Source organism: Pseudoduganella rivuli (assembly GCF_009674485.1).
GTDB classification, from domain to species: Bacteria; Pseudomonadota; Gammaproteobacteria; order Burkholderiales; family Burkholderiaceae_D; genus Rugamonas; species Rugamonas rivuli_B.
This window is the reverse complement of the sequence record NZ_WKJJ01000005.1, coordinates 230,687-288,357: the sequence shown is the minus strand read 5'-3', so window position 1 is coordinate 288,357 and position 57,671 is coordinate 230,687. Positions and strand designations below refer to the sequence as shown.

Annotated in this window: 48 protein-coding genes (2 of these 48 running past the window's edge); 30 read left to right on the top strand and 18 right to left on the bottom strand. The window is 64.4% G+C overall.

All coding sequences use genetic code 11. The annotated features are described in order from the left end of the window. The 5 genes in view from mmsB to GJ700_RS10000 are tightly spaced (at most 11 nt apart) and all read right to left on the bottom strand, a layout consistent with a single transcriptional unit that may run on beyond the window. A protein-coding gene (gene mmsB / locus GJ700_RS10020) for a 3-hydroxyisobutyrate dehydrogenase (protein ID WP_154373456.1) crosses the window boundary here: on the bottom strand, nucleotides 1–886 show its 5' portion. It extends 11 nt beyond the left edge of the window; 886 of the gene's 897 nt are visible here — the first part of the coding sequence; it begins with the start codon at nucleotides 884–886; its stop codon lies off the left edge, out of view. 11 nt (nucleotides 887–897) lie between these two features. After that, entirely contained in the window at nucleotides 898–2,052 is a 1,155-nt protein-coding gene (locus GJ700_RS10015; RefSeq protein ID WP_154373203.1) for an enoyl-CoA hydratase/isomerase family protein, read from the bottom strand. Then, nucleotides 2,052–2,834: an enoyl-CoA hydratase gene (locus tag GJ700_RS10010; RefSeq protein WP_154373201.1), complete on the bottom strand. Its 783-nt coding sequence runs from the start codon at nucleotides 2,832–2,834 to the stop codon at nucleotides 2,052–2,054. The genes GJ700_RS10015 and GJ700_RS10010 overlap by 1 nt, the downstream gene beginning before the upstream one ends. After that, nucleotides 2,831–3,991, bottom strand: coding sequence for an acyl-CoA dehydrogenase family protein (locus GJ700_RS10005; protein ID WP_154373199.1), 1,161 nt, complete (start codon nucleotides 3,989–3,991; stop codon nucleotides 2,831–2,833). The genes GJ700_RS10010 and GJ700_RS10005 overlap by 4 nt, the downstream gene beginning before the upstream one ends. Nucleotides 3,992–4,000: 9 nt before the next feature. Further along, nucleotides 4,001–5,506 (bottom strand): CoA-acylating methylmalonate-semialdehyde dehydrogenase, encoded by a 1,506-nt coding sequence (locus GJ700_RS10000; protein ID WP_154373197.1) that lies wholly within the window; start codon nucleotides 5,504–5,506, stop codon nucleotides 4,001–4,003. A 198-nt stretch (nucleotides 5,507–5,704) separates the two neighbouring features. Between GJ700_RS10000 and GJ700_RS09995 the strand changes: the two genes are divergently transcribed. Continuing rightward, complete coding sequence (locus tag GJ700_RS09995) at nucleotides 5,705–6,718, top strand: AraC family transcriptional regulator (protein ID WP_154373195.1); 1,014 nt, start codon at nucleotides 5,705–5,707, stop codon at nucleotides 6,716–6,718. 2 nt (nucleotides 6,719–6,720) lie between these two features. Here the strand turns inward: GJ700_RS09995 and GJ700_RS09990 are convergent, their stop codons facing one another. From GJ700_RS09990 to GJ700_RS09980, 3 genes are read right to left on the bottom strand one after another with little or no spacing between them, the layout of a single operon-like run. Then, nucleotides 6,721–7,182, bottom strand: a complete 462-nt coding sequence (locus tag GJ700_RS09990) for a cache domain-containing protein (RefSeq protein WP_154373193.1) — start codon at nucleotides 7,180–7,182, stop codon at nucleotides 6,721–6,723. Continuing rightward, nucleotides 7,179–8,564, bottom strand: a complete 1,386-nt coding sequence (locus tag GJ700_RS09985) for an MFS transporter (RefSeq protein ID WP_154373191.1) — start codon at nucleotides 8,562–8,564, stop codon at nucleotides 7,179–7,181. Before GJ700_RS09985 ends, GJ700_RS09990 begins: the two co-directional genes overlap by 4 nt. Before the next feature lie 22 nt (nucleotides 8,565–8,586). Then, a complete protein-coding gene (locus GJ700_RS09980; protein WP_154373189.1) occupies nucleotides 8,587–10,254 on the bottom strand; it encodes an AMP-binding protein in 1,668 nt (555 codons plus the stop codon). 172 nt (nucleotides 10,255–10,426) lie between these two features. On the opposite strand from GJ700_RS09980, the gene GJ700_RS09975 reads away from it, so the two are divergent. After that, a complete protein-coding gene (locus GJ700_RS09975; protein WP_371867903.1) occupies nucleotides 10,427–11,089 on the top strand; it encodes a TetR/AcrR family transcriptional regulator in 663 nt (220 codons plus the stop codon). Nucleotides 11,090–11,207: 118 nt separating this feature from the next. Next, nucleotides 11,208–11,804: a phosphatase PAP2 family protein gene (locus GJ700_RS09970; protein WP_195763845.1), complete on the top strand. Its 597-nt coding sequence runs from the start codon at nucleotides 11,208–11,210 to the stop codon at nucleotides 11,802–11,804. Here GJ700_RS09970 and GJ700_RS09965 read toward each other — a convergent pair. Beyond that, nucleotides 11,801–12,382 (bottom strand): PEP-CTERM sorting domain-containing protein, encoded by a 582-nt coding sequence (locus tag GJ700_RS09965; protein WP_154373183.1) that lies wholly within the window; start codon nucleotides 12,380–12,382, stop codon nucleotides 11,801–11,803. The genes GJ700_RS09970 and GJ700_RS09965 overlap by 4 nt on opposite strands. Nucleotides 12,383–12,398: 16 nt before the next feature. Further along, nucleotides 12,399–14,738 carry a family 43 glycosylhydrolase gene (locus GJ700_RS36070; RefSeq protein ID WP_371867902.1) on the bottom strand — a complete coding sequence of 780 codons (2,340 nt, stop codon included), beginning with the start codon at nucleotides 14,736–14,738 and terminating at the stop codon, nucleotides 12,399–12,401. 200 nt (nucleotides 14,739–14,938) lie between these two features. Between GJ700_RS36070 and GJ700_RS09955 the strand changes: the two genes are divergently transcribed. The 6 genes from GJ700_RS09955 (at nucleotide 14,939) to alr (ending at nucleotide 22,032) form a co-directional block, all read left to right on the top strand. Then, a complete protein-coding gene (locus GJ700_RS09955) occupies nucleotides 14,939–15,991 on the top strand; it encodes a LacI family DNA-binding transcriptional regulator (RefSeq protein WP_154373179.1) in 1,053 nt (350 codons plus the stop codon). Between the two features lie 150 nt (nucleotides 15,992–16,141). After that, nucleotides 16,142–17,512, top strand: a complete 1,371-nt coding sequence (locus GJ700_RS09950; RefSeq protein ID WP_154373177.1) for a uracil-xanthine permease family protein — start codon at nucleotides 16,142–16,144, stop codon at nucleotides 17,510–17,512. 33 nt (nucleotides 17,513–17,545) lie between these two features. Further along, a complete protein-coding gene (locus tag GJ700_RS09945) occupies nucleotides 17,546–18,940 on the top strand; it encodes an amidohydrolase family protein (protein WP_154373175.1) in 1,395 nt (464 codons plus the stop codon). Beyond that, nucleotides 18,937–19,647, top strand: coding sequence for a sulfite exporter TauE/SafE family protein (locus tag GJ700_RS09940; RefSeq protein ID WP_371867900.1), 711 nt, complete (start codon nucleotides 18,937–18,939; stop codon nucleotides 19,645–19,647). The genes GJ700_RS09945 and GJ700_RS09940 overlap by 4 nt, the downstream gene beginning before the upstream one ends. A 5-nt stretch (nucleotides 19,648–19,652) precedes the next feature. Next, entirely contained in the window at nucleotides 19,653–20,756 is a 1,104-nt protein-coding gene (locus GJ700_RS09935) for a porin (RefSeq protein WP_154373173.1), read from the top strand. Between the two features lie 157 nt (nucleotides 20,757–20,913). Beyond that, the gene (gene alr, locus GJ700_RS09930) at nucleotides 20,914–22,032 is read left to right on the top strand and encodes an alanine racemase (protein WP_371867899.1); all 1,119 of its coding nucleotides are present in this window, start codon (nucleotides 20,914–20,916) and stop codon (nucleotides 22,030–22,032) included. A gap of 12 nt (nucleotides 22,033–22,044) precedes the next feature. Here alr and GJ700_RS09925 read toward each other — a convergent pair whose 3' ends face one another. Continuing rightward, nucleotides 22,045–23,505 carry an efflux transporter outer membrane subunit gene (locus GJ700_RS09925; RefSeq protein WP_154373171.1) on the bottom strand — a complete coding sequence of 487 codons (1,461 nt, stop codon included), beginning with the start codon at nucleotides 23,503–23,505 and terminating at the stop codon, nucleotides 22,045–22,047. A 69-nt stretch (nucleotides 23,506–23,574) separates the two neighbouring features. On the opposite strand from GJ700_RS09925, the gene GJ700_RS09920 reads away from it, so the two are divergent. From GJ700_RS09920 to GJ700_RS09875, 10 genes are all read left to right on the top strand, one after another. Beyond that, on the top strand, nucleotides 23,575–24,216 hold the full coding sequence (locus GJ700_RS09920; protein WP_229506904.1) for a TetR/AcrR family transcriptional regulator: 642 nt from the start codon (nucleotides 23,575–23,577) through the stop codon (nucleotides 24,214–24,216). Between the two features lie 84 nt (nucleotides 24,217–24,300). Continuing rightward, a complete protein-coding gene (locus GJ700_RS09915; RefSeq protein WP_154373169.1) occupies nucleotides 24,301–25,410 on the top strand; it encodes an efflux RND transporter periplasmic adaptor subunit in 1,110 nt (369 codons plus the stop codon). Continuing rightward, entirely contained in the window at nucleotides 25,407–28,508 is a 3,102-nt protein-coding gene (locus GJ700_RS09910; protein WP_154373167.1) for an efflux RND transporter permease subunit, read from the top strand. The genes GJ700_RS09915 and GJ700_RS09910 overlap by 4 nt, the downstream gene beginning before the upstream one ends. A gap of 40 nt (nucleotides 28,509–28,548) precedes the next feature. Then, nucleotides 28,549–29,355 carry an oxidoreductase gene (locus GJ700_RS09905; RefSeq protein ID WP_154373165.1) on the top strand — a complete coding sequence of 269 codons (807 nt, stop codon included), beginning with the start codon at nucleotides 28,549–28,551 and terminating at the stop codon, nucleotides 29,353–29,355. Between the two features lie 271 nt (nucleotides 29,356–29,626). Then, nucleotides 29,627–30,400, top strand: a complete 774-nt coding sequence (locus GJ700_RS09900) for a flagellar brake protein (protein WP_229506903.1) — start codon at nucleotides 29,627–29,629, stop codon at nucleotides 30,398–30,400. Between the two features lie 197 nt (nucleotides 30,401–30,597). Further along, nucleotides 30,598–32,274, top strand: coding sequence for a sodium:solute symporter family transporter (locus GJ700_RS09895; protein WP_154373163.1), 1,677 nt, complete (start codon nucleotides 30,598–30,600; stop codon nucleotides 32,272–32,274). A gap of 335 nt (nucleotides 32,275–32,609) precedes the next feature. Beyond that, nucleotides 32,610–34,208, top strand: a complete 1,599-nt coding sequence (locus tag GJ700_RS09890; protein WP_154373161.1) for a fatty acyl-CoA reductase — start codon at nucleotides 32,610–32,612, stop codon at nucleotides 34,206–34,208. 66 nt (nucleotides 34,209–34,274) lie between these two features. Then, nucleotides 34,275–35,636, top strand: coding sequence for a wax ester/triacylglycerol synthase family O-acyltransferase (locus tag GJ700_RS09885; RefSeq protein ID WP_154373159.1), 1,362 nt, complete (start codon nucleotides 34,275–34,277; stop codon nucleotides 35,634–35,636). An 88-nt stretch (nucleotides 35,637–35,724) separates the two neighbouring features. After that, nucleotides 35,725–36,060 (top strand): DUF485 domain-containing protein, encoded by a 336-nt coding sequence (locus GJ700_RS09880; RefSeq protein ID WP_371867898.1) that lies wholly within the window; start codon nucleotides 35,725–35,727, stop codon nucleotides 36,058–36,060. Then, a complete protein-coding gene (locus GJ700_RS09875) occupies nucleotides 36,057–37,724 on the top strand; it encodes a cation acetate symporter (RefSeq protein ID WP_371867897.1) in 1,668 nt (555 codons plus the stop codon). Before GJ700_RS09880 ends, GJ700_RS09875 begins: the two co-directional genes overlap by 4 nt. A gap of 104 nt (nucleotides 37,725–37,828) precedes the next feature. Here GJ700_RS09875 and GJ700_RS09870 read toward each other — a convergent pair whose 3' ends face one another. Together GJ700_RS09870 and GJ700_RS09865 are read right to left on the bottom strand one after the other, a co-directional pair. Continuing rightward, nucleotides 37,829–38,824 (bottom strand): zinc-dependent alcohol dehydrogenase family protein, encoded by a 996-nt coding sequence (locus GJ700_RS09870; protein WP_154373442.1) that lies wholly within the window; start codon nucleotides 38,822–38,824, stop codon nucleotides 37,829–37,831. 68 nt (nucleotides 38,825–38,892) lie between these two features. Continuing rightward, the gene (locus tag GJ700_RS09865; RefSeq protein ID WP_154373155.1) at nucleotides 38,893–39,339 is read right to left on the bottom strand and encodes an Hsp20/alpha crystallin family protein; all 447 of its coding nucleotides are present in this window, start codon (nucleotides 39,337–39,339) and stop codon (nucleotides 38,893–38,895) included. Nucleotides 39,340–39,686: 347 nt separating this feature from the next. Here GJ700_RS09865 and GJ700_RS09860 point away from each other — a divergent pair, with 347 nt between their 5' ends. The 4 genes from GJ700_RS09860 to GJ700_RS09845 all read left to right on the top strand — a co-directional run bounded on the left by GJ700_RS09860 (nucleotide 39,687) and on the right by GJ700_RS09845 (nucleotide 43,779). Beyond that, entirely contained in the window at nucleotides 39,687–40,166 is a 480-nt protein-coding gene (locus GJ700_RS09860; RefSeq protein WP_154373153.1) for a pyridoxamine 5'-phosphate oxidase family protein, read from the top strand. A gap of 123 nt (nucleotides 40,167–40,289) precedes the next feature. Next, nucleotides 40,290–41,324, top strand: coding sequence for a hypothetical protein (locus GJ700_RS09855; protein ID WP_154373151.1), 1,035 nt, complete (start codon nucleotides 40,290–40,292; stop codon nucleotides 41,322–41,324). A gap of 21 nt (nucleotides 41,325–41,345) precedes the next feature. Beyond that, nucleotides 41,346–43,094 carry a hypothetical protein gene (locus GJ700_RS09850; RefSeq protein ID WP_154373149.1) on the top strand — a complete coding sequence of 583 codons (1,749 nt, stop codon included), beginning with the start codon at nucleotides 41,346–41,348 and terminating at the stop codon, nucleotides 43,092–43,094. Between the two features lie 19 nt (nucleotides 43,095–43,113). After that, the gene (locus tag GJ700_RS09845) at nucleotides 43,114–43,779 is read left to right on the top strand and encodes a PEP-CTERM sorting domain-containing protein (protein WP_154373147.1); all 666 of its coding nucleotides are present in this window, start codon (nucleotides 43,114–43,116) and stop codon (nucleotides 43,777–43,779) included. 220 nt (nucleotides 43,780–43,999) lie between these two features. Here the strand turns inward: GJ700_RS09845 and GJ700_RS36065 are convergent, their stop codons facing one another. Beyond that, nucleotides 44,000–45,682, bottom strand: a complete 1,683-nt coding sequence (locus GJ700_RS36065) for a methyl-accepting chemotaxis protein (protein WP_154373145.1) — start codon at nucleotides 45,680–45,682, stop codon at nucleotides 44,000–44,002. Between the two features lie 1,004 nt (nucleotides 45,683–46,686). On the opposite strand from GJ700_RS36065, the gene GJ700_RS09835 reads away from it, so the two are divergent. Further along, complete coding sequence (locus GJ700_RS09835) at nucleotides 46,687–48,690, top strand: methyl-accepting chemotaxis protein (RefSeq protein ID WP_154373143.1); 2,004 nt, start codon at nucleotides 46,687–46,689, stop codon at nucleotides 48,688–48,690. A gap of 47 nt (nucleotides 48,691–48,737) precedes the next feature. On the opposite strand, the gene GJ700_RS09830 is transcribed toward GJ700_RS09835, so the two are convergent. Further along, nucleotides 48,738–49,319 carry a malonic semialdehyde reductase gene (locus GJ700_RS09830; protein ID WP_154373141.1) on the bottom strand — a complete coding sequence of 194 codons (582 nt, stop codon included), beginning with the start codon at nucleotides 49,317–49,319 and terminating at the stop codon, nucleotides 48,738–48,740. A 205-nt stretch (nucleotides 49,320–49,524) separates the two neighbouring features. Between GJ700_RS09830 and GJ700_RS09825 the strand changes: the two genes are divergently transcribed. Next, nucleotides 49,525–51,138 carry an alpha-amylase family glycosyl hydrolase gene (locus tag GJ700_RS09825; protein ID WP_154373139.1) on the top strand — a complete coding sequence of 538 codons (1,614 nt, stop codon included), beginning with the start codon at nucleotides 49,525–49,527 and terminating at the stop codon, nucleotides 51,136–51,138. A 13-nt stretch (nucleotides 51,139–51,151) separates the two neighbouring features. On the opposite strand, the gene GJ700_RS09820 is transcribed toward GJ700_RS09825, so the two are convergent. Together GJ700_RS09820 and GJ700_RS09815 are read right to left on the bottom strand one after the other, a co-directional pair. Beyond that, nucleotides 51,152–51,592 (bottom strand): FKBP-type peptidyl-prolyl cis-trans isomerase, encoded by a 441-nt coding sequence (locus GJ700_RS09820; protein ID WP_154373137.1) that lies wholly within the window; start codon nucleotides 51,590–51,592, stop codon nucleotides 51,152–51,154. A 116-nt stretch (nucleotides 51,593–51,708) separates the two neighbouring features. Further along, nucleotides 51,709–52,737, bottom strand: a complete 1,029-nt coding sequence (locus GJ700_RS09815; protein WP_154373135.1) for an AraC family transcriptional regulator — start codon at nucleotides 52,735–52,737, stop codon at nucleotides 51,709–51,711. Between the two features lie 141 nt (nucleotides 52,738–52,878). On the opposite strand from GJ700_RS09815, the gene GJ700_RS09810 reads away from it, so the two are divergent. The 3 genes from GJ700_RS09810 to GJ700_RS09800 are packed head-to-tail and all read left to right on the top strand — an operon-like array spanning nucleotide 52,879 to nucleotide 54,802. Next, nucleotides 52,879–53,316: a MaoC family dehydratase N-terminal domain-containing protein gene (locus GJ700_RS09810; protein WP_154373133.1), complete on the top strand. Its 438-nt coding sequence runs from the start codon at nucleotides 52,879–52,881 to the stop codon at nucleotides 53,314–53,316. Between the two features lie 10 nt (nucleotides 53,317–53,326). After that, entirely contained in the window at nucleotides 53,327–53,746 is a 420-nt protein-coding gene (locus tag GJ700_RS09805) for a MaoC family dehydratase (RefSeq protein ID WP_154373131.1), read from the top strand. 12 nt (nucleotides 53,747–53,758) lie between these two features. Next, on the top strand, nucleotides 53,759–54,802 hold the full coding sequence (locus GJ700_RS09800; protein ID WP_154373129.1) for a CaiB/BaiF CoA transferase family protein: 1,044 nt from the start codon (nucleotides 53,759–53,761) through the stop codon (nucleotides 54,800–54,802). Nucleotides 54,803–54,870: 68 nt separating this feature from the next. Here GJ700_RS09800 and GJ700_RS09795 read toward each other — a convergent pair whose 3' ends face one another. Then, nucleotides 54,871–55,149 carry a hypothetical protein gene (locus GJ700_RS09795; protein WP_154373126.1) on the bottom strand — a complete coding sequence of 93 codons (279 nt, stop codon included), beginning with the start codon at nucleotides 55,147–55,149 and terminating at the stop codon, nucleotides 54,871–54,873. 48 nt (nucleotides 55,150–55,197) lie between these two features. Between GJ700_RS09795 and GJ700_RS09790 the strand changes: the two genes are divergently transcribed. Both GJ700_RS09790 and GJ700_RS09785 read left to right on the top strand, forming a co-directional pair. After that, a complete protein-coding gene (locus GJ700_RS09790) occupies nucleotides 55,198–55,704 on the top strand; it encodes a DUF1003 domain-containing protein (RefSeq protein WP_154373124.1) in 507 nt (168 codons plus the stop codon). Nucleotides 55,705–56,054: 350 nt separating this feature from the next. Beyond that, on the top strand, nucleotides 56,055–57,671 hold the 5' portion of the coding sequence (locus GJ700_RS09785; protein WP_154373121.1) for a penicillin acylase family protein. 837 nt of this gene lie beyond the right edge of the window; only the first 1,617 of its 2,454 coding nucleotides appear in the window; the start codon lies at nucleotides 56,055–56,057; its stop codon lies beyond the right edge, outside the window.

Genomic DNA, 57,671 nt, shown 5'->3' with positions numbered 1-57,671 from the left:
TCAGCAAATCGATGATGCTGGAGAAGTCCAGCGCGCCGGCGCCCCGCGTGCTGTGCAGCGCATACAGGTTGCGCGCCAGTTCGCCCAGCGGCACCGGGGATTTCGCGTTCATGGCCGCTTCCGCCGCCAGTCCCAGGTCTTTCAGCATCAGGTCCACGCCGAAGCCGCCGCTGTAGCCGCGCGACGCCGGCACATTGTCCATCACGCCGGGCACGGGGTTGTACAGTTCCAGTACCCAGTTGCGGCCGGAACTCTTGACCATGATGTCCGACAGCACGCGGGGATCGAGGCCGTTGGCCATGCCCAGCGCCAGCGCTTCGGACGTTCCCGCCATCAGTATCCCCAGCAGCATGTTGTTGCAGACCTTGGCCGTCTGGCCCGCGCCATGGCCGCCCGCATGGAAAATATTGCGGCCCATGGCCAGCAGCACGGCGCGCGCACGTTCGAGCAAGTCGGCAGGTCCACCCACCATGAAGGTCAGCGTGCCCGCCTGCGCGCCGCCCGTTCCGCCCGATACGGGCGCATCGAGCATGTCGATACCGGCCGCTTGCGCCGCCTGCGCGACGGCGATCGCCGACTGCGCCGCGATCGTGCTGCAATCGATCACCAGCGCGCCGGGCTTCAGCACGCCCAGCACGCCCGCGTCGCCATTCGCGCCCAGGTACAGGCTTTCCACATGGCGGCTCGCGGGCAGCATGGAAATCACGATATCGGCCCCTTCGGCAGCGGCGCGCGCCGATGGCGCCACCGTGGCGCCGGCGTCGCCCAGCGTTTTCAATGCGGCCGGGGCCAGGTCGAACACGGCCAGCCGGTGGCCGGCTTTTACCAGGTTCAGGGCCATCGGGCCGCCCATGTTGCCCAGTCCAATAAATGCAATATGACTCATCATGTCTCCGTTTATTTAAGGTCCGCCAGCGGATGGGAGTGCCCTGCCCACGGGTTGTCGAGGAAGCCTGCGCTGCTGTCGGCCGGCAGCCAGTCGGGCGCCATGTCCTTGTCGATCAGCAGTGCGCGGATGCCTTCGGCAAAATCCCCCCGCGCGGCACAATGCAGCGCCACCCCGTATTCCAGGCGGAACACGTCCGCCAGCGACAAGTGCTTCGCGGCTTCAAGCATGCGCCACGCCAGGCGCAAGGCGCCGGGCGATGCCCGCCGGGGCGACGCGGCCGCCTTGTCCAGCCACGGGTTGTTGGTTTCCAGCGCGGCCATGGCCGACAATACGTCATCCACGCTATCGCGGCCGCACAGGTAATCGATCAAATCCTGGTGCTGGCGCAATGGTCCCGTGTGCGTCCAGGCCTGGTCGCCGCTGCGCGCTTCCGCGCGGCGCAGCACATAGCCGACCAGCGCGTGGTTGGCCTCGCAGTTGGCGCTCCACGGCTGGATCAGCAGCGCTTCCACCACGTCGTCCCTGACCGCGTGCGGCAGCACATAATCAGCCAGTCCCACATAGCGGGCGTCCGCTGCTTCGATGGAAATGCCCGTCAGCGCCAGGAAGCGGCCCGCGTGGCCCGGCATGCGGTTCAGGAACCACGAGCCCCCCACGTCCGGGAACAGGCCGATGCCCGCTTCCGGCATGGCCATCCGCGTCCTTTCCGTCGCCACCCGGTGGCTGGCCCCGGCCATCAGGCCGATACCGCCGCCCATGACGATGCCATGGCCCCAGCACAGGATCGGTTTTTCATAGGTGTGGATCGTGTAATCCAGCCGGTATTCCATGCTGAAGAAGGCGTTCGCGTAGGCATTGCCGGTAACGTCGCCGGCCTGGTCCGATTCCCGCTGCGCGTGCATGGTGCGGTACAGGTTGTGCAAGTCGCCGCCCGCGCAAAACGCCTTGCTGCCGGCGCCCTGCAGCAGCACCATGGCCACGTCATCGTCTTCCGCCCACGCAGCCAGGTGGTCGGTCAGCAATTCAATCATCGGCAACGACACCGCGTTCAGCGTCTTTTCCGCGTTCAGCGTCAGCACGCCGATCAGGCGGCCATTGGCCGTTTGCAGCGTTTCAGCCAGCACCGGCAAGCCGGTTGCCGGAACCGTGTTCGAGCCGTCCATCAGGCATTCCTCCATTGCGCGGCGCGCTTTTCCAGGAAGGCGCTGACGCCTTCCTTCTGGTCTTCCGTATCGAACAGGTCGACGAACATTTCACGTTCCACCGGCAGCCATTGCGCGGGCGCCTCGTGGCGGGCGCCCTGGATCAGCTTCTTGCAGGCGGCCACGCTGGTCGGGCTTTGCTTTTCCACCGATTTGGCCAGCGCCAGCGCCGCAGCCAGCGCCTCGCCTTTCGGCACCACCTGTTCGACCAGGCCGATGCGCAGCGCCGTGTCGGCGTCGACACGCTCACCGCACAGCACCATGCGCTTGGCCCAGCCCTCGCCCACCAGCCATGCCAGGTTTTGCGTGCCGCCGGCGCACGGCAGCAAACCCACCGCCGCTTCCGGCAGCGCCATTTGCGCATGGCTTTCCGCGATGCGCAGGTCGCAGGCCAGCGCGCATTCCAGTCCGCCGCCCATCGCGTAGCCATTGATGGCGGCAATCGACACGCCACGGAAACGCGACAGCGCTTCAAACGCTTCGCCAAAGCGGCGCGCCATGGTACGGGCCATGGCCTTGTCGCCATCGGCAAACACTTTCAGATCGGCGCCCGCGGAAAAGAATTTCTCGCCCTGCCCCGTCACCACCAGACTGTAGATTTCCCGGTTGGCGTTCAAGTCCGCCACCAGCCGCGTCAACGCGGACAGGCTGTCGGCGGTCCACGTATGGGCCGGCGGGTTGGCCAGGGTGACCACGGCCGTGTGGCCGGTGATTTCAACTTGCAAATTGGTGTAGGTATTCATCGCAGTTCCTCCGCGCTTGGTTGTTCGAGTAAATGGCGCGCAACAATCACGCGCATGATTTCATTGGTGCCTTCCAGGATCTGGTGCACGCGCACGTCGCGCAGGTAGCGTTCCAGCGGGTATTCGCGGATGTAGCCGTTGCCGCCGTGGATTTGCAGCGCCTGGTTGCACACCTTGAATCCCACGTCCGTCGCCAGCCGCTTGGCCATGGCGCAATACACGCTGGCATTGGGCGCCTTCGCATCGAGCTTGGATGCCGCCAGCCGCACCATCTGGCGCGCGGCCACCAGTTCCGTTTGCATGTCGGCCAGTTCGAATTGCAGGTGCTGGAACGCCGACAGGCGGTTGCCGAACTGGCGCCGTTCCGTCATATAGGCGCGCGCCGCGTCCAGCGCCGCCTGCGCCGCGCCGACGGAACAGGTGGCGATGTTGATGCGGCCGCCATCGAGTCCCCGCATGGCGATGCGGAAGCCTTCGCCTTCCTGTCCCAGCAGGTGGCTGGCCGGAATGCGCACGCGGTCGAAACTCACGACCCGCGTCGGCTGGCTGTTCCAGCCCATCTTGACTTCCTTGCGGCCGTAGCTGATGCCCGGTGTGGCGGCCGGCACGGCAAAGGCGCTGATGCCTTTCGGTCCCGCGTCACCCGTCCTGGCCATCACCACCAGCAAATCCGTGGAACCGGCGCCGGAAATGAAGGCCTTGTTGCCGTCCAGCGTGTAATAGCCGTCTTTCAGCACCGCGCGCATCGCCAGCGAACCGGCGTCGGAGCCGGCGCCCGGCTCCGTCAGGCAATACGAGCCCAGTTTTTCGCCGGACGCCAGCAACGGCGCCCATTGCTCGCGGATTTCCGGACCGCCCCAGGTGGCCACCATCCAGCTCACCATGTTGTGGATGGTGATGTAGGCCGTGGTGGACGGACAGGCCGCCGCCAGTTCTTCGAACACCAGCGCCGCATCGAGCCGCGACAAGCCCAAACCGCCCATCTCGTGCGGCGTGTACATGCCGCAAAATCCCAGCTCGCCCGCCTTGTGGATGGTTTCCAGGGGAAATTCGCAATCGGCGTCCCAGCGCGCCGCGTGGGGCGCCATCTCGCCCGCGGCAAAATCGCGGGCGCTCTGCCGGAAAGCGCCCTGTACTTCGGACAGTTCGAAATCCATGATGGGCCTCTATTTCAGCGAGATGGTGGTATTGACCCCGCCCGCCACGCTGCCGTCTTCGAACCAGCGCGCCGTCACGGTCTTGGTCTGCGTGTAGAACAGGATCACCTGCTTGCCGTACGGGCCCAGGTCGCCCAGCTTCGACGCGCCGGAACCCGTGAACGAGAACAGCGGCACCGGGACGGGAATCGGTACGTTGATGCCGATCTGCCCCGCTTCCACTTCTTCCTGGAATTTGCGGGCCGCCGCGCCGGATTGCGTGAAGACCGCCGTACCGTTGCCGTTCGGGTTGCTGTTGATGAAGGCCAGCGCGTCATCCAGCGTGGCGGCCGAGACCAGCGACAGCACCGGGCCGAAGATTTCCTCGTCGTAGATGGCCATGCCGGGCTTCACGCCGGAGAAGATGGTGGGGCCGACGAAATTGCCGTTGCCGTAGCCCGGCACGTCCGGCTGGCGGCCATCCAGCTCCAGTGTCGCGCCCTCCTCGATGCCCCGGCCGATCAGGCGTTCCACGCGGGACTTCGCCGCGCATGAAATCAGCGGACCGATATCCGTCCCCGGCTCGGTGCCGCCGCTGATTTTCATGGCGCGGGCTTTTTCCACCAGTTCCGGGATCCACTGGTTCGCCTCGCCCACCAGCACCACCACCGGCAGCGCCATGCAGCGCTGGCCCGCCGCGCCGAATGCCGCGCCCAGGATATTGTTCAGCGCCTGGTCCTTGTTCGCATCCGGCAGCACGACGGCGTGATTCTTCGCGCCCATCATGCACTGCACGCGCTTGCCCGCCAGCGATGCGCGCTGGTACACGTGCGTGCCGACGCGGGTTGAGCCGACGAACGATACGGCCTTGATGTCCGGGTGGTCGCAGATCGCGTTGACGGCGGTTTCACCGCCATGCACGACGTTCAGCACGCCGGCCGGGATGCCCGCCTGCAGCGCCAGCTCCACCAGGCGCATGGTGACGATCGGGTCTTGCTCGGATGGCTTCAGCACGAACGTGTTGCCGCAGGCGATCGCCATCGGGAACATCCACAGCGGAATCATGGCGGGAAAATTGAACGGCGTGATCCCGGCGCAAACGCCGATCGCCTGCTGCAGCGTGTAGGTATCGACGCCGTTCGCCACGTTATTGGCCATCTCGCCCATTTGCAGGGTGCCGATATTGGCCGCGTGTTCCACCACTTCCAGGCCGCGGAAGATATCGCCTTCCGCGTCGGCCAGGGTCTTGCCCTGCTCAGCCGTCAGCAGCGCGGCCAGTTCCTTCATGTTTTCGCGGATCAATTGCTGGTACTTGAGGAAGATGCGGGCGCGGGCGCCGATCGGCGTGCGGCGCCACGTTTTAAAGGCATGCCTGGCGGACGCCACGGCGGCGTCGATTTCCGCCACGGTGGCCAGCGGCACGCGCGCCAGCACTTCCTGCGTGGCGGGATTGACGACGTCGCGCCACTCGGTGGTGGACGACTCGGTGAATTCGCCGTTGATCAGCAGCTTGACGGTGGGGATGGGTTGGCTCATGGTGTCTCCGTTTAAAAGATGTGTGTCGGTCGGTGCGTGAAAACAGAATACGCACGCAGGTCCGCCCCGCCTATGCCGGAAACAATCAAACTTGGTGCGAGAATTTGCCACTTTTGCCGAACGCGCGCCAACTGTTTATACTGATTGCATGAAGCCTTACACCATAAGGCTTACTTTCATGAATGCAGAATATCCCGTATGGAAAAAGGCAGCGTCTCCGTCTACTTCGTGCAATCGGCGCTCGATTCCCTGCGCGCGCGCGGCATTGCGCCCGATGCGCTGCTGCTCGATGCCGGCATCGCGCCGGCCACCGTGCAATCGCCCCACGGACGGGTGACGCCGGAGAGTTTCAGCAAGCTGTGGCTGTCGGTGGCGGCCGCGCTCGACGATGAATTGTTCGGCCAGGACAGCCGCCGCATGAAGGTGGGCAGCTTCGCCATGCTGGCGTACATGCTGACGGATTGTCCGAACCTGGGCGAAGCGCTGAAGCGCATGGCGCGCTTCTTCAATTTGCTGCTGGACGATTTCCACTGCGCGCTGGAAGTGCGCGGCGGCGAAGCCATGCTGACGATCCGCCCGTCGGGACAGCACGGCGCGGCGCGCGTGTTCGGCTTCGAAACCCTGCTGATGCTGCAGCACGGCCTGGCGTGCTGGCTGGTGGGGCGCCGCATCCCCGTGCTGTCGGCCGCGTTCTGTTATGCGGAAGCGCCGCGCAGCGCGGAATACCAGCGCATGTACTCCGAGCACCTGTACTTCGGGCGGGAGGCGACAGCGCTGCATTTTGCGCGCGCGCTGCTGGAACTGCCGGTGATCCGCAACCAGCAGGATGCGCGCGCCTTCGTGCGCAAGGCGCCCGGCAACATCGTCATCAAATATAAAAACACGGACGGCCTGGCGGCGCAGATCCGGCGCCGCCTGCGCGCGTCGTCGGCCAGCGAATGGGCCGGGTTCGACGACGTGGCAATGCAATTGAAGATGACACCGGCCACCTTGCGCCGGCGGCTCGATGACGAGGGCCAGTCGTTCCAGCTGATCAAGGACCAGCTGCGGCGCGACATGGCGGTCGACCTGCTGTGCCATTCAACGCACAGCGTGGCCGACATCGCCGCGCAACTGGGTTTCGCGGAACCCAGCGCGTTCCACCGGGCTTTCAAGAAATGGACCGGCGCCAACCCGGGGCAGTACCGCTTGCAGGGCGCCAGCCAGGGCTGAGATTACTGCTTGTAGATCCCGCACAGGATGGCCAGCTCACCCGCCTTTTCCACGTAGGTGGATTTGGTTTCGATCTGCCCCGTCACCGGATTCGGCCACTTGTAGTCGACCCAGCCGCTGCCCTGCTTGTGCGCCGTGTCGAGCAAGGCGCGGATGAATTGCCTGCCATCGGCATCCTTGATATCGATCAGCGACTTGCCGATCAGCCGGCGGTTGCCGCCATGCGCCAGCATGGTGCCGTTGGCTTCGATCACGGCGATGTACAGGTCGCGGTCGGCAAAGCCGCCCGCCGGGTCGTTGAAATGCCGGAACGCCTCGTCGCGCCCTTTCGATTGCAGGAACGCCGACGCGCGTTTGACCATGGCCACGGCTTCGCCGGCGCTGCCACGCGGGGCGGCGTGCGCGGGCGCCTGCTGGGCAAACAGGAACAGGGCCAGCACAACCAGCCGGAGGATGGCGTTCATCGGCTGCCTCCCGCTGCCGCCAACGGTACCGCTTCGGCCGGCAAAGCGTGCAAGGGCTCCGCGTCGGCGGGCGCTTCCTGCCCGTGGAAGCGGTGGTCGACCAGTGCCATCGCGATAAACGCCAGCAATCCCGGCACGGCGATGGCAAAGAAGTTATGCTGCAATTCCAGCTGCATGCCGACAATGGTGCCGATCAGCACCGGTGCGATGATGGCCCCGGTCCTTCCCACGCCGGATGCCCAGCCCAGTCCCGTGCCGCCCACCGTCAGCGGATAGAACTGGCTGACATAGGCATAGGCCAGCAACTGCGTGCCGATCGTGGTGGCCCCCGCCAGCCCCACCAGCAGGAAACGGACCGGCAGCGGCGAGTCATAGCCCAGCAAGCCAATCGATGCCGACGCCAGCAGGAAAAAGGTCATCAACACGTACTTGATATTGATGCGGTCGGCCAGCCAGCCGCCGCCGATGGCGCCCACCATGGCGCCGAAATTCAGCGCCAGCACAAAATTCAATGCCGAGCCCAGGCTGTAACCGGCGGACGCCATCAGCTTGGCCAGCCAGGCGCTGAGGGCATACACCATGAACAGGCACATGAAGAACACAGTCCACAGCATGACCGTACTGAAGCCGCGTCCCTGCGCAAACAGCGCCCGCACGCCTTCGCAGCGCGCCGTGCCGGCCGATGTCACATAGGTATCCCCCACCTGCGGCACGTGGGACGGCGCCATCGCGGCCAGCACACGCTTCAGTTCCCCCGTGCGCTGGTTGCGGATCAGGAACGGCATCGATTCCGGCAACGATTTCAGCACGAAGGGCACCAGCACCACCGGCATGCCCGCGACGAAAAACACGGATTGCCAGCCATACGCGTCCAGCAGGCTTTTGCCGGTGACGGCGGCCAGCATCCCGCCCACCGCATAGCCGCTGAACATGAACGTGGTCAGCGTGGTGCGGATGCGGGCCGGCGAAAACTCCGCCATTTCCGCCACCAGGTTGGGCAGCACGCCACCGATGCCCAGTCCCGCCAGGAAGCGCACCGCGCTGAACGTGACGGGATCGCTGGTGAAGCCCGTGGCCAGCGTAAACAAGCTGAACAGCCCCATGGAAATCGCGATGGCTTTCGGGCGGCCGATGCGGTCGGCCGCCGTGCCGAACCCGATCGCGCCGACCATCATGCCGAACAGCGCCGAGCTGACCATGAATCCCGCGCTGGCCGCATTCACGCCCATCGTTGCCATGATCGATGGCAGCGCGATCCCCGCCACCGCCAGGTCATAGCCGTCGAAGATGATCACCAGGCCGCACCAGATCAATAGTTTGCCGTGAAAGGCGGCGCTGAAAGGCGCCGCGCCCGCCAGTTCGCTGACGTTAATTTTTCGCATTGTTGTCTCCAGTGTAGTCGGATCAGGCGGCGGCCCGCGCCAGGTCCTGCTTGCGCTGTTCGCGCAGCACGAAGCGCTGCACCTTGCCGCTGGCGGTCTTCGGCAAGTGCTGCGCGAAGTGGACCTTGCGGGGATAGGCGTGCGCCGCGTAGCGCTCCTTGACCCAGCGCTGCAATTCCTTTTCCAGCTCCACCGACGCGGCGTTTCCCTGGTGCGGCACCACATAGGCCTCGATGACTTCGCCGCGCACCATGTCCGGCACGGCAATCACGGCGCATTCCGCCACGGCCGGATGCAGGGTCAGCACGGATTCGATTTCAAACGGGCCGATGCGGTAGCCGGCCATGATGATGACGTCGTCTTCGCGCGACGAAAAACGGAAGTAGCCGTCATCGTCGACCTGCCCCAGGTCGCCCGTCACGTACCATCGGCCATCGGCCGTGAATTTTTCCGCGCTTTTTTCCGGCTCGCTTTCATAGCCGGCGAACCAGGCCAGCGGGCTGGCCCGCAGGTCGAACGCGACGCGCCCCACTTCGCCGGTGGCGGCCACGGTATCGCTGTCCTTGGCCAGCACCTGCGCCGTCCAGCCGGGCATCGCCGTACCCATCGACGCTTCCTTGACGGGACTGGCCAGGCGCGGATCATGGTGATTGCAGATCAACATGCCGGTCTCCGTCTGGCCATAGTGGTCATACACGGGCACGCCCAGCGTGCCGACCGCCCACGCATTGACTTCCGGCGTCAGCGGCTCGCCCGCGCTGGACGCGCAGCGGATGCGCAGCTGTCCGGGCCGCGCGTCCGACGCCAGCATCGAGCGGTACACGGTGGGCGCGGCGGCAAAGTTCGTCACGCCGCACTGTTCCAGCACACGGTACGTCAGCGCCGCGTCGAAGCCGGCCTTCAGCAGCACGCTGGAAACACCCGTGGTGAACGAACCCAGTACGCCGAAATACAGGCCATACGCCCAGCCCGGATCGGCGGCGCACCAGTAAGTGTCGTCCGGCCGCAAGCCCAGGCTGAATTCCGCATACGCGTGGAAGGCCGCCAGCGCGCGCATCGGCACCACCACGCCTTTCGGGCGGCCCGTGGTGCCGGACGTGTAAATCTGGATCAGCGGGCTGTCGGGTCCGAGCGTGGCTGGCGCGAAACCGGGAACTTGCGCATCCAGCGCTTGCTGGAAACCGATGGCGCGGGGATCGCCGTCGGGACCGGCGCCGCCCACGGTGACGATCTTCCACGGCGCGCCAACCGGCATGTCCGGTCCCGGGTCCAGCTTGGCGCGCTGCGACGCGTCGCAGACGACCACCCGCGTATCGCTGCCCGTCAGCCGCAGCGCCACCGCGGCCGGCGCAAAGGCGGTAAACAGCGGCACGTGGACGGCGCCCAGGCGCCAGATGCCCATCAACGTGATCAGGAATTCCTTGCTCTTGCCCATCAGCGTGGCGACCCGGTGGCCCGGACGCACGCCCAGCGCGGCCAGCGCCGCGGCGAAGCGTTCCGATTCCCGTTTCAGGTCGCCGTATGTGAAGGGTTCGACCGACAAATCGCTGCTGACGATGCGGTACGCGACCGAGTCCGGATCGTGCCGGTCGCACAGCAGGTGTGCGGCGCAGACCTGGGTGGCGCCGTATTGTTCGAGTAATTGCGCGATGCGTTGCTGTGGCGAAGCGCCGGTGGTGCCAAAGTCCATGGTTGTCTCCAAGTGGGAATGATGCTGTCTTAAATAGTTATTAGAATCTATCTTCACTTAAGATTAGGTTGATGACTTCTTGTTGTCAAAGGTTTTTACGAGAACGGTCGTTCGCTTTACGTCAGCCATCCGCTGTCGTACAATCGCGCGCAAGACATCTTGGGGGAATCGCGTGGAAGACGACATCAATCCGGCTGGCGCGGCGCGCAAGCCGCGCATCCGCCACCGTGGACCGGACAAATACCCGCTGATCCTCAATGCGGCGCGCCGCCTGGTGGCGCAATCAGGCTTCCGCGACGTGCAAATGTCGGCCATCGCCGATGCGGCGGGTATCGCCATCGGCACACTGTACCGCTACTTCCCCGCGAAGGTCGAATTGATGATGGAAGTGGTCGACATGTCCGGCCAGCGTGAAATCGACGTGGTGGCCGGCGTCGCCATGGGCGAAGGCAGCGCCGCCAGCCGGCTGGGCAACGCCGCCTGGACCTTCGCCAGCCGCGCGCTGCACGGCCGCCGCATGGCCCACGCGCTGGTGGCCGAACCGGTCGAGCCGGAACTGGAAGCCGTGCGCATGAAATACCACCGCGCGCTGTCGCGGATCTTTGTCACCATCATCGAACAGGGCATCCACAGCGGCGAATTCCCCGCGCAGGATGCCAATGCGTCGGCCGACTGCATCGTCGGCTGCCTGTTCGAGGGCCTGGTCGGGCCGCTGGCCATCGACGCGCCAGCCGACGATCCCGCCCTGACCGCGCAGGCGGTCGCCATCATCAGCTTTTGCCTGCGGGGCGTGTGCGGCAGCCAGCAGGTCTTCACGCCGCCGGCGCCGCGCTGACGTTTTTTACTGTTGAGGCTGCCGTTGTCATTTCACGCAGCCCTACGCTGGTTTTAACGCAGTATTGACGCGGCAAGCCCTATCTTGGGAACAACCATAGTTCCACTGGGGAATGCCGATGAAATTGCGCCCATCCTTTGCCGCCGTCCTGCTGGCCGGCGCCTGCTGCGCCGCCCATGCCGACGACTTCGACCGGCGCCTCAATGAAGTGGAAGTCGGGCCGTTCTGGCGGCACGGCAACCTCGTGGTCAATACCACGGTAGTGGGCGCCATGGCGGGCGCCTTGTGGCTGGGGTCCGAAGACCGGCTGGGCCGCACGCTGTGGCAAAGCAGCGAAGCATGGGCGCTGGCGTCCGCCACCACCGAGGTGTTGAAGGTCGCGACGGGCCGGGTGCGGCCCACGGAAACGCAGGATCCCGGCCGCTGGTTTGCCGGCGGGCGCAGTTTCCCCAGCGGGCACGTGACGGCCGCCTCCGCCGTCGTCACGCCGCTGATCCTGGAATACAAGGATGACCATCCGATGGTCTGGCTGCTGGCCGCGATTCCCGCGTATGAAATGATTTCACGCGTGAAATCGCATTCGCACTGGCAAAGCGACGTGATTGCCGGGGCCGCGGTCGGCGCGGCCGCCGGCTACCTGGAACACCAGCGGGGGCCGTGGGTGGTGAAAGCCCTGCCCCGTGGCGTGTACGTGGGTTTTCACAAGGCGTTCTAGACCGGCCTTCCCCCGATGCGCCGCCGGCGCGCCGCCATCCACCCCATGGCGGCAATGCCGAACAGCGCCACCGACGACGGTTCCGGCACGGTCATCTCATCCATGGCCCACTGCGTGCCGCTGCTGTTGTAGACCACCAACGTATCGATGCCGCTCCAGTCCAGCTGCACCCACAGCGGCGTCATGGTGTCGATGACGAACGAGGCCGCCGACGCATACAGCAACTGGCCATTCGCATAACCTTCGAATGACAGTTCCTGGTCCAGCCACGCGGACGTGAAGAACGCGCCCACGAAATCAAAGGTCCCCGCCCCCGCTTTGGAAATCGCGGCAATGCCGCCGTCGCGGTTGAACGCCGTGTTGGCTGGCGAGACCGCGCCGGTCTCATAGCCGCTGCCCGGGAACGCATCCGAGCGGATCGACCCCATGCCGGTCCAGTTGAATCCCTGGTAGCCGTCCGCGATGGCTTCCGTGAAGTCGCCGGACAGGTCGTCGAACGTCACCACGCCGGCCGACGCGGTCGCGGAACAGATGGCCAGCGCCAGCGGCAGCACGATTTTTTTCAGTACGTTGTTCATTGTCTTCTCCGTCAAATCAGCGTGCGATGCTGGAAATTTCCGCGTCCGTCAGGGCCGAACCATAGATGCGCAAGTCATCCATCGACCCCTTGTATGGCGTATCCCACCAGTTCACGCCCAGCGCAAACACGCCATTGGTGGTGGTGAACACGTTCGGGAAGTTGGTCCCGCTGAAGCGCTTGACGCCATTGACGTAGACGTTGACGGCGCCGCTCTTGACGGTGAAGGCCACGTGCGACCACTGGCCGACGGGAATATTCATGCCCAGTCCCGCGTCATACCACGCGGTGCCCGACCACAGCATGGACGCGCCGCCGACGAAATCGTGGCCCTTGGGCAGGAAGCTGATCCACGAGTCACCCGTGCGGGCGCCGAAGAACGTGGTGGTGAAGGCCGTCAGTTGCGCGGGCTTGAGCCACATGGCCACCGTGTACGTGTTGCTGGCAATCAGGCCATCGGGCAGGCGGATGCCGGTGGCGCCGTTGAAGACCGCCGCGCTGCCCTTCATGCCCGCTTCATACGTCAGGCTGCCGCCCGCGACATCGATCCTGCTGCCGATGACCGTGCCCGCGCGGAACGCGCCGGTGGAATCGGCCAGGTTGCCGTCGAACGCGTAATTGGCGACCAGGCTGCCCAGCTTGCGGACCGTCACCACGAACTGCTTGACGGCCTTCAGACTGCCTTTGGCAATGTTGGCCGTCAGCGTGACGGTGACGTCGCTGGCGGGACTGGTGACTTTACCGGTATTGCTCAGCACCGCCGGATTCGACGATGTCCACGTGATCGTGGCGTCGCGCGCGGCAACGGTGGGCAACGTGATGTCGCCGGTGACGGCATTGGTGTTACCCAGGCTCAGTTCCTCGTACACCGCGCTGACGACTTGCTGGTCGCTGCGGGGAATCAGGCGGCTGCCCATAATGGCCACGCCTTCGCGCGAGGTGGCGGTAAATGTCGTCACGTAGCTTTTCGACGTCTCATCCCACTGGACGAGGAACACGCCTTTGAAGGGCGACGAACCAGGCAGGTTGATCTCGACCTGGTTGGCGCCCGCCAGCGTCCAGCTGCCCGTCACGGCGCCGGTAATGCTGCCATTCGCATTCAGCGTGATCATCCTGGATTTCTTGATGGTGGCGGAGATATCCTTGCCATGGTTGACGAACATGTAGTCGCCAAAGATGAATTCGCGGCGCACCGTGCCCGCCGTTTCATTGGTGTTGCGGTATGGCGCCACCACCGGCCAGCCATCGGCGTTCATGAACATCTGGTGCACGCGGATTTCATGCTGTTCGCCCCGCTCGGGGAAGCGGCTGTGGAAGATCAGGAAGTGCTTGCCGGTGGCGGCGTCGTAATACGCCGAGTTGTGGCCGGCCGACACGTAACCGGTGCCGATGCCCGTGCCGGCGTCGCCGATCCTGCGCTCGAACAGGAAGTTGCCCATGATTTTCACGCCATACGGCGCGATCGACGCGTCGTCGAACAGCGGCTTCGCCGGATCGGCCTTGACGTTGGCCATGTTGACGCCCTGCGCATCGACATACGGGCCGTCCGGCGCCGTGGCGCGCGCCACGCGCATGTTATAGCCGCCGTTCGCATCGAGTCCGCCGAACGACGTGAACATGTAGTAGTACTGCGTGGCGGGGCTGTACATCACGTAGGCGCCTTCGATGCGGCTGTGGTTGCCGCCCGTCAGGCGCTTGCCATAACCCTGTCCCGCCAGCGGCATGCCGGTGGTGGGGTTCATCTGCATGATGAAAATCCCGCCCGAATACGAGCCGTAGATCATCCACAGCCGGCCGCCGTTATCGAAGAACACGTTCGGGTCGACCGTGTTCGGGTGCTTCAGCGCGTCATAGATCGTGCCGTCATAGCTGGTCTGGCCCCACATGCCGGACTTCAGGATGATGCCCTTGTTGACGTACGGCCCTTCGATGTTATTGGCGACGGCAACGCCCAGCGCGGAACGGGGCGAATCGCCCTTGCACGCGTTGTAGTACATGTAGTACTTGCCGTCGGCCAGGCGGATCACGTCCGGCGCCCACAGGGTGGACGTCTGCGCCCAGCTGAAGGTTTCGGCCAGTTCTGTGTAGACGTTGCTGGACCCGTTCAGGAACAGGGGATTGGTGGCGCTGACGGAGTCCGTCAGTTGCGTCCACTTCATCAGGTCGGTGCTCTTGGCCGACGCCAGGTGCGAGCCGAACACGTAGTAGGTGTTGCCGTTGCGGATCACGGATGGATCGTGGACGGATGCGTTTTGGAATGCCACGGGCGTATAAGCGGCCTGCCCTGCGGCGTTGGTGGACAGCAGGGCCGAGGCCAATGCAGCGGCAGCCCCCCACAGCGAGAAGGTGTTTGTCACGGTCGTCTCCATTGAATTATTGTTGTATGCCGCGACTGGATCGCGGTCAGGTGGGGACGATATCCCTCTGGGGTATGCCACGTCCAATGACGTTTTTACCACCTTCGATACCCGAACGGATATCGATGCGGCAACGCGGCGTGTGCCTCCCTATGGCACAATGCGCACAACTCGAACCAACCGCAATCACTATCCTGCCGATGACAGCCCCCCGGGACCGCACTGCCCAACAGGCCACGACGCCACGCCGTTTAACCATCAAGGACGTGGCGCAAGCGGCCGGCGTGTCGCTGACCACCGTGTCGCACGCGCTCAATGACCGTGGTTACGTGGATCCGGAAACCCGCGCCAGGGTCAAGCGCATCGCGCAAGAACTGGGTTACCGCCCCAACCTGCGCGCGCAGCGCCTGCGCACCGGCAAGACCAACAGCATCGCCGTGTTCTTTTCCATGCCGCTGGCCATTGCCGGCGGACCGGCCCGCATGGGCTTCATGATGGAAATCGTTGCCGCCGCGGCGGAAGCGGCCATGCGGCGCAACCTGTCGCTGGTACTGGTGCCGCCGCTGGCCGGCGCCAACGATTTTCTCGACGGCCTCGACATCGACGGCGCCATCGTCATCGAACCGGTGCTGGGCGATCCGCAAATCGCGGGCCTGCGCCAGCGTGGCGTGTGCGTCGTGTCGATCGGGCGCCCGCCGGAACCGGAACCGGCGATACCCTATGTCGACCTGCAAACCACGGCCATGGCGCAGCTGTGGCTCACGCATTTGCACGAACAGGGTGCGCGCCGCATCGCGCTGCTGGTCGGCGCCCAGGCGCGCCACTCGAACCTGGAAACGGAACGCGTGTACCGCGAATTCGTCGCCGCCAACGGCTTGCCGTTGTTGCTGCGGCGCGCCGACGTGCACGTGGGCGAAGCGGCCGGCGCCGCCGCCTGCCGCGAATTGCTGGCCGAAGATCCCGCCATCGACGCGGTCTGCGTGCCGGTCGACGCCTTTGCCACCGGCGCCATGCAGGCGCTGCGCGAAGCGGGCCGGCGCGTGCCGCACGACGTGCGGGTGGTGACCCGCTACGACGGCTTGCGGGCGAAAAACAGCGTGCCACCCATCACCGCCGTCGACCTGCACCTGGAACAGCGGGCCGTGATGGCGGTGGAACTGTTGTTCGAACACATCTGCGGCGATACCCGCCATACCATGCTGGCCGGCCCCGCGCCAAGCCTGATCCTGCGCCCCTCGTCCGTGGTGGCATAAAAACCACACCCAACATTTGGATTGCTATCCAAAACGATTTTGGACATACTCCCCAAATCGTTTTGGGACTATTTTTTTGCACCGACCCCAAAACGATTTGGGCGCATCCCGTTCCCGCGTATTGATATCGGATCAAGAAAAGGAAGAGCAATGCAGAATCAATCCACACAACAAGCCACGACGGCGCCGGTCGATGAAAAATTGCCGCTACGGCAACTCGTCGCTTTCGGCCTGCAGCACGTGCTGGTCATGGCCGCCTCCCCCATCGCCTCGGTGTTTTTAATGAGCAAGGCCATGGGGTTTTCCCCCACCCTGATGATCAACCTGCTCAGCGCCACCTTCCTGGTGTGCGGCCTGGGCACCCTGCTGCAATCGTTCAGCCTGCGCGGCATCGGCGCGCGGCTGCCGTTCATGATGTTGCCGGGCGGCGCGCCGATCCTGATTTTCATCCTGATCGCGCAGCAGACCGACGTGCAGACCGCGTCCGGCGCCGTCATGCTGACCGGCGTGTTTTATTTCCTCGTATTGCCGCTGTTCCGCCGCTGCCTGCGCTTCTTCCCGGGCCTGGTGGTGGGCATCATGCTGTTGCTGGTGTCGATCAACCTGGCGCAAGTGTCGGGCAAGCTGATTGCCGGCCATGCGGGCACGCCCGGCTTCGGCAGTCCCGGCAACCTGTTGCTGGCGTTTGCCACCATCGCGCTGACGGCCCTGTTTGCCCGCATCTCGACCGGCATGCTGCGCCAGTTGTCAATCCTGCTGGGGCTGGTGGGCGGCACGCTGGTGGCCGTGTTCACGGGTGACTTCCACATTGAACACGTGTCGCTGTTCCCCCTGTTCAGCGCACCGTCGCTGCTGCCGTTCGGCATGCCCAAGTTCGATATCGTGGCCGCCCTGCCGATGATGATTTTCGCCGTGATTTCCATGGTCGAAGCCACCGGCCAGACCATGGCGATCGGCGAAGCGGTCGACCGGAAAATCGATGCGCGGCGCGACGTGCCCCGCACCATCCGTGGCGATGCGCTGGTGTCGCTGCTGGGCGGCTTCTTCGGCACGTCGCTGATCATCACGAGCGGTGAAAACATCGGCATCGTGCGGGCCACGGGCGTGCGTTCCCGCTTCGTCACCGCGATGGGCGGCGTGATCCTGATCCTGTTTTCCGTGCTGGCGCCGCTGACGCAACTGATCGGCGCGATTCCCGAAGCCGTGATCGGCGGCACCGGCCTGATCGTGTTTGCCGTGGTCGGCACGATGGGCATCGATATCCTGCGCCGCACGGATTTGCGCGAACACGCCAACATGTACGTGGTGGCGCTGGCGCTGTCGGCCGGCCTGTTGCCGATCCTGATCCCCGGCATCTACAGCCAGTTCCCCAGCGGCGTGCGCATGTTGCTGGGCAATGGCGTGGCCATCGGCACCATCACGGCCGCCGTCATGAACGTCATCTTCTTCCACCTGGGCGGCAACCGCCACGGCCACGCCGCCGCTGCCACCGACGGCTTGCAGGCCACCGGCACGCATTGAATCACCTTCGCAACAGAACACAGGAATCGCATCATGAATCACGCATTCACCGCGGCCGACCTGGCCAACCCACGACAATTGCTGATGCCGCAATGGCTGCTGTTGAAAGACGGCCCGGTGGCCGGCCATGCGGTGCTGGTCGAACACGGCAAATTCGCCGCCGTCGGCCCGGCCGCCGCGCTGCGCGAACTCTACCCGGACTTGCCCGCGCTGGATTTACCGCACACGCTGCTGATGCCGGGCTTCGTCGACAGCCACCACCACCTGACGCAAGCGTTCGGCAAGTCGCTGGTGTTTGGCGAACCGTCGGAAATCTTCCGCCGCATCTGGGTGCCGCTGGAAGGACAGCTGGACCAGCGGCACCTGTACCTGTCGTCCAAGCTGGCCGCGCTGGAAGCGCTGCGCGGCGGCTTCACCACCGTGGCCGATGCCGGCACCCGTTCCGACGCCAGCGTCGATGCGATTGCGCGCGCCACCACCGAGGCCGGCGTGCGCTGCGTGCTGGGCCTGATCTGCAATGACGTCAATGGCGCCGCCACCGTGGCCGAACCGGGCGCCATCGCTGATCGCGCCGCGCGCCACCTGGCGCTGTGGGACAGCCACCGCCTGGTCCACCCGTCGCTGGCGGTGTCGATTCCCGAAGCGGCCACCGACGCCATGCTGCAACGCGTGTCGCGCATGTGCGCCGAAGCGGGCCGCGTGTTCCAGACCCATGCCAACGAACACCTGGTCGCGGTGGAACGCTCGCTGGTGCAGCGCAAGCTGCGTCCGATCGAACATTTGCACCGCGTGGGCGCGCTGGGGCCGCAAGCGTTGCTGGCCCACGCCACACTGGTCACGCCGGGTGAACTGAAAATGCTGGCCGACACCGGCACGGCCGTCAGCTACAACCCGGTGGCCAGCGCGTGGAAAGGCAATGCGGTCGCGCCGGCGCAGCTGATGGCCACGTTCGGCATCCGCGTGGGACTGGGCACGGACGGCACCCGCAGCGATGGTTTCCGCCTGCTCGATTACGCGGAAGCGGCGCAGCGCTTCGCCTTTGGCATCGCGGCCGGCGATGCGTCGTGCGGCGGCGGCGCGGCCTGGCTGGACCACGCCACGTACGGCGGCGCCGACGTGCTGGGACTGGGACAAATGACGGGCGAGATCGCCGCCGGCAAGGAGGCGGATTTCCTGCTGGTCGACCTGGACGTGCCGGAAATGCAGCCATCTTGGGACCTCAGCTGGGAACTGGTGCGGCTGGCCAACCGCGACCAGATCCAAGCCGTGTTTGTCGCGGGCAAGCTGCGGCTGTGGCAAGGCTGGCCGGTCGACTGGGATGCCCGCGCGCTGATGCGCGAGGTGGGCGATGCCGCGCGCGCCGCCGTGGCGGCGGCGCCGATCCAGAAAATCCATGAATTTTCCAGCGCGCCGGGAGCCCAGTCGTGAGCACCACGGTCCTCGCGCTGGTCGCCCTGTCCGTGCTGGTGGCGGCCTTCATGCAAAGCACGACCGGCATGGGCTTCGCGCTGATCGTGGTGCCGGTGTTCGGCATCCTGCAGCCGTCGCTGCTGCCGGGCGGATTGCTGTTGATGATGCTGCCGCTGAACGCCTACGTCGCGTGGCGCGAACGCAAGGCGATTGATTTTTCCGGCGTCAAGTGGATCACGGCGGGCCGCGCGGCCGGCACGTTTGGCGGCTTGTGGGTACTGGTGGCCGTGCCGCTGACGTACCTGAACTGGCTGATCGGCGGCAGCACCATCGCGGCCGCGCTGGCGACACTGGTGGCGCCCGCGTTTGCTCCCGACCGCCGCGCCTTTGTCGCCACCGGCCTGTTCACGGGCGTGACGGAAACCGCCACCGGCATCGGCGGACCGCCGTTGGCCATGGTGTACCAGCACAGCCCCGTCGCGACGTTGCGCGCCTCGGTCGCCCTCTCGTTCCTGATCGGCGAAGTGATTTCACTGCTGGTGCTGGCGGTCAACGGGCGTATCACGACCGACAACCTGGGGGCGTTGCTGTGGCTGATGCCCGCGCTGGTCGTCGGCACCCTGGCCAGCCACACGGTGCACACCCGCGTCAATACCCGTTTCCTGCGCATGGCCGTGCTGGTGTTTGCCATCGGCTCCGGCGTCTTCATCCTCATCCACGGATAAATAACATGAATCGTCAACTCAACGTGGCGGCCATCGCCGCCCTCAGCGCGGGCCTGGCCCACGCGCAAAGCAATGTCACTTTTTACGGCAGCATCGACAGCGGCCCCACTTACGTCAGCAATGTGCGCGGCGCCCCGGTCACGCTGGTCGACGACGGCGTGCTGCAGGCCGACCGTTTCGGCTGGCGCGGCAGCGAAGACCTGGGCGGCGGCCTGCGCGCCATCTTCCAGCTCGAAGGCGGCTTCGTCACCAGCACGGGCGGGCAGCCGCGCGCCGGTGTGCTGTTCAACCGCCAGTCGTACGTGGGCCTGGCCGGCAACTGGGGTGCGCTGACCATCGGCCACCAGACCAACATGATGTTCGACGCGGTCGGCAAGCTCAGTAACGGCGTGCTGTTCGGCAGTTTTTATGCCTTCCACCCCGGGAATATCGATGAATTCGCCAACGTCGGCCAGGCCGACAACGCCATCAAGTTCACCAGCGCCAGCTATGGCGGCCTGACGGCCGGCGCCATGCTGTCGCTGGGCGAGCAGCCCGGCGATACGGGGAAAAACCGCGCGTTCGGCGTCAACCTGGCTTATGCGCGGGGTCCGCTGAAGGTGGCGGGCGCCTATACCAGCGCCAATAACAAGGCGCTGAACCTGGGCGCCGCGCTGGGCGTGAAATCGCTGCTGGGACAAACCCTGGCCGCTGGCAGCCCCACGGCGCCGGTCTATACGCCGCTGCAGGCGGACAACCTACGCAACACGGGCGTGGGCGCCAGTATTGCGCTCGACGGGGTGCTGCTGCATGCGGCCGTGGGCCAAAGCCGCATCCGCACGGCGGCCGGCGCCGCCACCATGACCACGCCGGATTGCGGCGCCAACATCCGCCTGGCGCCACAGGACACGCTCCATGTCGCCGTGTCGTCGACCCGCCTGGCCGGCATGCGGTGGCGCCAGTTCCAGGTCAACAATGTGGTTGCGCTGTCACCCCGTACCGAGCTGTATGCGATGGCCGTGTTCCAGCAAGCAGCCGGCGCCGGCGCGGTGGCCGCCATCAATTCGCTGGGCCCGTCGTCGAACCAGCGCCAGCACGCGATCCGGCTGGGCGTGCATCACCTGTTCTGACGCGGGACGCATTGTTCCTCTTGTACCCCTTGTGTGTTGTCTCTTTGCCAGGAACTCGTTCCTGGCTTTTTTTACTAAAAATCCTTCAATCTTCAGATTCATTCACTAGAAAAGCCAACATAAGATAGCAAAATCATCTAATAACCAGACTACCAACGTGAATACACCTGAAAGCCGCGCCGGGGCTGTCCTCACCATCGACCTGGCTGCCATCGAAGACAACTACCGCTTGCTGCAACGCCGCGTCGGCGCGGCCGCCTGCGCCGCCGTGCTGAAAGCCGACGCTTACGGCCTGGGCGCGGCGCACGTCGCCCCTGTCCTGCGGCGCGCCGGCTGCCGGCACTTCTTTGTCGCCCACCTGGAAGAAGGCATCGCGCTGCGCCGGACCCTGCCCGCCGCGCAGTTCGCTGATACCCAGGTCTTCGTGCTGCACGGCGTCCCGCCCGGGGCGGAAATGGACTTGCTGGAACACCAGCTGACGCCCGTGCTCAACAGCCGCCAGCAACTGGATGCCTGGCGCGCCCTGGCGCGCCAGCTGGGCCGCGCGCTGCCCGCCATCGTGCAGGCCGACACCGGCATGTCGCGCATGGGCATGCCGCCCGCCGAAGTCGATGCATGGCTGGATTCCAGCGATCCGTTCGGCGGCCTGGCGCTGCAGTACGTGATGAGCCACCTGGCGGTGGCCGACGAGCCGGACCACCCGATGAACGGGCTGCAACTGGCGCGCTTTGCGGCGCTGCGCCAGCGCCTCGGCGGTATTCCCGGTTCGCTGGCCAATTCGTCCGGCATCTTCCTCGGCGCGGACTACCATTTCGACCTGGCGCGGCCCGGTGTCGCGCTGTATGGCGCCAATCCCCAACCGGGCCAGCCCAACCCCATGCGGCCCGTCGTGACCTTGCAAGGCCGGATCGTGCAGACCCGCCGCATCGCCGAGGGCGACTACGTCGGTTACGCGCTGTCGTACCAGGCGCCCGGCGAACGCACCATCGCCACGGTCTCAGTCGGCTATGCGGACGGCTGGCTGCGCCACCTGAGCAACCGGGGCCACGTGCTGGTCGATGGCGTGCGCGCGCCCGTGGTGGGACGGGTGTCAATGGACAGCATCACGGTCGACGTGACCGGCATCGCGCCGGCGCGCGTGACGCCGGGCGCCTTGGTCGACCTGCTGTCGGCTGACCAAACCGTGGACGACGTGGCGGCGCTGGCGGGCACCATCGGCTATGAAATCCTCACCAGCCTGGGCCTGCGTTACCACCGCCGTTATACGGGTGCGTGAGACCGGCGGCATTCAGCGCAGCGCCACCGCATCGGCTTCCCGGGATTGCCAGCCACCGCCGAGCGCCTTGAACGCGGCAACGGCCGCGCGCGCGGATTCGGTTTGCGCTTGCGCCTGCATGTCGGCGGCGCGCAGCAATTGCTCGTCGGCCTGCAGGACTTCGATCAGGCTGACCACGCCTTTCTGGTAAGCGGCGAACGATGCCGTCCTTGCCACGCGCAACGAGTCCACGCCCTGCCCCAGCACGGCGGCCTGCGCCTCGCGCTTGACCAGATCCGACAGCGCGTTTTCCACGTCCGCGGTGGCCCGCAGCGCCGCCAGCCGATACGCGGACAGCGCCTCGGCCTCCTGCCCCCTGGCCTGGTCGATTTGCGCATTGATGCGGCCAAAGTCAAATAGTCGCCAGCGCAGGCCCAGCACGCCGGCGCCTTGGCTGGCGCCGCCGGTGAACAGATTGCCGCCTGAAACCGACGTCGCGCTACCGATCATTCCGCCAAAGGACAGCTTCGGGTAAAACTCCGCGATGGCCATGCCGATGCGCGCGTTCGACGCGGCAAGGCGGCGCTCGGCCACGATCAGGTCCGGCCGGCGGCGCAGCAAATCGCCAGGCGAACCGGTGGCGGCGATCCGCGGGGCGGCCGGGATCGCGCGCGCGGTCGCCAACGCTTGCCGGTACGTGCCAGGCGATGCGCCCAGCATCACGTCCAGCGCATTCATGGCCGTTTCCAGCCCCGCCTCCAGCACCGGCACCGCGGCCTTCACCTGGGCCAGCGCGCCTTCGGCCTGTCGTACCTGAAGTTCCGCAGCCAGCCCCTTGCCGTACAACAAATTGACCGTGGCCAGCAACTCTTGTTGTGTCTTGACCTGGTTGCGGGAGACGTCAAGGCGGGTTTGCAGTCCCCGGATGCCGATGTAAATGTCGGCAGTCTGCGCCGCGACCGCCAGGCGCGTCGCCGCCGCACCGGCCGCCGATGCCTGATACTCGGCAAGCGCCGCCTCCCGCCCGCGACGCAAGCCACCGAAGATGTCAAGTTCCCAACCGACGCTCAAACCGGCTTCATAGGCGTTTCCGTAGCGCTCAAAATTGGGCTGGGCGCCAAGCACTTGTCCCAGCGGCGTTTCCAGCGACTGGTAGGCACGCGCCGCTTGCGCCTGCACGGCGCCCGATGGCAACAGCGCCGCATTGGCCGCGCCCAATCCGGCGCGCGCCTGCGCCACCCGGGCGGATGCCTGCGCGAGGTCCAGGTTCTGGTCCAACGCCAGCGTGACGAAGCGGGTAAGTTGCGGATCGCCAAAGCCGGCCCACCAGGCGCCGAGGTCGGCGACAACGCTGGCGTGCCGTTGTTCGATGGCGGCCTGCCCCAGGTAGCCATCCGGCAAGCGCATGTCGGGGTGGACATAGTCGGGTCCGCCAGCGCAACCGGCAACGATGCCGGCAACGGCGAACGAAAGGAGCGTGCGTTTGAGTAGCATAGGATTTTTCACATAGTGGAGGAGTCTTTGGTGACTATATCACCATTTGGTCACTCGTTGTGCAAATCCATGGCTGGCGTTAATCTGTCGGGCATGAACACAACCGCCACCAATCAAAGTCCCGCCCGGGGCCCCATCGATCACGAAGTACGCGATCAAATCGTTTCCGCCGCTACCGAGCACTTCCGCCTGTACGGCTATGAAAAGACCACCGTCTCCGACCTCGCCAAAGCCATCGGCTTTTCCAAGGCGTATATCTACAAGTTCTTCGAGTCCAAACAAGCCATCGGGGAACTCATCTGCGCAAACTGCCTGCGCGAAATCGAAACCGATATCAGGGCGGCCGTGGACAGCGCCGATGGCGCGCCGGAGAAGCTGCGCCGCATGTTCAAGGCCATTGTCGAGTCGAGCATGCGGCTCTTTTCCGAAGATCGTAAGCTTTACGACATCGCGGCGGCTGCCGCCACCGGGCATTGGGAAGCCGCGCGGAACTACGAATCGCGTATCCAGCAAATCCTGCAGGACATATTGCGTCTGGGCCGGGAGACCGAAGATTTCGAGCGCAAGACACCACTGGACGAGACGATGAACGCCATTTACCTGGTCATGCGCCCTTACCTGAACCCGCTGCTGCTGCAATACAGCTTCGATTGCATCGACGAAGCGCCGGCCCGGCTGGCCAGCCTGGTGCTGCGAAGCTTATCAAGATGATCACACCAACAAGTTAGTGACTGTTGACATATTTGGTCACTAGTCTCAAAATGAAATCCTGTTTTATTCATTTACGGGATTTCCATGCTTCGCCGTCGCCATGTTTTCTCCGCTGTCATCGCCGTCTTGCCGCTGATGTTGGTCGCCTGCGGCGAGAAACAGCAATCCGACCCGCGCACCGACGCGCCATTGGTGCGCGCCGCCATCGTCACGAATGCGGCGCCTGTCCCGAGGGCGTTCACCGGAACCGTCGCCGCCAGGGTGCAAAGCGACCTGGGCTTCCGGGTCGCCGGCAAAGTGCTGGCGCGCCTGGTCGACACGGGCCAAACCGTCAAGCGCGGCCAGGCGCTGATGCGCATCGACCCGGCCGACCTGAAACTCGCCGCGCTCGCCCAACAGGAAGCGGTCGCCGCTGCCCGCGCCCGCGCGCAGCAAACCGCGCAGGACGAAGCGCGCTACCGCGACCTGCGCGGCACCGGCGCGATTTCCGCTTCCGCTTATGACCAGGTGTCGGCCGCCGCCCATGCTGCGCAAGCCCAGCTGAACGCGGCCGAAGCCCAGGCCGAAGTGGCGCGCAACGCAACCCGCTATACCGAACTGGTGGCGGACACCGATGGCGTCGTCATGGAAACACTGGCCGAACCCGGCCAGGTCGTCGGCGCAGGACAGGCGGTCATCCGCATCGCCCATGCAGGCCGCCGCGAAGCCATCATCCAGCTCCCCGAAACCTTGCGTCCCGCGATCGGCTCGGCCGGGCTGGCCTCGCTATTTGGCAAGGATGGCGCCGCCTCTCCGGCCCGGCTAAGGCAGCTGTCGGATACCGCGGACCGCCTCACGCGGACTTTCGAGGCGCGCTATGTGCTGGAGGGCGAACTCGCCGATGCGCCGCTCGGCGCGACCGTGACGATCCACATCCCGGACGCGCAGTCCGCTGCGCAAAGCGCGTGGGCGGTACCGCTGGGCGCGCTGTTTGACGCCGGCAAGGGACCTGGTGTCTGGGTGATCCAGGGCCAGCCGGCCAAGGTCAACTGGCGTCCGGTGACGGTCCAGCGCCTGGGCGACGATAACGCGCTGATCAGCGCGCAACTCAAGCAAGGCGAGCGGATCGTTGCACTGGGCGCCCACCTGCTGCGCGAAGGCGCACCGGTACGTATCGCCGACCAGGCTGCCGCCGGCACGGGAGCGCAACCATGAGCGCAAGCCGCTTCAACCTGTCGGCGCTTGCCGTGCGCGAGCGCGCCGTCACACTGTTCCTGATTTTCCTGATCTCGGTGGCCGGGATCGTTTCATTCTTCAAATTGGGCCGCGCGGAAGATCCTGCTTTCACGGTCAAGGTCATGACCGTGGTCACGGCCTGGCCAGGCGCGACCGCGCAGGAAATGCAGGACCAGGTCGCCGAAAAGATTGAAAAGCGCCTGCAGGAATTGCGCTGGTACGAGCGCAGCGAAACCTACACCCGGCCGGGGTTGGCATTCACCACGCTGACGCTGCAGGACGGCACGCCGCCGGCGGAAGTGCAGGAACAGTTTTACCAGGCCCGCAAGAAAGTCGGCGATGAAGCCGGCAACCTGCCGGCCGGCGTCATCGGCCCGATGGTCAATGACGAATATGCGGACGTGACATTTGCGCTGTTCGCGCTGAAGGCCAGGGGTGAGCCGCAGCGCGTGCTGGTGCGGGATGCCGAAACGCTGCGTCAACGCCTGCTGCATGTGCCGGGCGTGAAAAAGGTCAACATCATTGGCGAACAATCCCAGCGCATCTTTGTCGAATTCTCGCATGAGCGCCTGGCAACGCTGGGAGTCAGCCCGCTGGAGGTGTTCGCCGCACTGAACAATCAAAATGTCCTGACGCCGGCCGGTTCGGTGGAAACCAAGGGACCGCAGGTATTCATCCGCCTGGACGGCGCGTTCGACGAATTGCAGAAGATCCGCGAGACCCCCGTCGTTGCGCAGGGCCGCACCCTGAAACTGTCGGACGTCGCCACGATCAGGCGCGGCTATGAAGACCCGGCAACGTTCATGATCCGCAATGGCGGCGAACCTGCGCTGCTGCTCGGTATCGTCATGCGCGATGGCTGGAACGGCCTCGACCTCGGCAAGGCGCTCGAGAAAGAAGTGGGCGCGATCAATGCGGAACTGCCGCTCGGCATGGGCCTGACCAAGGTCACCGACCAGGCTGTCAACATCAGTTCTTCGGTCGATGAATTCATGGTCAAGTTCTTCGTCGCGCTGCTGGTCGTGATGGTGGTGTGCTTCGTCAGCATGGGCTGGCGCGTCGGCATCGTGGTCGCGGCAGCCGTGCCGCTGACACTGGCGGTGGTCTTCATCGTGATGGCGGCAACAGGCAAGAACTTCGACCGCATCACGCTCGGCTCATTGATCCTGGGGTTGGGCCTGCTGGTCGATGACGCCATCATCGCCATTGAAATGATGGTGGTGAAGATGGAGGAAGGCTACAGCCGTATCGCCGCGTCCGCCTATGCCTGGAGCCATACCGCCGCGCCCATGCTGTCGGGCACGCTGGTCACGGCGGTTGGGTTCATGCCCAACGGCTTCGCGCGTTCCACCGCGGGCGAATACACCAGCAACATGTTCTGGATCGTCGGTATCGCCCTGATTGCCTCGTGGGTCGTGGCCGTGGTCTTCACCCCTTACCTCGGCGTGAAACTGCTGCCCGAACTCAAGCAGGTCGAAGGCGGTCACGACGCGCTCTACGACACTCCGCGCTACAACCGCTTCCGTCAGATCCTGGAGCGCGTCATCATCCGCAAATGGCCGGTTGCCGGTGCGGTGGCAGGCCTGTTCATCGTGGCGATCCTGGGCATGGCCGTGGTCAAGAAACAATTCTTCCCGATCTCGGACCGCCCGGAAGTGCTGGTCGAAGTCCAGATGCCCTATGGTGCGTCGATCGTGCAAACCAGCGCGGCCGCGGCGAAGGTCGAAGCATGGTTATCCCGGCAGGCGGAAGCGAAGATCGTGACCGCCTACATCGGCCAGGGGGCGCCCCGCTTCTACCTGGCCATGGGACCCGAACTGCCTGATCCGTCGTTCGCCAAGATCGTGATCCGCACCGATAACCAGCATGAGCGCGATGCGTTGAAGCAGCGCTTGCGCCTCGCGGTGGCCGCCGGTCTCGCGCCGGAAGCGCGTGTCCGTGTCACCCAGCTCGTGTTCGGCCCCTACTCGCCGTACCCGGTCGCCTACCGGGTCACAGGACCGGATCCGGACAAGCTGCGCGGCATCGCGGCGGAAGTGCAGCACGTCATGGAAGCCAGTCCGATGATGCGCACCGTGAATAACGACTGGGGCGCACGCACGCCCACACTGCATTTCACGTTGCAGCAGGATCGCTTGCAGGCGGTCGGCCTGACGTCCAATGCCGTCGCGCAGCAACTGCAGTTCCTGCTGAGCGGTGTGCCGCTGACCACGGTACGTGAAGATATCCGCACGGTGCAGGTGATGGCCCGGTCCGCCGGCGGCAACCGCCTGGACCCGGCCAGGATCGCCGACTTCACATTGACCGGCGCGGGGGGACAACATATCCCGCTATCGCAGGTGGGCAAAGTCGAGGTGCGGTCGGAGGAGCCGGTCATCCGCCGCCGCGACCGCATGCCGACCATGACCGTGCGAGGCGACATTGCCGATGGCTTGCAGCCGCCGGACGTTTCCGCCGCCATGACCCGGCAGTTGCAGCCCATCGTGGACAAGCTGCCGGGCGGCTACCGTATCGAAGAAGCCGGCTCGATCGAGGAATCCGGCAAGGCGACGAAAGCAATGCTGCCGCTGTTCCCCATCATGCTGGCCATGACCCTGCTGATCATCATCTTCCAGGTGCGCTCGATCTCCGCAATGGTCATGGTGTTCCTGACCAGCCCGCTGGGATTAATCGGCGTGGTCCCGACGCTGATCCTGTTCCAGCAGCCCTTCGGCATCAATGCGCTGGTCGGGTTGATCGCCCTGTCGGGCATCCTGATGCGCAACACGCTGATCCTGATCGGACAGATCCACCATAACGAACAGGCGGGCCTGGCCCCATTCCAGGCGGTGGTCGAGGCCACGGTGCAGCGTTCCCGCCCGGTGATCCTGACCGCACTGGCGGCCATCCTTGCGTTCATCCCGCTGACCCATTCGGTGTTCTGGGGCACGCTCGCCTACACGCTGATCGGCGGCACCTTCGCCGGGACGGTGCTGACGCTGGTGTTCCTGCCGGCCATGTATGCCATCTGGTTCAAGATCGGGCCGGCCACGAAAGCGGAACCGCATCGCACCTTGCACGCGGTATCGTCGCACTGATTGCTGTTCCTGACTCTTCACACAATCGAGAGAATTTGCTATGTCTAAAGCTACTGTTGTCGTTATTACCGGCGTGTCATCGGGCATCGGACGTGCCGCCGCAGAAAAATTCGCCGCACGGGGATGCCAGGTATTCGGCACCGTGCGCAGTATCGCCAACACCTCGCCGCTGCCTGGCGTCACACTCATCGAGATGGATGTGCGCGACGAAGCGTCGGTTCGCCATGGGATCGATCTGGTCATCGGCCAGGCCGGCCGCATCGACGTTCTGGTCAACAACGCGGGCACAAATCTGGTGGGCGCGGTGGAGGAAACCACCACCTACGAGGCTGCATCGCTGTTCGATACCAATGTGTTGAGCATCTTGCGCACGACGCAGGCGGCGCTCCCGCACATGCGGGCGCAGGGTCGAGGAAGGATCGTCAACGTCAGTTCGGTGCTCGGCTTTCTGCCGGCGCCGTACATGGGACTGTATTCCGCCTCCAAACATGCAGTCGAGGGACTCTCCGAGAGTCTGGACCATGAAGTGCGCCAGTTCGGCATCCGCGTCACGCTGGTCGCGCCATCCTTTACCAGGACCAATCTGGACGCCAACTCGCCTCAGGCCCATTCCAGAATCCCGGACTACGACCGCGAACGCGATCTGGCCGCGCGCACGGTCGCCAATACCGTCAGCGCCGCCCCCGCCCCTTCCGGGGTGGCTGATACGATCGTCGAAGCAGCCCTGGGGGCTTGGCGCATGCGCCGCGCGCCAGCAGGAGAGGCGTCGCTGTTGAGCAAATTGCGCCGCTTCATGCCTGCCGGCCCGGTCGACTCAAGCCTGAGAAAGACCTTCGGGCTGGCTTGAAGCTTCATCAGGAACGTCCCTATCGGTCATTCCGGAAACCACGCCTCGCCCCCACAATTCCTCCCCTTGCCCGAGGCTACCGCCCGTGCAACGGGGAATGTAACCACCAGTCATCTGTCTATACGACTGAGCCGGTTTTTCACCCCGCTTTGTTGATCAAACCCCACATTTACTTGTCGTCCGGCAATTAAAATCATTATTAACTCATGATTCGCGAGTAGACTAGGCGCACTCAATATCTGTTTGACATTTAATTTCATAATTAAAATATATGTTGCTAAATGACCCCAATCCCGCCTCGATCCGCAAAGGTCCGCCCCGGCCGCAGGACGCGACGGACCCGATCCCGGCCACCGCCAAGTCGCACGACATGGCGGACGTCGACGATATCGGCGACGCGCTGACCTTGCTGGCTTACAGCGGCGATGCCATATCGATGTACGCGGCGGGCAGCCGCACGGTGATATTGGGGCGCATTTTGTCGGTCGATCCCGAATTGCCGCATTTCGTCATTGAATTGAATGCCGGAGAGAAGTTACCACCCGGCAAAGTCACGTTCGTCGCGTGGCTGCGCAACGCCAAGCTGCAATTCGAACTGACGGACAAAAACTGGCGTTCGGCGCCCGCCCTGCCGCACCAGGTCCCACTGACGTTCCCGGAAACGTGCGAAGTGCTGAACCGGCGCGAGTCGACGCGCCAGGAAACGCCGGTGGGCGTCACGTTCATGGCGTCGTTCGTCATGAACGGCAACCCGTATGAATTGCCGCTGCACGATTTCTCGGTGGGCGGGATTGGCCTGCGCTGTGCGAAAAACGAAGCGAAGGGCTTGTTCAAGGGCCGCAAGCTGCAGGATGTGCGGCTGGACCTGGGGCCGGAAACCATCATCGTCACGGAAATGGAAATCCGCCTCACGCGCCCCTACCGCTCTTTCCTGCTGGGCGAGCAGTTGCACATCGGCTGCAAATTCATCAACCTGGACCCGGAAATGCAAAGCCGGATCGCCAGCCTGCTGGAAAACATGAACAACGCCCAGCGTAAGCGCTGAGCGGTCCCGTCCCCTACTGTTGCACGCTGCCGTCCCCCGATCGGACGGCACGCATCCGCCTTTTTGCCGGCCGCGTTCCCTCCTCCCGGCATTCCTATTCCAAATTGATATAGCTGCATGTGAAATTCATATTGGAAATACCTGCCATAGCTCGCCTAAGATGCCTTCGTCATTGACCACTTCGTCGTGTACCTCCTATGAGCACTTTTTCCACCCTGGACCTCGTGGTCTTCCTGTTTTACTTCATCCTCGTGGCCGGCTACGGCATCTGGGTTTACCGCCGCAAGCAGACCGGCTCCGGTTCGGCTTCGCACGACTACTTCCTGGCCGAAGGGTCGCTGACCTGGTGGGCCATCGGCGCTTCGCTGATCGCCTCCAACATCTCGGCCGAGCAATTCATCGGCATGAGCGGTTCCGGCTACAAGATCGGCATGGCGATCGCCGTCTATGAATTGATGGCCGCCGCCACGCTGGTGATCGTGGCTGTGTTCTTCATGCCGGTCTACCTGAAAAACCGCATCTACACGATGCCGCAATTCCTCGAGCAGCGTTACGGCAAGGCCGTGGCCACGACGATGGCCTTGTTCTGGCTGGGCCTGTACGTGGTGGTGAACCTGACGTCGATCCTGTACCTGGGCGCGCTGGCGATTTCCAGCCTGTCGGGCATCGCGCTGCTGCCCTGCATGCTGTTCCTGGCGATCTTTGCCGCCATCATCACCCTGGGCGGCATGAAAGTCATCGGCTACACCGACGTGATCCAGGTGACGTGCCTGGTGATCGGCGGCCTGGTGACGACGTGGCTGGCGCTGGACCTGGTGGCGGGCCTGGCCGGCAAGCAAGGCGCGATGGCGGGCTTCTCCGAACTGTTCGTGCGCGCCGGCGATCACTTCGAGATGGTGCTGAAACGCGACAATGCCAACTACATGGATTTGCCGGGCCTGTCGGTGCTGATCGGCGGCATGTGGATCGTCAACCTGAACTACTGGGGCTGCAACCAGTACATCACGCAGCGCGCGCTGGGCGCCGACCTGCCGACCGCGCGCAAAGGCTTGCTGTTCGCCGCGTTCCTGAAATTGCTGATGCCGGTCATCGTGGTGTTGCCAGGCATTGCCGCCTATGCGCTGGATAAATCCGGCGCGCTGGGTACCGCCATGCAGCACGGCGGCGAAATCAATCCGGACCGCGCTTACCCGGTCCTGCTGAACCTGCTGCCATCGGGCCTGAAAGGCATCGCGTTCGCCGCACTGACGGCCGCCGTGGTGGCCTCGCTGGCCGGCAAGGCCAACAGTATCGCCACCATCTTCACGCTGGACATCTACAAGAAATCCTTCAGCAAGGAAGCGTCCGAACAGCGCATGGTGTGGATCGGCCGCATCAGCGTGGTGGTCTCGATGGCGCTGGCCGTGCTGATCGCGCCAATGCTGGGCATCGATAAGAAAGGCGGCTTCCAGTACATCCAGGAATACACCGGCTTCGTCTCGCCCGGCATCCTGGCCATGTTCCTGATGGGCTTCTTCTGGAAAAAAACCACGTCCGGCGCCGCCATGTTCGCCACTATCGGCGGCCTGGTGGGCTCCATCGTGCTGAAGTTCCTGCCGCAAATGATGGACCTGTCGTTCCTGGCCCCGATCGGTTTTGCCAAGGCCACGGAATCCGGCGTGTTTGAAATTCCCTTCCTGGACCGCATGTTCATCGTGTTCTTCTTCGTGGTGGGCGGCATGGTGTTGATGAGCAAACTGGCGGAAGCCAAGCGCGCCGGCAACACCAAGGCGCTGCAGGTCGACACGTCGCTGTTCCGCGTCGACGGCGCCTTTGCCTTCGGCTCGGCCGTCATCGGCGTGGCGTTGGCGGCCATCTACGGCGCCGGCTGGTAAAGTCCTCGTACAGGAGCAGGCGCCGCGCGCCTGCTCCTGTTTTTCGGTAAGGCGCCACCGACAGCGCGCCACACATCCCCTCCCCGCCACGCGCACCATGGCGTCCCCACCGGACAACTGTGGTTTCCGGTTCGCTTTATCCCACCACTTTCCCGCACGGTCTCTGCCTGTTCGCACAGAGCGACGGCGAGGCCGGTGACTCGCACGGCCATGCTTTTGGCTCGCCAAAACATGCCAAACATGCCGACCAGTCATCCATTCCGAACTAACATCGAGGGCATGCTTCATGAATCTTTTGACACCATTTACTGTAAAAATACCAATCGAGACACTCCATGAATTGCGCTCCGCAGGACCAGCAATCAGGCCAGCCCCTTAGCCAGCAACCCAGCCAGCCACTGAGCGTCCATGCCGCCCTGGCCGGCAAGCGTGTCCTGATCACCGGCAGCACCGGTTTCCTGGCCAAGGTGGTGCTGGAAAAGCTGATCCGCACCGTGCCCGACCTGGGCGGCATCATCCTGCTGATCCGCGCCGCCGACGGCGTCGACGCCCGCGCGCGCTTCGACAGCGAGGTGGCCGCCTCCTCCGTGTTCGAGCGCCTGCGCGCCGAGCGCCCGCAATTCCTGGAACGCTTTTTTGCCGAGCGTGTCGAATGCGTCACGGGCGACGTGACGGCGCCCGGCTTCGGCCTGCGCTCGTCCGAGTTTGCGTCGCTGGCGCGCCGCGTCGACCTCATCATCAATTCCGCCGCCAGCGTGAACTTCCGCGAGGCGCTGGACGTGGCGCTGTCCATCAATACCTTCAGCGTGCGCCACATCGCCGAACTGGCGCGCGCGGCGCACGCGCCGCTGATCCAGGTTTCGACCTGCTACGTCAACGGTTACCACAAGGGCGACATGCACGAACAGAATGTCGCCCCGGCGCGCGGCGCCCTTCCCCGCCATCCCGGCGGCCACTATGACCTGGAACGCCTGCTGCAGCGCCTGGGGCACCGCATCGGGCAGATCAAGGCCGAGACCGGCGACCCGCAGCGGCTGGCGCGCCGCCTGACCAGCCTGGGGCTGGCCGAGGCGCATTATTACGGCTGGAACGACACGTACACGTTTACCAAGTGGATGGGCGAGCAGCTGGCCATGCACCACATGCGGGGCCGCGCCATGACCATCGTGCGGCCCTCCATCATTGAAAGCACGCTGCAGGAACCGGCGCCCGGCTGGATCGAAGGCGTCAAGGTGGCCGACGCCATCCTGATGGCCTACGCGCGCGGCAAGACCAGCTTCTTCCCCGCCAGGCGGCGCGCGGTGGTCGACATCATCCCGGCCGACCTGGTCGCCAACGCCATCGTGCTGGCCGGCGCCGAAGCGCTGGCCGCCCCTGCCGCGCACCGCATCTACCAGTGCAGCACGGGATCGAGCAACCCGATTTCCGTCGGCGGCGTGATCGACCGCTTCGTGACGGAGGCCCGGCGCAACTGGCGCGATTACGAGCGCCTGTTCTACCGCGCGCCCCGGCATGACTTCAGGGTGGTGAGCCGTCCGGCCTTCCTGCTGATGCTGCGCGCCAGCGGCTTTGCTGCCAGCGCATGGAGCGGCGCGCGGCGCGCGCTGGGCGCCGCGCCGTCGCCGGCGCTGGAAAAAGTGCGCACGACGCGGCTGCTGGCCACCACCTTTTCGTTTTACACGGCGCCGCAATACCGTTTCCACAACACGCGCCTGATGGCGCTGGCGGCCCGCTTCGGTCCGGACGATTTGAGGCGCTACCCGGTCGACACCAGCATCATCGACTGGAACGATTACCTGGGCCGCATCCACATGACGGGCCTGAACCGGTATGCGCTGCGGCCCCGTCCGGCCTGCAGCACGGCGGCGGTCACCGCGCAGACCACGCCGCTACCGGTGGCCGCGCCGCCACCGGCTGCTTTGGAAATGCGCTAATCACAGCAACAGCCGACGCGGCACGAAGACCACACGATAAGCAGCGCGGCCAAGGAGACAGCATCAATGAATCAACACTCGCAACCGGCCGCGCCCATGACACGGCGCGACTATGCGTGGCATCGCATGGACACCGACAACAACATCATGGTCATCAACAGTATCCTGCTGTTCGAAGGCCCGGTGGACATGGAGCGCCTGGTGTCCACCATCGCGCAGCGCCTGCCGAACTATCCGCGCTTCACGCAGAAAGTCGAATTGCGGCGCGGCCGCCCGCGCTGGGTGGAAGACCAGCACTTCAACATCACGGACCACATCAAGCTGGAAAAGATGGCGCAGGACGTCAGCCGCGATGCGCTGCAGGGCCACCTGACGCGGCTGGCCCACCTGCCGCTGGCCGGCGGCCGTCCGCTGTGGCACATGACGGTGCTGGACCGCGTCAACGGCGGCCACGCCATCGTGTTCCGCGTGCACCACTGCATCACCGACGGGCTGGGACTGGTGCACGTGCTGAACCACCTGACCGACGACAACGGCCTGCATTGCCGCACGCCGTCGCCGGCCGACCATCCACACCGCGCCTCCGTGGTGCAGAACGCCGTCTGCTCGGCGCTGGTGCGCGGCATCTCCAACCTCAAGATCGCGTTCCACGTCACGCGCCTGTCGATGCTGTGGCCCGATGCGCGCACGCCGCTGAAAAACCGCATGTATGGCGAGAAGCAGCTGGTGTGGCTGCCGCCGCTGCAAATGGAACGGGTGCGCGCCATGAGCAAGCGCATGGGCGTGACGTTGAACGATGTATGGGTGGCGGCCGTCTCCGGCGCGCTGCGCACTTACCTGGAGCAGCGCGGCCAGCACGTCGATGGCCGCGCGCTGCGCGCCGCCGTCACGTTCAACCTGCGCGAAAAAGCCAACGCCTTCCAGCTCGGGAATGAATTCGGCCTGGTCGCGGTCGACCTGCCGACCAATGTCGGCGACGCCGTCACGCGGCTGCAACAGTCGAGCGCGCGCATGACGGCCATCAAGCGCTCGCACCAGCCGCGCGCCACCATGGCGTTCCTGTCGATCGCCGGCTGCCTGCCGACCGCCTTGCAGCACTTCGCACTGAACCTGTTCACGTCCAAGGGATCCGTGGTGCTGACCAATATCGAGGGCCCGGGCGGGCGGCGCTACCTGGCCGGTTCGCGCATGACGGACCTGATCTGCTGGGTGCCGCAGGCGGGCAAGCTGGGCGTGGGGCTGGCGTTCATTTCGTACGCCGGGCAGATCCAGCTGGCGCTGTTCGTGGACAAGGAGCAGGTGCCCGACCCGGAGCGTCTGATGGAACTGACTTATGCCGCATTCGATGAACTGGAGGAAGCCACGCGCGAACTGGCGCCGGAGCACGAAGGCGCCGCCGTCGCGCTGGCGGAACTGGGAAGTCCGTAGTAAGCAAAGGGTAAGCAACCGCACTTACGATTCGCTCCATGCCCGCACCGCATCAGCCAGCGGGCCGATCAAAGAAATGGAGACGAAAGTGGAACAAGACATTGTGCAGCGGGTCAAGGCTGACCCCAATTACCAGAAGCTGGTCAAAACCCGTTCCCGCTACAGCTGGACGCTGGCGTGGGCCGTGATGATCGTCTATTACGGCTTTACCGCGCTGAACGCGTTCGACAAGCCCTTCATGGCGGCGAAGATCGGCGAAGGCGTCATGTCGCGCGGCGTGCCGATCGGCTTGTTCGTGATCGTGTTTACCGTCGCCATCACGGGCATCTACGTGCGCCGCGCCAACCGCGAATTCGATGCGCTGACCGAGGCCATCCACAAGAATGCCGCTGCGGCCACTGAGCCAGTCGAGGCCGCGGCATGAACATCTTCACGCTCTCCCGCGCCACCATGACGGCAGTGCTGGCCTTGCTGGCCGGCACCGCCGTGGCAGCCCCCGACCTCGGCCAAGCCACCAAGCAAGCCACCAACTGGACCGCGATCATCATGTTTGCGGCGTTCGTGCTGCTGACGCTGTTCATCACCAAGCAAGCCGCCAAGCGCACCCGCTCTGCGTCCGATTTCTATACGGCCGGCGGCGGTATCACCGGCTTCCAGAATGGCCTGGCGATTGCCGGCGACTTCATGTCGGCCGCGTCCTTCCTCGGCATTTCCGCCGCCGTGTTTGCCAACGGCTTCGATGGCCTGATCTATGCGATCGGCTTCCTGGTGGGCTGGCCCGTGCTGACCTTCCTGATGGCCGAACGGCTGCGCAACCTGGGCCGCTTCACGTTCGCCGACGTTGCCGCGTACCGCTTCGCGCAAAAGCCGGTGCGCATGTTCGCCGCGTCCGGCACGCTGGTCACCGTGCTGTTCTACCTGATCGCGCAGATGGTCGGCGCGGGCCAGTTGATCAAACTGCTGTTCGGCCTGGATTACTACGTCGCCGTGGTACTGGTCGGCGTGCTGATGATGGTGTACGTGCTGTTCGGCGGCATGACCGCCACCACGTGGGTGCAGATCATCAAGGCTGTACTGCTGCTGGCCGGCACCAGCTTCATGGCGTTCTCCGTGCTGTCGATGTATAACTTCAGCTTGTCGGCGCTGTTCGCCAACGCCGTCGAAGTGCACGCGAAAAAAGACGCCATCATGGGTCCGGGCGGCTTCATCAAGGACCCGATCTCGGGCATCTCGTTCGGCATGGCGCTGATGTTCGGCACCGCCGGCCTGCCGCACATCCTGATGCGCTTCTTCACCGTGCCAAACGCCAAGGAAGCGCGCAAGTCGGTGCTGTGGGCCACCACGTGGATCGGCTATTTCTATGCGCTGGTGTTCATCATCGGCTTCGGCGCCATCGTGCTGGTCGGCACCAACCCGGGCTTCAAGGATGCCGCGGGCAAGCTGCTGGGCGGTGACAACATGGCGGCCGTGCACCTGGCGAAAGCCGTCGGCGGCGACATCTTCCTCGGTTTCATTTCCGCCGTGGCGTTCGCCACCATCCTGGCCGTGGTGGCCGGCCTGACCTTGTCCGGCGCATCGGCGGTGTCGCATGACCTGTATGCGACGGTGATCAAGAAGGGCCGCCCCGCCCCGGGCAGCGAATTACGCGTCTCGAAGTTCACCACCATCGTGCTCGGCGTCATTGCCGTGCTGCTGGGCATCGTGTTCGAGAAACAGAACGTCGCCTTCATGGTGTCGCTGGCCTTCGCCATCGCCGCCTCCGCCAACTTCCCCGTGCTGTTCATGTCGGTCCTGTGGAGCAAATGCACGACGCGTGGCGCCACCGTCGGCGGCTTCCTCGGCCTGTTCACGGCCGTGACCCTGACCGTGCTGTCGAAGTCGGTGTGGGTCGACGTGTTCCATAACGCGCAAGCCATCTTCCCGTACACGTCGCCGGCGCTGTTCTCGATGACCGTGGGCTTCGTCGGCATCTGGCTGGTCTCGGTGCTGGACAAGAGCCCGCGCGCCGCGATTGACCGGGCCGGATTCGAGGCGCAGGAAGTGCGTTCGGAAACCGGTATCGGCGCGGCGGCAGCCAGCGCGCATTAAGCGCCGGTAAGGCACCATCCTCCGTAAAACCGAACCCCGAAAGCCGGTAACGGCCTTCGGGTTTTTTTTCATGGGCGGCGCGCGCGGGCAACGATCAGTCGCGACTACCGGCACTGGCCGGCGGGCACCAGCACGGCTGCGCCGCGCACCCTGCCGGCGCGCAGGTCGGCCAGCGCGGCATTGGCCTGTTCCAACGGATAGGTCTGGACTTCGGCCCGCAACGGATAACGGGCCGCCAGCGCAAGGAATGCATGGGCGTCGGCGCGGGTCAGGTTGGCCACCGAGCGGATGGTCCGTTCGCCCCACAGCAGGGCATACGGAAAGGCTGGAATGTCGCTCATGTGGATGCCGCCGCAGATGACCGCCCCGCCTTTGCGCACCGCGGCCAGCGCGCGCGGCACCAGCGCGCCATCCGGCGCGAAAATCAGCGCGGCGTCCAGCGCCACCGGCGGCGGCTGGTCGGAACCGCCCACCCATGCCGCGCCGAGCTGGCGCGCAAGCGCCTGCGCCTGCAGGTCGCCCGGCCGGGTAAAGGCATACACCTGGCGCCCTTCGTAGCGCGCCAGTTGCGCCAGCAAATGCGCGGCGGCGCCGAAGCCGTACAGCCCCAGCCGCTCCGCCGCGCCCGCCATCGCATAAGTGCGATAACCGATCAGGCCGGCGCATAGCAGGGGCGCCGCATGGACCGCGTCGTAGCCGGGAGGAATCGGGTAAGTGTAGTCAGCGGCGGCCACCATGTACTCGGCATAGCCGCCATTGTTGTCGCAACCGTTAAAACGGATCGCATCGCACAGGTTTTCGGCGCCGCTGGCACAAGCGCGGCATGCGCCGCACGCGCCTGCCAGCCACCCGGCGCCGACCAGGTCGCCGGCACGCAGCCCTGTAACGCCAGGCCCCAGCCCGGCAACCCGGCCCACCACTTCATGGCCCGGTACCACGGGACAGGCTGCCGCCACCTCGCCATCGAGTAAATGCAGGTCGGTGCGGCAAACCCCGCAGGCTTCCACCCGCAACAGCACCTGCCCTGCCAGCGGCGCCGGCACCGGCAGGTGCACCGCGCGCAACGGTACGCCCGGCGCCACCAATTGCATGGCCAGCATGGCGTCGCCTTGCGTGCAGTTCCTGTCCGGCATTGGCATGGCTATCCCGCTGGCCTTGCCGGCGCGCCTTAGTTGATGGTCACGTGCTTGGACGCCTTGCCCGCCTTCTTGGGCAAGGTCAGTTCCAGCACGCCTTCGGCGTACCTGGCCACGACTTTTCCATCATCGATGTCATGCGCGAGGTTGAAGGTGCGCCGCTGTTCACCGTAGTAGCGCTCGGTGCGCAGCAGCTTGCCGTGCTTTTCCTCGCTTTCCTGCTTCAGTTCCGCGCAGATGGATACCTGGCTCCCTTCGACATCGACCTTGATGTCTTCCTTTTTCACGCCGGGAATTTCCGCCTTCACGGTGTACGCGGTATCGCTCTCGGACACATCGAGCTTGATGCGCGGCTCGGGCCGGAAGTCGCGCAGCGCAGGGCGCAGGCTGAAGTCGCGCATCCACTCATCGATACCGTTGAAGGGGTCGAATCGCGCAATTTCCGCAAATGGATCAAAGCGTGTCAGGTTATTTGCCATGATAGTCCTCACTGTTCAATCTACGGTTGGTCAATCGGGCACAGCGCCCTGCTCCGCCAGGAACAGGACACCTGCTCCTTCGGCTAAAAACATCATATTGAGGCAGACAAAAGAGTTAAATGATCCAAGTCAAATTCATCGCAGATTGCGGTCGCGAAGCAGCCCGTCTTTTCAGGCCATGACAAGCGGCAATTGGTCCCGCATTTGATCTGGATCATTTAACTTTCAGGGTACACTCCCTAGTATGACTTGCGCCGGACCAGCATCGCCGGCATCCGATGGCCGGCGGCGGGCAGACCGGACAACGCCGCAGCGCGCCATCCATTGCATTCAATCCTGGAGGCCATATGGAACATTTCACCCCGGCAGCCCGCACGCGCGTGCTCGACATTCTGCAACAAGGCCGCGACATGACACTGGCGACCGTGCGGCCTGACGGCTACCCGCAGGCCACGACCGTCAGCTATATCCACGACGGATTGACACTGTACGCAGGTGTCGGCCTGGGCAGCCAGAAAGCCACCAATATCCAGCAGAACAACAAGGTCTCCGCGACCATCAATCTCGACTACGACGACTGGCGCCGGATCCGGGGCCTGTCTTTCGGAGGAACCGCTGAATTCGTGCAAGGCAAGGACGAGATCGAACGCATCGAGCAGGCTTTCCTGCGCAAGTTCCCGCAGATCACAACGTTCGTCCCGGATGCGGGGACGCTGCCCTGGCCCGGATTGCTGTTTCTGCGCATCGTACCGGCCGTGATTTCCCTGCTCGATTACAGCATTGGCTTTGGCCATACGGAACTGTATGGCGTCCAGCCGGAGGGCTGAGGCGTCGGACAACTTGACATCAGCCCATGCAGCGGCGCCGGCGTGCAGTGAAGTACGTGATTTATCAGCTTCAAGAACCACTGGCATGGAAACTGCGGCATCCGTTCCCACACGGAGTCCGCCATGCCACCCTGCCCCCCATTCCTGTGCCGCGCCGCATGCCTCGCCTGGACCGCGCTGGCGGTTCTGATGACGCGGCCCGCCGCCGCGTCGCAGGCAGCCGAGCGCGACCTGTTACAGACCCGTGCTTTTACGCTGGTGCTGCACCATGCCACGGCGGTGGCCAATCCGGCCCAGCACCAGGCCGGCATCACCATTACCTCGCCCGTCCCTGCGGCACTGGACCGCCAGGGCAGGTTCTGGCCCGCCTTCGGCCCCGCTGCCGCGCCGCAACTGTCGCTGCAGGCAGCCGGTGTCGATGAGGATATCGCCGGCCTGCCCGTCGTCCCCGCCGGCGATCCGCAGCGGCAGGCTGGGCCGGAACCGGGTTACCTGTGGCGGCAAGACATTCCCGCCCGCCACTGGCTGGTGGCAGGCTACAGCAATTACTACGGCCCGCCAGGACGCTTGCTGACGGGCCCGGGCCGGCAGCAAGTGCTGGGGCTGCAAATCCAGTCGCACCACACGGCACAGTTCGAGAACGGCGTCCACGTATTACACATGGCGGTTGAATTGCGCAACAGCGGCGACCGTCCGCTGCATGACGTGCACTTCAGGCTGTGTTTTACCAACACCGTGGCCGTGCAGGGCGCCGCCGCCGCGCTGCCGCTGTTTCGCAGCACCGGCCACCGTGTCGAGGGCGAAGCCGGTTACAGCAATACCGCGCACGTCGACGGTTTCGGGCGGCGCGCGACATCCGGCCATGCCGCCATCTTGGCAGTCCCCCTGCTCCAGCCGTTGGAAAGCCGCACATTCCGGTTGGAGGTGCGCGGCAGTGCCGTGGCGCCCGCCGCCGAATTACACCCCGTCTACCTGATCGGCTTGCGCGAAGCGCCGGGCGGTGAACGGCTGTGGCCGGCCAGCATCGTGAACGGGGCCGCAGTGCCCGGCCCGCGCCACTACTACCGCCAGGCGGCGTTGCTGATACCGGCGCCTTACCGTTTTTCCCTGCGCGGTCCGCACGCGGAAGTGACCGCCATCCCTCCAGCCACCGATTGACCCACCCGACAGGAGCCTGCCATGCCTCACACCATGCCATTTCCCCGCCTAGCATTGCGGATGCCGCGCTGCCTGCTGCCAGCCTGCCTGCTGCTGGCCAGCCTGCTACTTGCGCCGCCCCTGCGGGCGGCCAACGAAAGCGCGCGGATTGAAATTCTCCAGTCGAGCAACCCGGCCTTTGCCACACTGGACCGCGTGCGCGTCGAACAGATCGTGCGCACCACGCTGCTGGCGGACAGCAGCACGCCTTACCTGCTGGCCAGGATCCGCGTCCGGTTCGACGCCACCGGCATGCCGCGCCACCTGGTGGTTTACCTGGCGCGCGCCGATATTTCCCAGGCCGATACTGCGCGCATCACGCTGTCCCCTGGCTATGTGGTGAGCGCAGTCGACCTTGCATACCAGCAGCAGGAAAGCGATCTCGAGCCCGGCACGTTCACGGTGCAGGACGCCGACATGCTGTTCGAGACCCCGGTCGACTTCATCGCGAGCGCCGTGGCTGGCGTCCAGCGTGGCTGCCAGCTCGGCGCCGCCGCCGGCTATGTTTGCGACACGGCCGTGGGCGGTGACGCCGGCGTGCAGGACATCCGCAATTACCTGCTGGCGCCGCGCCTGAAGGCACTGGGTAATATCGGCCATGGCAACCCCGACGGGATCCAGCTTGCCGACGGCATGCTGGCCAGCCAGTGGTTTACCACGCTGCCGTCCGGCACGCTGGCCGGCAAACTGCTGTATTTCAACTCCTGCCAGGTCCATAACGCACCGCTCGAGCCCGCCATCATGGGCGCCGGCGCGCGCACCTATATCGGCGGCGACCTCAGCCTGCCGATCGGCAGTTCGGAAGAAGTTTTCAAATGTTTCTGGGACGCCACGCTGAACGACAAACAGCCGATGGGAGCGGCCCTGGGCGCCTGCGAAGATGCACAGGGCCTGACGGGATTCCATGGTCTGTCCGGCGATGCCGGCCGCTTCACGGACAACCGGGTCGGCGACGACGACGGCTATCACCCCGGCGACGTGGCGGACCGCGCACCCGCGTCACCCCGTGTAGCGCGTGTGCTGTCGTACTTTGCAGGCCAGTTGGGCCAGCACGCAGGCGTCGGCCTCGATATGGGCGGCGCCGACCGGCCGGTCGGCCTGACCCACGTGCTGGCGCTGCCCCCGCAGGCGCGCGTCACCGCCGCCAGGGTGACCATACGCCTGCGCGGGACCAGCAGCCTGGTCAAAAACGACGTCATCCTGTACAACGACTCCGTGTCGGCCACCGAGGCGGAGCGCGAACCCTGCGGTCCCCTGGCGCAGTGCGACGGACTGCAGCCGTTCCTGCCCTATATTGCGCTGCGCGACCTGCTTGGATTCGAACCGGTGGCGGGCGTCGATTACGACGTGCACATCGACCTTGCCAGGGTCCCGCTGCGCCTGCGCGACAGCACGGGAGGGGCGGGCGGATCCCAGGCGCCGCGGCCGGACGTCTACCGCAACTTGCTCGGCGTATTGGCCAGCGGCCGCCTCGACCTGATCGTCGGCGACGACAGCATGATCGATTATTCCGAATTGACGCTCACGTATACGCTGCCGTCCGCCGCGCCGGGCGACCTGGACGGCGATTCGGCAATCGACCGCAATGATCTCGACCTGGTCCTGAATGCAGTGGGAACCGACGCCACGGCCGGCGGCGATCCGCGCGACCTGGACCACGATGGCCGCATCACCGTGCTCGATGCGCGCAAGCTGACGCTGCTGTGCAACAAACCCCAATGCGCCCGTTGATTCCTGAGGAGAACCTGCCATGAAAAAAATGCTATTCGCCGCAGCCTTGTGCCTGACCCTGGCCGCATCCATCCGGCCGGCGCACGCACTGGCCATCTCGCTGTTCCCTCGCACCGGCCTGACCGTCCACAGATTTGACGACGTGTTTATCGACGTCAACCTGACCGGCTTGCGCCCTGCCGGCCTCAACCGGACACTGGGGGCATTCGAAGTGGACCTGCTGTTCGATCCGAACCTGTTCCAGAAAATCGATACGCCGCCAGCCGGATGGGGCATGGGCCTGGGCGGCGTGCCGGCCGGCGAAGCACTGGCGTCCATGGTTCTGACCGCGCCCGGTATCCTGCATCTCAGCGCGGTATCCCTGCTGGAAGCCAGCCCGGCCGGCTGCGTCTTCTGCACCGGCCCGTACCTGGCGGATTTACAGGCGGACAGCTTCCGCCTCGCCACCGTGGGCCTGTATGCGTACAACCCGAATCTTCCCGAGGGCGTCACCACCGTGCGCACCAGCTCCGCCATACTGGGCGATGGCGATGGCAACCGCCTCCCCGATGTGCCGGACACCATGCTCCAGCTGAGCGTCCCCGAACCCGGCACGCTGGCATTGCTGCCACTGGGACTGGCATGTGCTGCGGTCATTGGTAAGCGCCGCCGCGCATCAGCCCGCTTCAATACGGCCGTGACATGACAATCGCGACCGCATGAGTCCGTCCGGCGCGGCAGGATGCGCACTGTGCAGTACAATTCCGGACACCTGACAACCCGGGAGTTCCCATGGATACGACCCCACCTCCGCTGCGGCCGGTCGACCCACCGGCGTTTCCATCGCCAGCATGAAGCAGCGACAGTGAGCAGGTGGCGGACATGCCCGCGCCATCTGTCGCAGGCGCGGGCAGGGACTCTGGCGCTTAAAAACTTTCCCAATCAGCGAACCGGGGCGGCGCCTGCGTCCCGCTTCCCGCGTCCGGACTGGCCGCGCCGGCGGTACCGGCGCCGACCAGATGCAGCACGGCTTTCGCCGCCGGCCTGGCCTGCGCCGCAGCCGGCGCGATCCCGGTATTGAACACCGCCACCGTCACCGACAGGTTCGTCGCCAGATCCCGCAGCGAATCCGCAGCGGCGGCCGCTTCCTCGACCAGTGCCGCGTTTTGCTGCGTCACGGTGTCCATCTCGGTTACCGCATGGTTGATCTGCTCGATCCCCGCCTCTTGCTCGCGGCCCGCCGCAGCGATCTCACTCATGACACTGCTAACCTGCTGCACACTGTGCACGACCGAGCGCATGGTGTCTCCGGCATTCGTGACAAGCGCGGCGCCACGCGTCACCTGGTCCACGGATTCGCCGATCAGGCTCTTGATTTCCTTCGCCGCCGCAGCGGAGCGCTGGGCGAGATTGCGCACTTCCGTTGCGACCACGGCAAACCCGCGGCCCTCTTCGCCAGCCCGCGCCGCTTCAACGGCGGCATTCAGCGCCAGGATGTTGGTTTGGAAAGCGATGGCGTCGATGGTGGCGATAATGTCGACAATCTTTTGCGATGCCGCATGAATGCCATCCATGGTCTGGACCACTTGCTCGACCACGATCCCCCCTTCCCTCGCCACATCGGTTGCCGCGCTGGCCAGCCGCTCCGCGTGGCGCAAATGTTCGGCATTATGGCGTACGGTCGACGTCATTTCTTCCATCGACGACGCCGTTTCTTCCAGCGTACCGGCCTGCTGTTCGGTCCGGGATGACAAGTCGAGATTTCCGGTTGCGATCTGTTCGGTGGCGGTGGCGATCGAATCTGTCCCGGCACGCACTTCGCGCACGATCTTCAACAGCGACGCGTTCATCGATTGCAATGCCGCCAGCATCTCGCCGGTTTCATCATGGCTGCCGACAGAAATTTCGGCGGTCAGGTCGCCGGCAGCGACGCGCTTCGCCACTTGAACCGCTTCGGTCAACGGCGTGACCACGCCAGCAATCATTTTTGCGATGGCGAGCGTGCTGGCGACAACCGCTATGCCGAGCAGGATGGAAATCGCAACCAGCGTCAGGTCCGCTTTACGTTTGGAATGCTCGGCGTGTCCCGCCATCAACTCATCCTGGAGCGATATGAATCGCTGTATCGTCTCAAAATAGCGCAATTGCGCCGGGCTTACCTCGTTGATCAGCAGTGCTTTCGCGTCCTCCCGCTGGTCCGCCTTGACCAGATCAACGAAGCGGTCCCGCAGCGGCAGGAACTGGGTGCGTGCCGTACGCACCTCGCGCAGCAAGGCCCTGCCTTTTTCCAGCCGCAGCATGCCCTCTATTTTCCCCAATGTTGCATTGATCACGCCGGTGGATTCAGCCATGTTGGCAATTTCCCTGGCGCGCGCCGCCGGCTCGTCAAAGACCAGGAGATCAGACATATTGCGCGCGGTCTCGTTCAATTCGTCCTTGACCAATTGCGACTGCAGGGTCTTCTGATAGTCAATCGCCGCCAGGTCAATCTGCGTGACGAGGTCATTGATGGCCCATAACGAGACCCCGCCGACACCCAGCATCAAGGTGAGGACAAAGCCAAAGCCAACCACCAGCTTGCGGCGGATTTTCCAATTCTTGAACGCCATGTCGGTTCTCCTTTCAGGCCGCAAGCTTCAGGGGCGGGAGATATGCCCGCCCCCCAACCAGCCAGTTGGAAGAAACAAGGCTCCCCGGTTCCTGGTCCCGCTCAATATCGATGTGAAAGAAATATTCACCTGCCCGAACGGCCAGGAGTTGGCGGCCGACCACCGCTGCACTGTCGATTGTCATAACGTTCCCTTTGTTGAAGCACGCCGCCGACGCGGCGGGCAAAGCACCATTGCTAGAGACGGCGGGGCGAGGCCGGGTGGGAAGCGGCGACTACGGGAATGGGGTAGTCATTAAAGCTGTCCGGGCAGAAATTGCACTGGATTGCTACAAAATAGATGTGCAGCTTAATTATTATTAGTTACAAATAGTGGCACAAAAATTTCCCAAAATTAATGACATGGATCAGTTTTTGATCAAATTTATTAAATTCATCATTTATTCTCGCCGCAGCGTCGTTTTGGCTGGCGCACGAGCGAAGCATCTTTATTTTCACACTCGCGCACGGTGACGTCGGGCTTAACTGCCCGAAACCACCCGAAAACGGCATTATTTCATTCAAAACGCGTTAATTTCATCTTGCTATTTTCAGGTAGCAATAGTGTTGGTACTATCGGTTGCCATTGAGCACTGCACAAGTGCGCGATAGGCAAATTCCCTCTTTCGTTGTCGCCTCATCCCCGCCTCAGCGAAGTCGCCTTTAACGGGCATCCGTTTCACCACGCGCCTTACTCCTGCGCCCATTCCCTCATCCGTTAATCCATTTAGCGAGGCTGCGTGCAGCCGAACGCCAGAGCACACTATCAGACACTGCTGTGATACATCTCAACAACGGGACTTCGACAATACCGACAACAAAAGCCGCAGTAGACAGTCCCGATGGCGCCGTTGCAGCAAGACCGATCCAGTGCAACGCTTCCACGCAAATTGTGGCAACCGATCCCCCCCAACACCACGGTGGAGAGGGCCGCCCAGTCCGCTTCCAGATAAGTTAAAGAGGCTCATGTCCAACGTACCGCAACCCAGCAGCTTGTTCGTATTGACGCCGTCGTCGCCACGGCATCCCACCACTTCGTTGTACGATGCCCACGGCATATTCGGCCCCGGTGTGCATCTCATGCGCAACGTGAATTTCGTCAGCAAGGCGATACTGATCTCGGGCCTGTTCCTGTTGACCATTGCCTATCTGCTGTATTTGTTCGTGACCGCCGCCAGTACGGAGCAACAAGTTGCCAAGGCCGAGCGGCAAGGGATCGTTTATAACCGCGCCTTGCTGGAATTGCTGGCGCAGAGCCAGGTGTTGCGCAATGAAGCGCTGCATGCCGTGGAAAACGGCAAGCCGCTGCCCGCGGTCACCCAGGCCAGCCAAATAGCAGGGCAACTGGCCAGGCTTACAGAACTGGAACAGCAATTTGGCCATGAACTGGAAACCGGCAACCTGGCGGCGAACCTCCGCGAAGGCTTGACCAAGGCGGCGGCCGAGACCCAACCAGGTCCAGCTTTGCTGTTGTACGACCGTTGGATACGATTGATCCTCGATAGCATCGCGACCGTCACACGTACGTCGCAACTTGCCCTGGATCCAGAGCAATCGACGTATTATCTGATGTTGGCTTCATTTGAACGCCTGCCAGAGTTATTGGAACAAAGTGCGCGCATGCAGGTGCTTGGTGAGCTGGCACTACGCGGTGGCCAGGCGCTGACGCCACTCGAGATCAGCCAGTTCCACAGAGCGGCCAACATTATCGAGTTCGCGGTGGGGAAGCGACAGGAAGACATCAAGTTTGCGCGCGGCAGCGATAGCATCGCGCATACCTTGAAAACCGCAGACGCGTCGCTGAAGCGTTTCCTCGCCGATGCGAACGATTACTTGATCAACCAGGATGTCATCGACCCGCGCAACGCGTTGCTATTGCGGGACACGGCAAAAATAGCCCTTGCCGACAATTATGCCCTGGCACGGCAACTGATCGATGAATTGGATCTCCAGATCAAGGCCCGACTGAATCGCTCGCGCCAATACATGTACAGCATGGGTATCGCGGTAGGCGTCATCTTGGTCGTTGCCGGCTACTTCTTTGCCTGCTTCTACCGCGCCACACTGGGTGGCTTACGCCTGGTGTCAGCACATCTGAAAGAGATGTCGACCGGTGACCTTCGCCGCACGCCCGCCGATCCGCTTGGCAACGACGAACCCGCCATAGTAATCCGGGACCTGCAACAAACCTACGCGGCACTGCACGGACTGGTCAAGCTGGTGCATGGATCTGCCGATGCGCTGCACGCAACCAGTGCTGAAATCACCGGTGCCAGCATGGACTTATCCGAGCGTACCGCCGCCTCTGCCGCGGCGCTGGAAGAACAGGCGGCCACGATGGAGCAGATCGGCTCCGTGGCGGCGCAGAACACGGATCAGATAGAGTCCGCCGCCAGCTTTGCGCACGAGAATGAACAAAGTGCCGAAGAGGGCGGGAAGATCATCAGCGGCGTGGTCGACGCAATGAACCACATTGATGCCCATTCGGTCAAAATCAGCCACATCATAGGCGTTATCAATGAAATAGCTTTCCAGACCAACATCCTGGCTTTGAATGCGGCGGTCGAGGCAGCGCGGGCCGGTGAACAGGGCCGGGGATTTGCCGTGGTTGCCAGCGAAGTACGCAGTCTGGCACAGCGCAGCGCCACTGCGGCGGCGGAAATCAAAGGTTTAATCACTGAAAGCGTAGCCCAGGTCAGCCAAGGTACAGCCGTCGCCGGGGAGGCGGGTGCGGCAATGCAACACATCGTGGAAAACGCACGCAAGATCAAACTTCACCTCGCCGACGTCGCCGATGCATCGCGGGAACAAGCTGGCGGCGTGCTCCAAGCCGCTGCCGCGATCCAGGAACTGGACCGCAACACCCAGGCCAATGCCAGCCTGGTCGAAGAAACGGCAGCTGCCGCCACCATGCTTTCAGGCCAAGCGGAACAATTACAGAACGAAATCGCGAATTTCAGGGTGCACTAGCGCCGGTCCTGCGCAGCCGCCGGCCTGAGCGGCGCGGCCGGTACGCCTCAGGCGATCCGGCAAGCCTCATCAAAAGCCAGCCTTGGCGCGCGCGGCCGCACCTTGGCCACATCGCCATAACCGATGCTGCACACAAAGTTGGACTGGACGGTGGTGCCGGCAAAGAAAGCCTCGTCCACTTTGGCGTTGTCGAAGCCGGACATGGGACCGCAATCGAGGCCCATGGCGCGCGCCGCCATGATCAGGTAGGCGCCCTGCAGCGATGAATTGCGGAAGGCGGTGGCCCGGATCAATTCGTCATTGCCCACGAACCACGCGCGCGCATCGACGGCGGGCGACAGTTGCGGCAGCTTGTCGTAAAACGCCAGGTCCATGCCGATGATGACGGTGACGGGCGCCTGTGCCGTCTTGGCCTGGTTCCCGGGCGACATGCAGGCCGCCAGTTTTTCCCGGGCTTCTTTCGACTTCACGAACACGAAGCGGGCCGGAGAACCGTTGGCCGACGTCGGCGCCCATTTCAGCAAATCGTACAACTGCGCCAGCTGGGCGTCGGTGACGTCGCGGTCTTGCCAGCCATTGTGGGTGCGGGCCTGGTAGAACAGGGTGTCGAGGGCGGTATCGTTCAGCATCGCATTGTCCAGTAAAGGTTTTGAGGGTGTTCATGGTACACGGGGCGCCACGGAACCGGACGTGTAACTAAATTACCCAACCACACGGGCTGGCAGCAGCGTAATTTCCGATGAATTCATGCGTATATTTATGCAAAAATATTTACTTTAATGCATTTAAGTAGTTAAATTACACACATTAACAACCACTACTGAAAGCAGCGCCATGGATTTGCAATTCCCCGCCGACCCTGCCCTGCTCCCGCATGCCACGCCCGGTGGCGTCTGTTTTATCTTCGATGCAAATCCTGGCACCCGCAGCGTGGCGTTGTCGGGCACCTTCAACAGCTGGGTGGGCGACGCCTGCATGCTGGAACGCGTCTCCGCCACGCGCTGGCAAGCCACGCTGCCGATACCCGCCGGGCGGCACCTGTACAAGTTCGTCATCGACGGCACGGACTGGATTGCCGATCCCGCCAACCCGTGGATCTCGGAAGATGGCCAGAACAATTCGTGCCTGACGGTCGATGCAAGCGGCGCGGTGCTGATGCGGCAGCATGGCCTCAGCGCCGCCGCGCCAGGCCCGCTGCATGCGCGCGCGGCGCTGGCCAGCCCGGACTGGCTGCGCGATGGCGTGATTTACCAGTTGTCGGTGCCCGCCTTCGGCGGCGACTTCGATGGCGTGCGCGCCAAACTGCCCTACCTCGCCGAACTGGGCGCGGATATCCTGTGGATCATGCCGTTCCACCCGGCCGGCATCGAAGGACGGCGCGGCACGCTGGGCGACCCGTACGCGGTGCGCGATTTCGATGCGATCGACCCGGCCCTGGGCGACGCGGTGGCGCTGCGCGCGCTGGTGGACGCCGCGCACGCGCGCGGCCTGCGCGTGATCATGGATTGGACGCTCAACCGCAGCAGCGTGGACCACCCTTTTACGCGCACGCATCCGCACTGGTACACGCGGCGCGCCGACGGCGGCATTTACTACGCCGTCCCCAACCGCGATGAGTTTGCCGGCTTTGATTTCACGGATCGCACGCTGCGGCGCACCTTGATCGACAGCATGCGCGGCTGGCTCGAACGCTTCGGTTTCGATGGCTTGCGCTTCGACGATTCCGACATCACGCCCGGCGATTTCCTCGACGAGATCCGGGCTGACCTGGCGGCGCTGCGGCCGGATATCGCGCTGATTTCCCAGTCCTACGACGAATTCCACCACCTGGCCGCGTGCGACCTGACGTACGAGGGCGGCACGCGCGAGATGCTGCGCCGCTGCGCGGAAGGCGTTGCGGACAACGCCGCGTTCGCACGCTACTGGAACGAATCGACGTACAGCTTCCCGCGCGGCGCCTTGCGCATGCGCTGGCTGGAAGACAAGGAACAAGGACGCGCGTCCGCTTTCCTGGGACGCGCCGCCCATCGTCCTGCCGCCGCCGTGCTGCTGGCCATGGACGGGGTGCCGCACATCCTGATGGGACAGGAATTCGACGAGCCGACGTGGACCGGCTGGCAGGTATTGTTCGAACCCTACCGGCTCGACTGGAACGCCTTCGATGGCGGCCTGTATGCGCATTACCAGGCCCTGATCGGCCTGCGCCGCCAACACCCCGTCCTGCGCACCGGCGCCACGGCCTTCGTGGACGCCTTGCCGCCGGGCGCCATCGGCTTTACCCGCGGCGACGCCGGCGAATCCATCACGGTGCTGGCCAACCTGTCGCCGCGGGAAGTGACGTTCGACGCCGCCCCGGCGCACGTGCAACCGCTGTACGCGTCGGGCTGGCAAGGGGATGGCGCCACGCTGGCGCCGTATGGCTGGATGATCGGGATGCCTGACGCCTGAGCGTCTGAGCGCCTTAGCGCACGTCCAGCAACTCGACGTCGAAAATCAGGGTGGCGTTCGGCGGGATCGGGCCCGCGCCGCTGCTGCCGTAGCCCATGGCGGCAGGCACGATCAAGGTGCGTTTGCCGCCGACTTTCATGCCCTTGACGCCTTCGTCCCAGCCGGGAATCACCTGGCCGGCGCCCAGCGCAAAGCTGAACGGCGAGCGACCGACCGACGAATCGAATTGCGCGCCGTGCTGCTGCGGCGCTTTCGGGTCGTACAGCCAGCCCGTGTAATTGACCACGGCCGTCACGCCGCCAACCGCTTCCTTGCCGGTGCCGGGCACGGTATCGATCTTTTGCAGCGGGACGGCGGCGGCTTCAGCGGAAACAGGCGCCTTGGCACGCTCGCAGCCGGCCAGGGCCAGGGTCAGTGTCAGGGCGGTCATGCAGGAAAACAGCAGTCGGTTCATTGATTTCTTTCTTGTGGAATGCGCATGTGAAAAGCCGGCGCACGAGGGCGTGGCGCAAGACCCGCCATTTTACCGCCTGCAAAGGAGACCGGCATTGGCGCCAACGTGTTTCCAGCTCAGCGCGCGCGCCGGTACTCGCCGCAAGCCTTGCCGGTCCACTGCTTGAACGCGCGCTGGAACGAGCCGCTGTCGGAAAAACCCAGTTCGGCGGCAATCGCCGCCAGGCCTGTATCGGACGTCGACAGGCGCGATATGGCCAGGTCGCGCCGCAACTGGTCCTTGATGCGCTGCAGGCTGCTGCCCTCGCCCGCCAGTTGCCGCTGCAACGTGGCGCGCGACATGTGCATCTGCCGGGCCACCGCATGCACGTCCGGCCACTCCGGATAGGCGCGCAACAAGACATTGCGCGCTTCCTGGCTGACCTGTCCCAGCAGGCGCGGCGGCGCGATGATCTGGCCAAACGAATCGGACAGGAACGCGCGCAGGGCCATGTCGTCATGCAGCACCGGCGACTGCAACTGGCCCAGCTCGAACCAGAATCCCGTCACCGCCTGGCCGTAATGGCGCTTGCCCGGAAAGGCCACCGCGTATTCCGCCGCGTCGACCGGCGCCGCCATGGCGAAATCGAAATGTCCGACGCGCAGCGCGCCGCTGGTCAACCAAACGGCCAGGCGCCAGAACACGCGCACCAGCGTGTGCAGCAGGAAGGGTTGCGGGTGGCGGCCTTCGTGCAGCCAGCGCATCGTCAATCCAGCCTCCGTGCGGTTCTCCGCCAACGCGAACTGCAAGTCGTCCTGCAGCAAATTGACGGTGGACGCCATGCGTACCAGCGCGCCCCGCAAGTCCGGCGCGCTCATCCCCACCCGCGCCACCAGCGCGAAGCTGCCCGGCTTGAACGGGCGCGAAAACATGGCCAATCCCTCATCCTGCAAATCCAGCGCGATCGCGTAAAACAGCGCAATGTACTGGCCCGTGGTCACGCCCGGGGGATCGGCCTGCGCCATTGAATCGGCGGCAATGCCGGCGCGCTGCAGGTAAGGCGTAATGTCCAGCCCGCGCGCCAGCAGCGCGGCCAGCATGCCGCGTACGAATTCAAACCGCAGCAGCGGTTCCGTATCAGGCTGGATTGGGGGTGGTCGGGACATGCCGGGAACGCTGGCGGAGTGGATATGCCACGCAGTGTACGCCAAGAATGAGGCCAAATGCCATCGTTTTAATGTGCCGTGCCATTGCCGGGCCGGTCCCCGCTTCCTACACTGTCGCTACCTTCAATCAAGAGGACAACCATGGCTGACAAGAGCTTGATCGGTCGCGCGCTGGGCGTGACCACGGTGGAAGTGGAAAAAGGCCGCCTGCGCACCTTTGCCAGGGCGATCGGCGAAACCGATCCCGTCTATGTCGATGAAGCGGCCGCGCGCGACGCGGGTCACCGCTCGCTGCCGGTGCCGCCCACCTTCCTGTTTTGCCTGGAGTGCGAAGGGCGCGACCTGATGGACCTGGTGCACACGCTGCAATTCGACCTGGGCCGCATGCTGCACGCGGAGCAGGAATTCACCTACCACAAGATGTGCCATGCGGGCGACACGCTGACCTTCGATACCCGCGTCGCCGACGTGTTCGAGAAAAAAGGCGGCGCGCTGCAATTTGCCGTCAATGCCACCCGCGTCACCAACCAGCACGGCGAACACGTGGCGGACTTGCGCTGCACGCTGGTGCAGCGCTGAGGAGATCGCCATGACGACCTTGAACTTCAACGACCTCAACGTGGGCGACCGCTTGCCGGACCTGCCCCTGCCCGCCATCAACCGCGCCACGCTGGCGCTGTATGCGGGCGCCTCCGGCGACCATAATCCGATTCACATCGACCAGGATTTCGCGCGCAAGTCGTGCATGCCGGACGTCTTCGCGCACGGTATGCTGTCGGCTGCGTACCTGGGCCGCCTGGTCACGAACTGGGTGCCACAGCAACACATCCGAAAGCTGTCGCTGCGCTTTGCCGGCATCACCCACCTGGGCAATGTGCCGCTGTGCACCGGCGTGGTACTGGAAAAACTGGAAGAAGCGGGCGAACAGCGCGTGAAAATCGCCATCCAATGCGCCAACCAGTTTGGCGAAAACAAGGTGGTTGGCGAGGCGATCGTCACACTGGCATAAGGGAGCCAACGCATGTTGAACACTGCAACCGTCAAACCACTGGCCGGCGTACAAGTGGTCGAATTCGAAGGCATCGGGCCGGGCCCCCTGTGCGGCAGCATCCTGGCCGGCTTCGGCGCCGACGTGACCTTGATTACGCGGCCGCAAAAAGGCGGCCTGGCCGAAACGCTGGGCGGCGATGGGCCCAACCCGCTGCGCGCCGGCAAGCGGGAAGTGCCGCTGGATTTGAAAAACCCGCAGCACGTGCAACAGGCTTTGGACTTGATTGCGCAATCGGATGCGCTGATCGAAGGCAACCGGCCCGGCGTGATGGAGCGCCTGGGCCTGGGGCCGCAACCGTGCGCCGCGCGCAATCCGCGCCTGGTGTATGGCCGCATGACGGGCTGGGGCCAGGACGGGCCGCTGGCGCAGGCGGCCGGCCACGATCTCAATTACCTGGCCTTGTCCGGCATGCTGTCGCTGGGCCTGGCGGAAGGACAAAAGCCGATGGCGCCGCCCACTGTCCTGGGCGACGCCGGCGGTGCGCTGGGGCTGGCGTTCGGCCTGGTGTCGGCCGTGCTGCATGCCCGCGCCACCGGCCGGGGCAGCGTGGTGGACAGCGCCATCGTCGACGTGGTGGCCATGCTGGGCGGAATTGCGCAGATGATTGTCCAGGGCGGCCAATTGAACGGAAGTCAGCCCAGTCCCTTCCACGATTCGCCGTTCTACGACAGCTACCGCTGCGCCGATGGCCGGTGGATCACCGTGGGAGCGCTGGAGCCGCAATTCTATGCGCTGCTGCTGCAAAAGCTGGACCTGCCCGACGTCGATCCGAAACAGCAATACGACACCACCGCCTGGCCGGCGCTGAAGCAGCGTTTCACCACGCTGTTCCTGACGCGGCCGCGCAGCCACTGGGATACCCTGCTGGAAGGCACCGATGTCTGCTACGCGCCCGTGCTGTCGGTGGACGAGGCGCGCCGGCACGCGCACAACTCGGCCCGTGGCGTGTTTGCCGGCACGGGCGGCGCCCGCCCCGCGCCGCGCATCACGCCGCTGGCAACGCCCGGGCAATAGCAAGCTGGGCCGTGGATGCACTCCGTGTCCTCGCCAATGCTGGCGCTCCGTCCCGCATAACTCCTATATCATGCGCTGATGCCTTTTGAATTATGGGGGATGCGATGTCGATCTATCGGCAGGAAGGCGCGGCGGCCTATCGCGAGTTTGCGGTTGCGCTTGCCGAGGAGCAGGAAGTCGCGTACGAGCTGAGTCAATGCGTCAAAGTCGAAGTCTACAGCCTGCTGGCCCGGGACTTGTTCGACCGGATGGCGGCGGCACATGCAAAAACGGCTGCGGCTTTCGCTGTCATCCAGTGTTTTCAGTACGATAAAGTTTGAACGCTTCCGGCCGGCACGCTTCAGCATGCGCGCGGTGCAGTACAATTCCGCCGACCTGATCATCCGGGAGTTCCCATGGAAACACCAGCACCTCCAGCACCGCCGGTCGACCACCTGCGTTTCCATCGTCAGCACGAACATTTGGCCAAGGCGTTTGGCGGCGACAAATTCGGCCTGCGGGCGGAAGCATTCGCACGCTTTTTCGGCACACCGCTGTTCCTGGTCTTGCAGAGTGTGATCGTCACGCTGTGGGTCGTTGCCAATGTGCTGGGATTTGCCCATTTCGACCTGTACCCGTTCATCCTGTTGAACCTGGCATTCAGCCTGCAGGCCGCCTATGCGGCGCCGCTGATCCTGCTGGCGCAAACCCGCCAGGCGGAGCGCGACAAGGCGCATGCCGATGCCGACGCCAAGCACCGCGAAGCCATCGCACTGGGATCCGCTCGGCAATCAGCGCAAATGCTGGAACTGCTGCGGCAGAACACGGAGCTGACTGAAATGACCCGGTCAATGGCGGCGCGGATCGAGACGCTGACCGTTGAGTTACATGCGCATATTCTGCAGGACAAGCAGCGGCAGTGAACAGGTGGCGCCTGGCTTGCCCGGCGCATGTGGCGTGGCGCGGCCGTTTCTCTGCCAGGACCATGACTGTCGCGCAGCATGACCATCGATCGATCATCCGGCGGGCCGCTTCAGCTTACCGATCGCCAGGCCGCTGGCGCCGGCGCTCGCGCAGCGCCGGGATGCTGAAATGAGCGCGATATGTTGTTAAAAGAAATGACAACATTTCTTGCCAATCGCGTACAATTCGCGCGCTGCGTTCTTGATATGTATAGATCAATTTTGCATGCATCGGTTCTTGCCACCTGCGGCAAGCATAGGCGCAATGCGCCCTGTCGGATCAAGGGGGGAAGCGCCTCCACCATACAACGATGCGAAACTTACTGCTGAGATTTGCGGCGCTTTTCGGTCTGCTGCTAGCCGCCGCGGCTGTCTATTTTGGTTCAACCTGGGGGGGCGGCCTGCCCGCGCTGCGTGGCGGCCTCACTGTACAGGGCATCGGTGGCGAGGTCCGCATTCGCCGCGACCAGTACGGTATCGCACAGATCGCGTCCCCGCACGATAATGACGTGTTCTTCGGCATCGGTTACGCGCATGCCCAGGACCGGTTATGGCAACTGGAACTGCAGCGCCGCCTGGCGCAGGGCCGCCTGAGTGAAGTCCTGGGCCGCGACACGCTGCGGCTTGACGCCCAGATGCGCACGCTGGACCTGTACGCCGCGGCCCGCACCGACTGGGAAGCGTTGGCGCCGGAAGCGCGCGCATCGCTGACGGCCTACCGCGCCGGGATCAACGCCTTTATGGCCGCAAGCACAAGCCTGCCGATCGAATTCAATGTCCTGGGCATTCGCCCCGAGCCATGGACCGAGCTCGACTCGCTGGCCTGGAGCAAGGTCTTCGCGCTCAGCCTGGCGAACAATATGGGCAGCGAAATCACCCGGCTGCTTGCCAAACCTTATCTGACGGAAGCGCGCGAAACGGCACTGTTCGGCACGCCAGACCGGTCTTCGCCGGTGACGGCGTCCGGGCCTGAACGCAACGACGGCATGGCGGCCCTGCACGCCCTGCTCGGTCAAAAACAGCAGCTCGAACAACAATTGCAGATCGGCGGGCAATTTGTCGGCAGCAATGCCTGGGTCGTCTCGGGCAAATTGACCGACGATGGCCGCGCTTACCTCGCCAACGACCCCCATCTCGGCCTCCAGATTCCATCGTTGTGGTACATCGCCGGCCTGCAGGGCGACCATCTCCATGCGTCCGGCATGACCATCGTCGGATTGCCCGTGGTGATTTTCGGCCGCAACCAGGACATCGCATGGGGCGGTACCAACATGATGGCCGACGTACAGGACCTGTACTTCGAACGGATTAATCCCGCCAACCCGCGCCAGTACTGGCACGACGGCGCGTGGCGTGAATTTGCCATCCGGCGCCATGAAATCCGTGTACGTCCCGACTTCCCGGTCGCGCTGCGTGAAGAGCTCAAGCCGGTGCAAGTCGAGGTCCGGCATACGGTGCGCGGCCCGGTGGTGAGCGATGCATTCGGCCTGTCCGACCAGCCGGTTTCGCTGCGCTGGACCGCGCTGGATCCGGGCGACACCAGCTACGAAGCGTTTTACCGGCTCAATTACGCCACCGGCTGGCACAGCTTCAATGCGGCGCTGCGCCATCACGCCGCGCCGGCCCTGAATTTCCTGTATGTGGACAAACAGGGCAACATTGGCTACCTCGGCGCAGGCAAGATCCCGGTACGGGCCGCCGGCCAGGGCCAGGTACCGCTCGACGGCGGCGCAGGCGACAGCCGCTGGACCGGCTATATCCCGTTCGAAGCGTTGCCGCGCAGCTTCAATCCCGACAAGGGCTACATCGTCTCGGCCAACAACCGCGTGGTCGACGACAGCTATCCCTATTTCATTTCCAGCGATTGGGCGCCCCCTGCCCGCGCCAACCGGATTGACCAACTGATCAAGTCCAAGGTGCAACAAGGC

Excerpts from the sequence above, each read along its gene's own strand:
- GJ700_RS10015 (WP_154373203.1), bottom strand. The coding sequence starts at position 2,052 with ATGGACGGCTCGAACACGGTTCCGGCAACCGGCTTGCCGGTGCTGGCT.
- GJ700_RS10010 (WP_154373201.1), bottom strand. The coding sequence starts at position 2,834 with ATGAATACCTACACCAATTTGCAAGTTGAAATCACCGGCCACACGGCC.
- GJ700_RS10005 (WP_154373199.1), bottom strand. The coding sequence starts at position 3,991 with ATGGATTTCGAACTGTCCGAAGTACAGGGCGCTTTCCGGCAGAGCGCC.
- GJ700_RS10000 (WP_154373197.1), bottom strand. The coding sequence starts at position 5,506 with ATGAGCCAACCCATCCCCACCGTCAAGCTGCTGATCAACGGCGAATTC.
- GJ700_RS09995 (WP_154373195.1), top strand. The coding sequence starts at position 5,705 with ATGGAAAAAGGCAGCGTCTCCGTCTACTTCGTGCAATCGGCGCTCGAT.
- GJ700_RS09990 (WP_154373193.1), bottom strand. The coding sequence starts at position 7,182 with ATGAACGCCATCCTCCGGCTGGTTGTGCTGGCCCTGTTCCTGTTTGCC.
- GJ700_RS09985 (WP_154373191.1), bottom strand. The coding sequence starts at position 8,564 with ATGCGAAAAATTAACGTCAGCGAACTGGCGGGCGCGGCGCCTTTCAGC.
- GJ700_RS09980 (WP_154373189.1), bottom strand. The coding sequence starts at position 10,254 with ATGGACTTTGGCACCACCGGCGCTTCGCCACAGCAACGCATCGCGCAA.
- GJ700_RS09970 (WP_195763845.1), top strand. The coding sequence starts at position 11,208 with ATGAAATTGCGCCCATCCTTTGCCGCCGTCCTGCTGGCCGGCGCCTGC.
- GJ700_RS09965 (WP_154373183.1), bottom strand. The coding sequence starts at position 12,382 with ATGAACAACGTACTGAAAAAAATCGTGCTGCCGCTGGCGCTGGCCATC.
- GJ700_RS09955 (WP_154373179.1), top strand. The coding sequence starts at position 14,939 with ATGACAGCCCCCCGGGACCGCACTGCCCAACAGGCCACGACGCCACGC.
- GJ700_RS09950 (WP_154373177.1), top strand. The coding sequence starts at position 16,142 with ATGCAGAATCAATCCACACAACAAGCCACGACGGCGCCGGTCGATGAA.
- GJ700_RS09945 (WP_154373175.1), top strand. The coding sequence starts at position 17,546 with ATGAATCACGCATTCACCGCGGCCGACCTGGCCAACCCACGACAATTG.
- GJ700_RS09935 (WP_154373173.1), top strand. The coding sequence starts at position 19,653 with ATGAATCGTCAACTCAACGTGGCGGCCATCGCCGCCCTCAGCGCGGGC.
- GJ700_RS09925 (WP_154373171.1), bottom strand. The coding sequence starts at position 23,505 with ATGCTACTCAAACGCACGCTCCTTTCGTTCGCCGTTGCCGGCATCGTT.
- GJ700_RS09920 (WP_229506904.1), top strand. The coding sequence starts at position 23,575 with ATGGCTGGCGTTAATCTGTCGGGCATGAACACAACCGCCACCAATCAA.
- GJ700_RS09915 (WP_154373169.1), top strand. The coding sequence starts at position 24,301 with ATGCTTCGCCGTCGCCATGTTTTCTCCGCTGTCATCGCCGTCTTGCCG.
- GJ700_RS09910 (WP_154373167.1), top strand. The coding sequence starts at position 25,407 with ATGAGCGCAAGCCGCTTCAACCTGTCGGCGCTTGCCGTGCGCGAGCGC.
- GJ700_RS09905 (WP_154373165.1), top strand. The coding sequence starts at position 28,549 with ATGTCTAAAGCTACTGTTGTCGTTATTACCGGCGTGTCATCGGGCATC.
- GJ700_RS09900 (WP_229506903.1), top strand. The coding sequence starts at position 29,627 with ATGTTGCTAAATGACCCCAATCCCGCCTCGATCCGCAAAGGTCCGCCC.
- GJ700_RS09895 (WP_154373163.1), top strand. The coding sequence starts at position 30,598 with ATGAGCACTTTTTCCACCCTGGACCTCGTGGTCTTCCTGTTTTACTTC.
- GJ700_RS09890 (WP_154373161.1), top strand. The coding sequence starts at position 32,610 with ATGAATTGCGCTCCGCAGGACCAGCAATCAGGCCAGCCCCTTAGCCAG.
- GJ700_RS09885 (WP_154373159.1), top strand. The coding sequence starts at position 34,275 with ATGAATCAACACTCGCAACCGGCCGCGCCCATGACACGGCGCGACTAT.
- GJ700_RS09875 (WP_371867897.1), top strand. The coding sequence starts at position 36,057 with ATGAACATCTTCACGCTCTCCCGCGCCACCATGACGGCAGTGCTGGCC.
- GJ700_RS09870 (WP_154373442.1), bottom strand. The coding sequence starts at position 38,824 with ATGCTGGCCATGCAATTGGTGGCGCCGGGCGTACCGTTGCGCGCGGTG.
- GJ700_RS09865 (WP_154373155.1), bottom strand. The coding sequence starts at position 39,339 with ATGGCAAATAACCTGACACGCTTTGATCCATTTGCGGAAATTGCGCGA.
- GJ700_RS09860 (WP_154373153.1), top strand. The coding sequence starts at position 39,687 with ATGGAACATTTCACCCCGGCAGCCCGCACGCGCGTGCTCGACATTCTG.
- GJ700_RS09855 (WP_154373151.1), top strand. The coding sequence starts at position 40,290 with ATGCCACCCTGCCCCCCATTCCTGTGCCGCGCCGCATGCCTCGCCTGG.
- GJ700_RS09850 (WP_154373149.1), top strand. The coding sequence starts at position 41,346 with ATGCCTCACACCATGCCATTTCCCCGCCTAGCATTGCGGATGCCGCGC.
- GJ700_RS09845 (WP_154373147.1), top strand. The coding sequence starts at position 43,114 with ATGAAAAAAATGCTATTCGCCGCAGCCTTGTGCCTGACCCTGGCCGCA.
- GJ700_RS36065 (WP_154373145.1), bottom strand. The coding sequence starts at position 45,682 with ATGGCGTTCAAGAATTGGAAAATCCGCCGCAAGCTGGTGGTTGGCTTT.
- GJ700_RS09835 (WP_154373143.1), top strand. The coding sequence starts at position 46,687 with ATGTCCAACGTACCGCAACCCAGCAGCTTGTTCGTATTGACGCCGTCG.
- GJ700_RS09830 (WP_154373141.1), bottom strand. The coding sequence starts at position 49,319 with ATGCTGAACGATACCGCCCTCGACACCCTGTTCTACCAGGCCCGCACC.
- GJ700_RS09825 (WP_154373139.1), top strand. The coding sequence starts at position 49,525 with ATGGATTTGCAATTCCCCGCCGACCCTGCCCTGCTCCCGCATGCCACG.
- GJ700_RS09820 (WP_154373137.1), bottom strand. The coding sequence starts at position 51,592 with ATGAACCGACTGCTGTTTTCCTGCATGACCGCCCTGACACTGACCCTG.
- GJ700_RS09815 (WP_154373135.1), bottom strand. The coding sequence starts at position 52,737 with ATGTCCCGACCACCCCCAATCCAGCCTGATACGGAACCGCTGCTGCGG.
- GJ700_RS09810 (WP_154373133.1), top strand. The coding sequence starts at position 52,879 with ATGGCTGACAAGAGCTTGATCGGTCGCGCGCTGGGCGTGACCACGGTG.
- GJ700_RS09805 (WP_154373131.1), top strand. The coding sequence starts at position 53,327 with ATGACGACCTTGAACTTCAACGACCTCAACGTGGGCGACCGCTTGCCG.
- GJ700_RS09800 (WP_154373129.1), top strand. The coding sequence starts at position 53,759 with ATGTTGAACACTGCAACCGTCAAACCACTGGCCGGCGTACAAGTGGTC.
- GJ700_RS09795 (WP_154373126.1), bottom strand. The coding sequence starts at position 55,149 with ATGCTGAAGCGTGCCGGCCGGAAGCGTTCAAACTTTATCGTACTGAAA.
- GJ700_RS09790 (WP_154373124.1), top strand. The coding sequence starts at position 55,198 with ATGGAAACACCAGCACCTCCAGCACCGCCGGTCGACCACCTGCGTTTC.